Source organism: Dokdonia sinensis (assembly GCF_003688895.1).
Lineage (GTDB): Bacteria > Bacteroidota > Bacteroidia > Flavobacteriales > Flavobacteriaceae > Dokdonia > Dokdonia sinensis.
Genome location: NZ_REFV01000005.1, coordinates 173,015 through 227,117 on the forward strand (window position 1 = coordinate 173,015; position 54,103 = coordinate 227,117).

The 54,103-nt window shown below is 38.7% G+C and carries 55 protein-coding genes, 2 tRNA genes and 1 other RNA gene (1 of these 58 only partly in view); 21 read left to right on the forward strand and 37 right to left on the reverse strand.

Annotation, left to right across the window (positions count from 1 at the left end; all coding sequences use genetic code 11):
• The 3 genes from EAX61_RS07070 to EAX61_RS07080 form a co-directional block, all read left to right on the forward strand.
• Nucleotides 1-3,172: the 3' portion of a T9SS type A sorting domain-containing protein gene (locus tag EAX61_RS07070; RefSeq protein ID WP_121916979.1), read on the forward strand. 1,760 nt of this gene lie to the left of the window's left edge; only the last 3,172 of its 4,932 coding nucleotides appear in the window; its start codon lies beyond the left edge, outside the window; it ends in the stop codon at nucleotides 3,170-3,172.
• 219 nt (nucleotides 3,173-3,391) lie between these two features.
• Complete coding sequence (locus EAX61_RS07075; RefSeq protein WP_121916980.1) at nucleotides 3,392-4,756, forward strand: pyridoxal-phosphate dependent enzyme; 1,365 nt, start codon at nucleotides 3,392-3,394, stop codon at nucleotides 4,754-4,756.
• Nucleotides 4,757-4,867: 111 nt separating this feature from the next.
• On the forward strand, nucleotides 4,868-6,145 hold the full coding sequence (locus tag EAX61_RS07080) for a DUF2851 family protein (RefSeq protein WP_121916981.1): 1,278 nt from the start codon (nucleotides 4,868-4,870) through the stop codon (nucleotides 6,143-6,145).
• Here EAX61_RS07080 and EAX61_RS07085 read toward each other — a convergent pair.
• Both EAX61_RS07085 and EAX61_RS07090 read right to left on the reverse strand, forming a co-directional pair.
• Nucleotides 6,142-6,960 (reverse strand): M23 family metallopeptidase, encoded by an 819-nt coding sequence (locus EAX61_RS07085; RefSeq protein ID WP_121916982.1) that lies wholly within the window; start codon nucleotides 6,958-6,960, stop codon nucleotides 6,142-6,144. The two genes, EAX61_RS07080 and EAX61_RS07085, sit on opposite strands and share 4 nt — an antisense overlap.
• Nucleotides 6,961-7,004: 44 nt before the next feature.
• Nucleotides 7,005-9,173, reverse strand: coding sequence for an endonuclease MutS2 (locus EAX61_RS07090; protein WP_121916983.1), 2,169 nt, complete (start codon nucleotides 9,171-9,173; stop codon nucleotides 7,005-7,007).
• 112 nt (nucleotides 9,174-9,285) lie between these two features.
• Between EAX61_RS07090 and ung the strand changes: the two genes are divergently transcribed.
• Nucleotides 9,286-9,951 (forward strand): uracil-DNA glycosylase, encoded by a 666-nt coding sequence (ung, locus tag EAX61_RS07095; protein ID WP_121916984.1) that lies wholly within the window; start codon nucleotides 9,286-9,288, stop codon nucleotides 9,949-9,951.
• 253 nt (nucleotides 9,952-10,204) lie between these two features.
• Here the strand turns inward: ung and EAX61_RS07100 are convergent, their stop codons facing one another.
• The 7 genes from EAX61_RS07100 to EAX61_RS07130 all read right to left on the reverse strand — a co-directional run bounded on the left by EAX61_RS07100 (nucleotide 10,205) and on the right by EAX61_RS07130 (nucleotide 16,898).
• On the reverse strand, nucleotides 10,205-11,059 hold the full coding sequence (locus tag EAX61_RS07100) for a substrate-binding domain-containing protein (RefSeq protein ID WP_121916985.1): 855 nt from the start codon (nucleotides 11,057-11,059) through the stop codon (nucleotides 10,205-10,207).
• On the reverse strand, nucleotides 11,059-13,113 hold the full coding sequence (ppk1, locus tag EAX61_RS07105) for a polyphosphate kinase 1 (protein ID WP_121916986.1): 2,055 nt from the start codon (nucleotides 13,111-13,113) through the stop codon (nucleotides 11,059-11,061). The genes EAX61_RS07100 and ppk1 overlap by 1 nt, the downstream gene beginning before the upstream one ends.
• A 62-nt stretch (nucleotides 13,114-13,175) precedes the next feature.
• Entirely contained in the window at nucleotides 13,176-14,060 is an 885-nt protein-coding gene (locus EAX61_RS07110; RefSeq protein WP_121916987.1) for a nucleoside phosphorylase, read from the reverse strand.
• A gap of 2 nt (nucleotides 14,061-14,062) precedes the next feature.
• A complete protein-coding gene (locus EAX61_RS07115) occupies nucleotides 14,063-15,001 on the reverse strand; it encodes a DUF1835 domain-containing protein (protein ID WP_121916988.1) in 939 nt (312 codons plus the stop codon).
• Nucleotides 14,994-15,326 carry a translation initiation factor gene (locus tag EAX61_RS07120; RefSeq protein WP_121916989.1) on the reverse strand — a complete coding sequence of 111 codons (333 nt, stop codon included), beginning with the start codon at nucleotides 15,324-15,326 and terminating at the stop codon, nucleotides 14,994-14,996. Before EAX61_RS07120 ends, EAX61_RS07115 begins: the two co-directional genes overlap by 8 nt.
• A 23-nt stretch (nucleotides 15,327-15,349) precedes the next feature.
• Nucleotides 15,350-15,931 carry a hypothetical protein gene (locus tag EAX61_RS07125; protein ID WP_121916990.1) on the reverse strand — a complete coding sequence of 194 codons (582 nt, stop codon included), beginning with the start codon at nucleotides 15,929-15,931 and terminating at the stop codon, nucleotides 15,350-15,352.
• A 16-nt stretch (nucleotides 15,932-15,947) separates the two neighbouring features.
• Nucleotides 15,948-16,898 (reverse strand): isopenicillin N synthase family dioxygenase, encoded by a 951-nt coding sequence (locus tag EAX61_RS07130; RefSeq protein ID WP_121916991.1) that lies wholly within the window; start codon nucleotides 16,896-16,898, stop codon nucleotides 15,948-15,950.
• 398 nt (nucleotides 16,899-17,296) lie between these two features.
• On the opposite strand from EAX61_RS07130, the gene EAX61_RS07135 reads away from it, so the two are divergent.
• Nucleotides 17,297-18,640, forward strand: coding sequence for an amidohydrolase family protein (locus EAX61_RS07135; protein ID WP_121916992.1), 1,344 nt, complete (start codon nucleotides 17,297-17,299; stop codon nucleotides 18,638-18,640).
• A gap of 21 nt (nucleotides 18,641-18,661) precedes the next feature.
• On the opposite strand, the gene EAX61_RS07140 is transcribed toward EAX61_RS07135, so the two are convergent.
• Complete coding sequence (locus EAX61_RS07140; RefSeq protein WP_121916993.1) at nucleotides 18,662-19,078, reverse strand: DUF1801 domain-containing protein; 417 nt, start codon at nucleotides 19,076-19,078, stop codon at nucleotides 18,662-18,664.
• Nucleotides 19,079-19,088: 10 nt separating this feature from the next.
• Nucleotides 19,089-19,688 carry a YdeI/OmpD-associated family protein gene (locus EAX61_RS07145; protein ID WP_121916994.1) on the reverse strand — a complete coding sequence of 200 codons (600 nt, stop codon included), beginning with the start codon at nucleotides 19,686-19,688 and terminating at the stop codon, nucleotides 19,089-19,091.
• Nucleotides 19,689-19,814: 126 nt separating this feature from the next.
• Between EAX61_RS07145 and EAX61_RS07150 the strand changes: the two genes are divergently transcribed.
• Together EAX61_RS07150 and EAX61_RS07155 are read left to right on the forward strand one after the other, a co-directional pair.
• Nucleotides 19,815-21,974: a TonB-dependent receptor gene (locus tag EAX61_RS07150; protein WP_121917037.1), complete on the forward strand. Its 2,160-nt coding sequence runs from the start codon at nucleotides 19,815-19,817 to the stop codon at nucleotides 21,972-21,974.
• A gap of 79 nt (nucleotides 21,975-22,053) precedes the next feature.
• The gene (locus EAX61_RS07155) at nucleotides 22,054-22,428 is read left to right on the forward strand and encodes a carboxypeptidase-like regulatory domain-containing protein (protein WP_121916995.1); all 375 of its coding nucleotides are present in this window, start codon (nucleotides 22,054-22,056) and stop codon (nucleotides 22,426-22,428) included.
• Between the two features lie 55 nt (nucleotides 22,429-22,483).
• On the opposite strand, the gene EAX61_RS07160 is transcribed toward EAX61_RS07155, so the two are convergent.
• Nucleotides 22,484-23,167 (reverse strand): N-acetylmuramoyl-L-alanine amidase, encoded by a 684-nt coding sequence (locus EAX61_RS07160; protein ID WP_121916996.1) that lies wholly within the window; start codon nucleotides 23,165-23,167, stop codon nucleotides 22,484-22,486.
• A gap of 153 nt (nucleotides 23,168-23,320) precedes the next feature.
• On the opposite strand from EAX61_RS07160, the gene EAX61_RS07165 reads away from it, so the two are divergent.
• Both EAX61_RS07165 and EAX61_RS07170 read left to right on the forward strand, forming a co-directional pair.
• Nucleotides 23,321-23,551: a hypothetical protein gene (locus tag EAX61_RS07165; protein WP_121916997.1), complete on the forward strand. Its 231-nt coding sequence runs from the start codon at nucleotides 23,321-23,323 to the stop codon at nucleotides 23,549-23,551.
• Between the two features lie 6 nt (nucleotides 23,552-23,557).
• A complete protein-coding gene (locus EAX61_RS07170) occupies nucleotides 23,558-24,133 on the forward strand; it encodes a phosphatase PAP2 family protein (RefSeq protein ID WP_121916998.1) in 576 nt (191 codons plus the stop codon).
• Here the strand turns inward: EAX61_RS07170 and meaB are convergent.
• The 3 genes from meaB to EAX61_RS07185 all read right to left on the reverse strand — a co-directional run bounded on the left by meaB (nucleotide 24,127) and on the right by EAX61_RS07185 (nucleotide 26,360).
• Nucleotides 24,127-25,173, reverse strand: coding sequence for a methylmalonyl Co-A mutase-associated GTPase MeaB (gene meaB / locus EAX61_RS07175; RefSeq protein ID WP_121916999.1), 1,047 nt, complete (start codon nucleotides 25,171-25,173; stop codon nucleotides 24,127-24,129). The two genes, EAX61_RS07170 and meaB, sit on opposite strands and share 7 nt — an antisense overlap.
• A gap of 64 nt (nucleotides 25,174-25,237) precedes the next feature.
• The gene (locus tag EAX61_RS07180) at nucleotides 25,238-25,756 is read right to left on the reverse strand and encodes a DUF2383 domain-containing protein (protein WP_121917000.1); all 519 of its coding nucleotides are present in this window, start codon (nucleotides 25,754-25,756) and stop codon (nucleotides 25,238-25,240) included.
• Between the two features lie 103 nt (nucleotides 25,757-25,859).
• Complete coding sequence (locus EAX61_RS07185; protein ID WP_121917001.1) at nucleotides 25,860-26,360, reverse strand: hypothetical protein; 501 nt, start codon at nucleotides 26,358-26,360, stop codon at nucleotides 25,860-25,862.
• A 166-nt stretch (nucleotides 26,361-26,526) separates the two neighbouring features.
• Here EAX61_RS07185 and EAX61_RS07190 point away from each other — a divergent pair, with 166 nt between their 5' ends.
• From EAX61_RS07190 to EAX61_RS07200, 3 genes are read left to right on the forward strand one after another with little or no spacing between them, the layout of a single operon-like run.
• The gene (locus tag EAX61_RS07190; RefSeq protein WP_121917002.1) at nucleotides 26,527-27,075 is read left to right on the forward strand and encodes an RNA polymerase sigma factor; all 549 of its coding nucleotides are present in this window, start codon (nucleotides 26,527-26,529) and stop codon (nucleotides 27,073-27,075) included.
• Nucleotides 27,059-27,673 carry a hypothetical protein gene (locus tag EAX61_RS07195; RefSeq protein ID WP_121917003.1) on the forward strand — a complete coding sequence of 205 codons (615 nt, stop codon included), beginning with the start codon at nucleotides 27,059-27,061 and terminating at the stop codon, nucleotides 27,671-27,673. The genes EAX61_RS07190 and EAX61_RS07195 overlap by 17 nt, the downstream gene beginning before the upstream one ends.
• Nucleotides 27,674-27,677: 4 nt before the next feature.
• Nucleotides 27,678-29,372 carry a hypothetical protein gene (locus tag EAX61_RS07200; RefSeq protein WP_121917004.1) on the forward strand — a complete coding sequence of 565 codons (1,695 nt, stop codon included), beginning with the start codon at nucleotides 27,678-27,680 and terminating at the stop codon, nucleotides 29,370-29,372.
• Nucleotides 29,373-29,568: 196 nt separating this feature from the next.
• Here EAX61_RS07200 and EAX61_RS07205 read toward each other — a convergent pair.
• A tRNA-Leu gene (locus EAX61_RS07205) sits at nucleotides 29,569-29,654 on the reverse strand.
• Between the two features lie 50 nt (nucleotides 29,655-29,704).
• Nucleotides 29,705-29,777, reverse strand: a tRNA-Lys gene (locus tag EAX61_RS07210).
• 119 nt (nucleotides 29,778-29,896) lie between these two features.
• Here EAX61_RS07210 and EAX61_RS07215 point away from each other — a divergent pair.
• Entirely contained in the window at nucleotides 29,897-30,421 is a 525-nt protein-coding gene (locus EAX61_RS07215; RefSeq protein WP_236642000.1) for a shikimate kinase, read from the forward strand.
• On the opposite strand, the gene EAX61_RS07220 is transcribed toward EAX61_RS07215, so the two are convergent.
• Nucleotides 30,413-30,916, reverse strand: coding sequence for a phosphoribosyltransferase family protein (locus EAX61_RS07220; protein WP_121917005.1), 504 nt, complete (start codon nucleotides 30,914-30,916; stop codon nucleotides 30,413-30,415). The two genes, EAX61_RS07215 and EAX61_RS07220, sit on opposite strands and share 9 nt — an antisense overlap.
• Before the next feature lie 18 nt (nucleotides 30,917-30,934).
• Entirely contained in the window at nucleotides 30,935-31,327 is a 393-nt protein-coding gene (locus EAX61_RS07225) for an RNA-binding S4 domain-containing protein (RefSeq protein ID WP_121917006.1), read from the reverse strand.
• A gap of 85 nt (nucleotides 31,328-31,412) precedes the next feature.
• Between EAX61_RS07225 and EAX61_RS07230 the strand changes: the two genes are divergently transcribed.
• The gene (locus tag EAX61_RS07230) at nucleotides 31,413-32,675 is read left to right on the forward strand and encodes an FKBP-type peptidyl-prolyl cis-trans isomerase (RefSeq protein ID WP_147448350.1); all 1,263 of its coding nucleotides are present in this window, start codon (nucleotides 31,413-31,415) and stop codon (nucleotides 32,673-32,675) included.
• An 84-nt stretch (nucleotides 32,676-32,759) separates the two neighbouring features.
• Here the strand turns inward: EAX61_RS07230 and EAX61_RS07235 are convergent, their stop codons facing one another.
• The 6 genes from EAX61_RS07235 to pyrE all read right to left on the reverse strand — a co-directional run bounded on the left by EAX61_RS07235 (nucleotide 32,760) and on the right by pyrE (nucleotide 37,215).
• Entirely contained in the window at nucleotides 32,760-33,374 is a 615-nt protein-coding gene (locus EAX61_RS07235; RefSeq protein WP_121917008.1) for a porin family protein, read from the reverse strand.
• A 118-nt stretch (nucleotides 33,375-33,492) separates the two neighbouring features.
• Nucleotides 33,493-34,446 carry a transketolase family protein gene (locus EAX61_RS07240; protein WP_121917009.1) on the reverse strand — a complete coding sequence of 318 codons (954 nt, stop codon included), beginning with the start codon at nucleotides 34,444-34,446 and terminating at the stop codon, nucleotides 33,493-33,495.
• On the reverse strand, nucleotides 34,443-35,144 hold the full coding sequence (locus tag EAX61_RS07245) for a hypothetical protein (RefSeq protein WP_147448351.1): 702 nt from the start codon (nucleotides 35,142-35,144) through the stop codon (nucleotides 34,443-34,445). The genes EAX61_RS07240 and EAX61_RS07245 overlap by 4 nt, the downstream gene beginning before the upstream one ends.
• Before the next feature lie 71 nt (nucleotides 35,145-35,215).
• A complete protein-coding gene (locus tag EAX61_RS07250; RefSeq protein ID WP_121917011.1) occupies nucleotides 35,216-36,061 on the reverse strand; it encodes a transketolase in 846 nt (281 codons plus the stop codon).
• 100 nt (nucleotides 36,062-36,161) lie between these two features.
• Complete coding sequence (locus EAX61_RS07255) at nucleotides 36,162-36,554, reverse strand: SRPBCC family protein (protein WP_121917012.1); 393 nt, start codon at nucleotides 36,552-36,554, stop codon at nucleotides 36,162-36,164.
• A 19-nt stretch (nucleotides 36,555-36,573) separates the two neighbouring features.
• Nucleotides 36,574-37,215 (reverse strand): orotate phosphoribosyltransferase, encoded by a 642-nt coding sequence (pyrE, locus tag EAX61_RS07260; protein ID WP_121917013.1) that lies wholly within the window; start codon nucleotides 37,213-37,215, stop codon nucleotides 36,574-36,576.
• A 7-nt stretch (nucleotides 37,216-37,222) separates the two neighbouring features.
• Between pyrE and EAX61_RS07265 the strand changes: the two genes are divergently transcribed.
• Nucleotides 37,223-37,846, forward strand: a complete 624-nt coding sequence (locus EAX61_RS07265; RefSeq protein WP_121917014.1) for an NUDIX hydrolase — start codon at nucleotides 37,223-37,225, stop codon at nucleotides 37,844-37,846.
• On the opposite strand, the gene EAX61_RS07270 is transcribed toward EAX61_RS07265, so the two are convergent.
• The 3 genes from EAX61_RS07270 to yaaA all read right to left on the reverse strand — a co-directional run bounded on the left by EAX61_RS07270 (nucleotide 37,814) and on the right by yaaA (nucleotide 41,068).
• Complete coding sequence (locus tag EAX61_RS07270) at nucleotides 37,814-39,568, reverse strand: M14 family metallopeptidase (protein WP_121917015.1); 1,755 nt, start codon at nucleotides 39,566-39,568, stop codon at nucleotides 37,814-37,816. The two genes, EAX61_RS07265 and EAX61_RS07270, sit on opposite strands and share 33 nt — an antisense overlap.
• Nucleotides 39,569-39,640: 72 nt before the next feature.
• Nucleotides 39,641-40,300: a uracil-DNA glycosylase family protein gene (locus EAX61_RS07275; protein ID WP_121917016.1), complete on the reverse strand. Its 660-nt coding sequence runs from the start codon at nucleotides 40,298-40,300 to the stop codon at nucleotides 39,641-39,643.
• A gap of 3 nt (nucleotides 40,301-40,303) precedes the next feature.
• Nucleotides 40,304-41,068 (reverse strand): peroxide stress protein YaaA, encoded by a 765-nt coding sequence (yaaA, locus tag EAX61_RS07280; protein WP_121917017.1) that lies wholly within the window; start codon nucleotides 41,066-41,068, stop codon nucleotides 40,304-40,306.
• A gap of 170 nt (nucleotides 41,069-41,238) precedes the next feature.
• Between yaaA and rnpB the strand changes: the two genes are divergently transcribed.
• Nucleotides 41,239-41,562, forward strand: an RNA gene (gene rnpB, locus EAX61_RS07285) — RNase P RNA component class A.
• Between the two features lie 178 nt (nucleotides 41,563-41,740).
• Here rnpB and EAX61_RS07290 read toward each other — a convergent pair.
• From EAX61_RS07290 to EAX61_RS07300, 3 genes are read right to left on the reverse strand one after another with little or no spacing between them, the layout of a single operon-like run.
• Nucleotides 41,741-42,307, reverse strand: coding sequence for an RsmD family RNA methyltransferase (locus EAX61_RS07290; RefSeq protein ID WP_121917018.1), 567 nt, complete (start codon nucleotides 42,305-42,307; stop codon nucleotides 41,741-41,743).
• On the reverse strand, nucleotides 42,304-43,098 hold the full coding sequence (locus EAX61_RS07295) for a DUF3822 family protein (RefSeq protein ID WP_121917019.1): 795 nt from the start codon (nucleotides 43,096-43,098) through the stop codon (nucleotides 42,304-42,306). The genes EAX61_RS07290 and EAX61_RS07295 overlap by 4 nt, the downstream gene beginning before the upstream one ends.
• Complete coding sequence (locus EAX61_RS07300; RefSeq protein WP_121917020.1) at nucleotides 43,088-43,747, reverse strand: hypothetical protein; 660 nt, start codon at nucleotides 43,745-43,747, stop codon at nucleotides 43,088-43,090. Before EAX61_RS07300 ends, EAX61_RS07295 begins: the two co-directional genes overlap by 11 nt.
• A 117-nt stretch (nucleotides 43,748-43,864) precedes the next feature.
• Here EAX61_RS07300 and EAX61_RS07305 point away from each other — a divergent pair, with 117 nt between their 5' ends.
• Both EAX61_RS07305 and EAX61_RS07310 read left to right on the forward strand, forming a co-directional pair.
• Nucleotides 43,865-45,298: an ATP-dependent DNA helicase gene (locus EAX61_RS07305; RefSeq protein WP_121917021.1), complete on the forward strand. Its 1,434-nt coding sequence runs from the start codon at nucleotides 43,865-43,867 to the stop codon at nucleotides 45,296-45,298.
• Between the two features lie 194 nt (nucleotides 45,299-45,492).
• Nucleotides 45,493-46,437, forward strand: coding sequence for a calcium/sodium antiporter (locus EAX61_RS07310; RefSeq protein WP_121917022.1), 945 nt, complete (start codon nucleotides 45,493-45,495; stop codon nucleotides 46,435-46,437).
• Here EAX61_RS07310 and EAX61_RS07315 read toward each other — a convergent pair.
• From EAX61_RS07315 to EAX61_RS07330, 4 genes are all read right to left on the reverse strand, one after another.
• Complete coding sequence (locus tag EAX61_RS07315) at nucleotides 46,424-47,227, reverse strand: TerC family protein (RefSeq protein WP_121917023.1); 804 nt, start codon at nucleotides 47,225-47,227, stop codon at nucleotides 46,424-46,426. The two genes, EAX61_RS07310 and EAX61_RS07315, sit on opposite strands and share 14 nt — an antisense overlap.
• A 28-nt stretch (nucleotides 47,228-47,255) precedes the next feature.
• Nucleotides 47,256-48,335: a magnesium/cobalt transporter CorA gene (gene corA, locus EAX61_RS07320; RefSeq protein ID WP_121917024.1), complete on the reverse strand. Its 1,080-nt coding sequence runs from the start codon at nucleotides 48,333-48,335 to the stop codon at nucleotides 47,256-47,258.
• 119 nt (nucleotides 48,336-48,454) lie between these two features.
• On the reverse strand, nucleotides 48,455-48,982 hold the full coding sequence (locus tag EAX61_RS07325; protein ID WP_121917025.1) for a KdsC family phosphatase: 528 nt from the start codon (nucleotides 48,980-48,982) through the stop codon (nucleotides 48,455-48,457).
• Nucleotides 48,966-49,730 carry a Rossmann-like and DUF2520 domain-containing protein gene (locus EAX61_RS07330; protein WP_236642001.1) on the reverse strand — a complete coding sequence of 255 codons (765 nt, stop codon included), beginning with the start codon at nucleotides 49,728-49,730 and terminating at the stop codon, nucleotides 48,966-48,968. The genes EAX61_RS07325 and EAX61_RS07330 overlap by 17 nt, the downstream gene beginning before the upstream one ends.
• A 133-nt stretch (nucleotides 49,731-49,863) precedes the next feature.
• On the opposite strand from EAX61_RS07330, the gene EAX61_RS07335 reads away from it, so the two are divergent.
• The 3 genes from EAX61_RS07335 (at nucleotide 49,864) to EAX61_RS07345 (ending at nucleotide 52,745) form a co-directional block, all read left to right on the forward strand.
• The gene (locus EAX61_RS07335) at nucleotides 49,864-50,373 is read left to right on the forward strand and encodes a DinB family protein (RefSeq protein WP_121917040.1); all 510 of its coding nucleotides are present in this window, start codon (nucleotides 49,864-49,866) and stop codon (nucleotides 50,371-50,373) included.
• Between the two features lie 502 nt (nucleotides 50,374-50,875).
• On the forward strand, nucleotides 50,876-51,976 hold the full coding sequence (locus EAX61_RS07340) for a phosphoethanolamine transferase (RefSeq protein WP_161555205.1): 1,101 nt from the start codon (nucleotides 50,876-50,878) through the stop codon (nucleotides 51,974-51,976).
• A complete protein-coding gene (locus EAX61_RS07345; protein WP_121917027.1) occupies nucleotides 51,948-52,745 on the forward strand; it encodes an FAM151A/B family protein in 798 nt (265 codons plus the stop codon). The genes EAX61_RS07340 and EAX61_RS07345 overlap by 29 nt, the downstream gene beginning before the upstream one ends.
• Before the next feature lies 1 nt (nucleotide 52,746).
• On the opposite strand, the gene EAX61_RS07350 is transcribed toward EAX61_RS07345, so the two are convergent.
• Together EAX61_RS07350 and murQ are read right to left on the reverse strand one after the other, a co-directional pair.
• Entirely contained in the window at nucleotides 52,747-52,968 is a 222-nt protein-coding gene (locus EAX61_RS07350) for a DUF6095 family protein (RefSeq protein ID WP_121917028.1), read from the reverse strand.
• Nucleotides 52,955-53,770, reverse strand: a complete 816-nt coding sequence (gene murQ, locus EAX61_RS07355) for an N-acetylmuramic acid 6-phosphate etherase (protein ID WP_121917029.1) — start codon at nucleotides 53,768-53,770, stop codon at nucleotides 52,955-52,957. The genes EAX61_RS07350 and murQ overlap by 14 nt, the downstream gene beginning before the upstream one ends.
• Nucleotides 53,771-54,103 lie beyond the last annotated feature (333 nt).

Here is a 54,103-nt window from a genome sequence, read left to right on the forward strand (position 1 = left end):
AATGAAATCCATAGAGCGCGATATGGGCGTAAACCACGAGTCTCGATCTATATTCAAAGGATTTAAAGCCTGGGGGGTAAACGTAGGTTTAGCCATTACCTATCAAGCAGATTATACCTACGAGGATGTTTACATTTCGGGAAAAAATAGTAATTCCTTGGGAATCGATCTTTGGAAACACTCTCATAACCAAGTATTTAACAATATTAAATTGGAAGATTTAGGCTATGGTGTAAAGGTCTCAAAAGTCGTGTTGAGCAATAATTCAAGTCGCCAGCCCAAACAGCGTAATAACGGATTTACACCTTGGTTTTTTATAGATTTGGTAACCAGTAATGTGGACCACCTCTATAAATTAGAACTAGATACAGAAAGTGCAGAACCGTCGTATCCCTACACAGAAGTTACGGATAACACCCTTATAATGAACTCTACAGATTTTTCTGATCGTGATGTGACCTTCACAATATTAGATGAAACAGCCGTGCGGGTAGATTGGAATGAAAGTGATCCAGAAAAATTACTCAAGTTTGAAATCGACGGTATCATTACCGATGACCTTGGAAGTTACAATATGGGAATTCAACAGGCACTAGCACAAGGAGACTTGCGACTAGGCTATCCTACGAGAATATATCAGTTTGCTTCTAAGGCAAAATTTAGGGAGTACATTACAAACAATGGCGTATACAAGCATCCAGATACTAATGAAACGTATATCATTATAGAGGAATCGCTCCCTAATCGTCTGACTTACGATTATGAAACTTTCCCAGTAAGAGTTTATGTAGATAATGCACCTACGGGAGGAGTATTTGCATCACCCCTTACAGAAAGTGCGATAGACCTAGCTCCAAAAGCTCAAATGATAAGTCGGTTTGCAACAGTATCTCAAAGCTCAACACGCACAGATGTGACTTATGACGATGGATATTCGGGCACTAATGTTATGCCTTACGGCGAAATTGCAATTGACGTTGCTGCAAGCAAGGCCGTGGATGGCAACAATAATGGTCGTATAAATGCACAGTATTACCAGCGTGGTTTAGTTCCAGTAGGAAGTTTTTCTGAAACTACCGTCGAAGAAGAGCCTTGGTATGCTCTTGATTTTGAGGAACCAAAAATCATACAACACATTGACCTATGGAATACTGTGGAGCTCAATGGTGATGCACAAGAAACACTGTCAGATCATTTTACAAATTTTTATGTACTGCTTTCTAACTCATCATTTGATGGAATGACCCTTGAGGAAGCACGTTGTAACGCAATTTTTGAAGCGTCACATAGTGGCGCCCCAATCCGAAAATTTTCTACGGATAATATAAATCTTACAGCAAGATATATGCGTATTCAGGCTTCTGGAACTACAAAAATTAAACTGGCCGAAGTTGAGGTCATAGGAAAGTCTATTGCAGACACCTGTGATAATACTGCCACGTTTGCGGGCGGTAGCTGGTCTCCAACAATTCCTGACGAAAACACAAAAGCAATTATAACGGAAGATTATAACACCACAGACGATGGCAATATAAATGCTTGTGAATTAATTGTGAATCAAGATGTAACGCTCACAATAAATGCCTCAAACTATGCTAAGGTGGAGCACAATGTGAAGGTGGCCGGAACTTTAATTGTGGAACACGAAGGAAGTTTAGTCCAAGTAGACGATGAAGCAGCTGTTGTTAAGGAAAGCACAGGACATATAGAAATAAGAAAGACAACCCTACCTATGAAACCTCGGGATTTTCTGTTTGCCAGCAGTCCGATGACTACAGAAAAAAGAGATGGTGTTTATGGAAATGTAGTAGATGCCGCAGCGCAGACGGTAGATCAAGCTTTTAGGGTAATCTATGTAATACCAGAAAATTTTGAGGCAGACCCAGCAGTAACAAATTTTCCAGCTTATAGTGGAGCAGAGACATTTCTCAGTTTGGATAATACTTTTTTAGGAAATCATACGGCAAATGAACCTATGGTGCCCGGCCAGGGACTTATCATATATCCCCAGGATTCATATCACGCTGGTGGAGTGACAACTACTTATGATTTTACATATGAGAAGGGTTCAGTTAACAATGGTGTAATAAAGCATCCAGTTCAATATAATGGGACTACTCAGAATAACTTTAATTTATTGGGGAATCCATATCCATCTGCAATTGATGCTGTTGCGCTTATTACAGAAAACCCGATGATTAATGAAGTATATTTTTGGGAACATGTAACTACGCCTACCACTGCATTACCAGGATATCTCGGCGCAAATCCCTCGATGCTGGATTTCTCAATGCGTAATCTTACAACCGGGATGGCGTCACCAAATAGACCAGGTAGCACACCGTCTAGATATATTGCATCAGGTCAGGGATTTGCCATAAAGGCAGATGAGGTAGCCAGTGCAACACCAGATGTTATCTTCAATAATGCAATGCGCGTTACTACGGGTAATGATCAGTATCGTAATGAAGATGATAGAGATCTTTTATGGCTTTCTGTAAGTCTAGATGAATACGAGTTAACGAGTAAGACGGCAGTAGGTTTCTTACCTCAAGCATCAGAAAATATCGATAAAGGTTACGACAGTAAAAGACTGGCAACACCTGTCTCAATTTACACTAAAAGTAAAGCTGATGAGCAGTTAGGAATACAAGCTAGAGAAACGTTTAAAAAGGACATGGTTATTCCAGTAGGAGTTGCCACTGCCATCGAAGAGCGTAAGAGCTACCGCATTTCCCTCGATCAATTTCAAGGAAGTTTACTCAATGATGCTCCCATATACTTAATTGATTTGAAAGAAGAAGTTTACGTTAACCTTAAGGAGGATAGCTATACGTTTTCATTTCAATCTTCAAATGTTGATTCAAGGTTTATTCTTGTATTTCAGGAACCTGAAATATTGGGTCTCACAGAGCAAACGCCATTTGGAACAGGTTTATCATTAGTGCCTAATCCTGCGAATAATGTAACAATTTTATCCTCAGATGTTGAAATGCTTCCTTCTAGCCTTAGAATCATTGATGTTCAAGGTAGAGTTGTGAGTAGTTTATCCTTGTCACAACCTGCTGTAGAATACCGGATAGATGTCAGTGGTTTCTCTCCTGGAGTATACTTTGTTGAGGTGAGTAATGGCTCGTCTGTAGTAATTAAAAGACTACTTATAAAAAGGTAAATGAGAATACGACATTTTTTTCTTGATGTTAACTAGCTGAGTATCCTAAGTGACGATGGGGATTTACCTCTAATCGACATATTTTTGTGCTGACAAATTATAAGTTATAATCCTCGATACGTCTAATAATTTATGGACACACAGTCAATAAAGATTTTATAAAGCTTCATTCTACTATCTGCAAGTAACCCAGTATCTTTGCAACACTCAAAAAAGACTATGGAATACGCAGAAAATATATTAGGAACCATCGGTAATACACCTATGGTTAAGATGAATGCTTTGGTAAAAGAGGTGCCCTGTTTAGTACTTGCCAAGTATGAAACCTTTAATCCAGGAAACTCTGTGAAGGACCGCATGGCCCTTCAAATGATAGAAGATGCTGAAGCAGCAGGTGCGCTAAAGCCTGGAGGAACAATAATTGAAGGAACATCGGGTAATACAGGAATGGGATTAGCCCTTGCTGCTATTATTAAAGGCTATAAAATGATATGCGTGATTTCAGATAAGCAGTCTAAGGAAAAAATGGATATTCTACGCGCCGTAGGAAGTCAAGTAATTGTGTGCCCTACAAATGTAGAGCCAGATGATCCAAGGTCTTACTATTCGACTTCAAAACGTCTGGCAGAAGAAACACCGAATAGTTGGTATGTTAACCAATATGACAATCCCTCTAATTGCAAAGCACATTTCAATAGTACAGGCCCAGAAATATGGGAACAGACTGCCGGTAAAGTAACTCATTTTATTGTGGGAGTAGGTACTGGAGGAACAATTTCTGGCGTAGGAAGTTATCTTAAAATGAAAAATCCAAATGTAAAAATTTGGGGTATAGATACTTACGGATCTGTTTTTAAAAAATATAAAGAGACTGGTATATTTGATGAAAATGAAGTTTACCCCTATATAACAGAAGGGATAGGTGAAGATATTTTACCTCTTAATGTAAATTTTAGTGTTATTGACGGGTTTACGAAAGTAACAGATAAGGATGCAGCAGTCTACACTAGACGTCTTGCAAAGGAAGAAGGTATGTTTTTAGGAAACTCAGCAGGTGCGGCAATTAAGGGACTATTGCAACTCAATGAGCAAGGAAAATTTCATAAAGATGACGTAATTGTCATCTTGTATCACGACCACGGGAGTCGCTACGTAGGAAAGATGTTTAACGATGACTGGATGCGCGAGCGTGGATTCTTAGACGAAGAAATTAAAGTTGCCGAAGATTTAATCAAAAATCACATCGATAAACCGCTCATCACGGTAAAAACAGAAGAGCTCGTTTCACACGCTATAGAGCGTATGAAACATTATAAAATATCGCAAATCCCAGTTGAGGATACTTCTGGAATCGTAGGCTCTGTGGACGAGGCAGACCTTTTCCGTGCCTATATGGAAAATCAGGATATTGCAGAGACTCCTATCAAGGAAGTAATGGGGAAACCATATCCTGTGGTAAATCGCAAGGCATCAGTAGCTTCCGTTTCTAAGCTTATTACTAAAGAGAACAACGCAGTTCTCGTAGATTTGGGAGACGGTAAGCACCACATCATTACCAAGCACGACATTATAAGCGCTATATAATTTGACAACAAGCCTGTTAGGTCTCACAGATCCGACAGGTTTTTTCTTTACTGGTTTATCATATCACAAAAAATCTTCTACCTTAGTCTTTCACAAGCTCACGGTTAAAAATTGCAAGAAGATTTTTTACATTACGTATGGAAGTTTAAGAAGTACGCTTTCGCGAAAGCGCACACTACCTCAAATCTCCCCATCACCCTCGTACAAGTAGGTCATCACAACACCCTCGCTGGCCCCGATTTCTTTAACGCAAAACTGCATATCGCAGACCAGCTATGGGCTGGAAACGTAGAAATACACTTGAAATCATCAGACTGGTATGCCCACCGTCACGAGGAAGACCCAGCCTATGAAAATGTTATCCTGCACGTGGTCTGGGAGCACGATGTGGACGTTTTCCGAAAGGACAACACGCCCATTCCCACATTAGAATTGAAACATTTTGTTTCCAAAGAAGCGCTACATAACTATCAAGAACTTTTTGCAAACCAAAAGTCAAAATGGATTAACTGCGAGGAAGATCTTGCTCAAGTTCCTTCATATACTCAAGAAAATTGGCTAGAACGACTCTATTTTGAAAGACTCAGCAGGAAAACAGAGCATATTAAAACTATTTTAGAATCTTTAAATAATGATTGGGAGGCCACGCTTTTTACAATGCTTGCGCGCAATTTTGGCACCAAAGTAAACGGCGCCTCCTTTGAGAGCATTGCTCAAAGTTTAAATTTTTCCATCGTGAGAAAATGTGCAAATGAGCCTTTCCGTCTGGAAGCATTACTTTTTGGATTGGGTGGACTGCTTCCCGAAGACACAACAGACTCCTACGCCTTACAGTTAGAAACCGAATATGAGTTTCTAAAGCATAAACACAATCTCAATAACGGCGGAGTAATGCCCGTTCAATTTTTTAAACTGAGACCTGATAATTTTCCGACCATAAGATTGTCACAATTGGCTCAGTTGTATTTCACTCATAGCTATCTGTTCCAGAAACTAATGACCACTTCATCGGTGAAGGAAATTTATGAGCTGTTTGCAGTTCAAGCATCGCCCTACTTTGACACGCATTTCTCATTTGGAACACAGCAGAAGAAGAGAGCAAAGAAGCTTACAAAATCATTTATTGACCTTATCATCATTAACACAATTATTCCTTTGCGGTTTTACTACGCACAACATCAAGGCAAGGATGAAAACGAGCTCATTCTGGAAATGATTCAATCTATAAAACCAGAGCAAAATACGATTATTAAGAAATTCAACACGTTGCGACCTAAAGCCACAAATGCTCAAGAAACTCAAGCGCTTATTGAGTTAAAGGCTAATTATTGCGATCCAAATCGATGTTTGCAATGTGGGATCGGGAACTGGTTGTTAGGGCGCAATTAATCTAAATTCGGATCTCCTTGACCTTTATACCTTTTTCCAGTTTTTAACCATTTCCTATATCCGCTAAACCGAAATTCTTGCGAAATACCTAAACCGTTTTTTACCACAAAATGCAAATGAGGTCTTGTTGAAAATCCAGTATGCCCAGAATATCCTATGTGTTGACCTGCTTTGACAATATCATTTTGTTTTACAATCACTCCTTTATAATCGAGGTGAAGATATTGTGCAAACGTACCATCTTCGTGGAGGATATAAATATAGTTTGCACTATCAAAGAGCTCACGCCCTCCAGCTTCCTTAAAAGAGTCTTCTGTTTGTATAACAACACCATCACGCGAAGCAGTAATGGGTGTCCTAATGGGTAACGCAAAATCTACCGCGTAAAATGAGGTAGGTTTATCGTGACTAAAACTTTGTTTAAACGTCTGTATTACTTCAAATTTGGAGGTACTACTATAAGGTATTTTGTAAGGGTAAGACACTTCGTGTTGAGCCTTAGGGTCTGCGCCTCTTAATTTAAAATCTAGAAAATCAGATATTTGCAGATTTATGGTGTCTATTGTTTCCTGTTGAGGTATTTTGACTAGAGAAAACACGGTGTCTTTAGAATGTAATTTTCCATAGGAGATGAAATTAGAGGTTACATTCAGGCTGTCTATTGTACTTATTTGCCACCAAAGAGGAGTCTCGCGTAGACTAATTAAGTCAAAGTAAACTGAATCATTTTCAATTGATTTGGTGACTTCGTACTGTTGCGCTAGTCCGACTACGCTATTCAGAATGCAAAACAATATGGCAAAAACTCTTTTCATTTATTATAGACAAGTTATGATTGAGGTTATCACATTATGATTATCTATTTCTTCTTACTTTTTACAAGCTCCAGTCTATCCACAGCAACGCTTGTGGTAAACATACCATAATTTACAATCGCTTTTCCTTTTTCCATTGAGTCTATGGTTCCCACGGCACGGCCGTCTTCCATACGCACTTGGTCGCCTACCTTAAGAGTAGGTTTTGGTTTCACTTCTACAGGTGCAACTTTTTTTGCCTCTTTCTTCTTCTCTCGTATTTTTTCTACGTGCTTTTCGGCTTCTTTTTTGGCGACTACTTTTTTTGCCTTTTCGGCTTTGGCTTGTTTGACGCTTTGTTTTTTGCGTTTGGAGTTTTCTATCTGGACGATTTTAAAGAGTTCGGCCATTAACTCGCGTTTTTTCTTGTCACGATAAAACTTCTCGCTGGCGCTGTCTATTTTAGTTCCTAAATAAATAAGTCTTTGATTACTGTCGTACAATTCTTGGTAGCTCTCCAGTTTTTGTTGGATTTTGGCATTAATGTCCTTGAGCTGTTCCTCTTGTTTAGATGCTTCTTGCTCTTTCGCTTTAAGCGTACTTGTAGTTTTTGCCAGTTTGCTACGCTCCTTTTGCAAGTTTGCAATGCTTTTATCAAAACGTATTTTACCTCGCTCCACCTTTTTCTTAGAGCGGTTTATAAGCGAGTAGGGGATGCCATTTTTTTGAGCCACTTCAAAGGTAAACGAGCTTCCAGCCTCTCCCATATGGAGTTTAAAAAGTGGTTTGAGCGTCCTCGCGTCAAAAAGCATATTTGCATTTACAATCTCTGGCGTCTCATTTGCCATCATTTTGAGATTTGCGTAGTGCGTGGTCACGATGCCAAAACATTCCTTCTCGTGGAAGACTTCCAGAAAGGTCTCCGCCAGCGCGCCACCCAGCTCTGGGTCTGACCCTGTACCAAATTCGTCTATGAGAATTAAGGTCTTGTCATCACACTTACGCAGGAAATAATTCATATTCTTGAGCCTATAGCTATACGTACTCAAGTGGTTTTCTATACTCTGATTGTCACCTATGTCGGTTAGGATTTTATCAAAAAGGCACATTCTCGTATACTCGTGCACGGGAATAAGCATACCACACTGTAACATAACTTGGAGCAATCCTACGGTTTTAAGAGTAATACTTTTTCCACCTGCATTAGGTCCAGAAATAACAATGATCCTACTTTCTTTATCTAGCTTTATATCCTGCGGATACGTTTTTTCACCCTTACGCTTATTGCTTAAATACAAGAGTGGGTGGTATGCCTCTTTAAGAGACAGTTCTCTGTCCGTAGTAATTTTAGGAAGCACACCATTCATAGACTGTCCGTATTTTGCCTTGGCCGAAATGACATCGATGGTACTCAGCAATTCCTGATATTCTTTAAACAACTCGATGTAAGGTCGCATCGCATTCGTAAGTGCTTTAAGAATACGCTTTACTTCCTCATCTTCTTCAAAAATTAAGTTATTTAGTTCCCGTTGCGCCTGCATTGTGGCTTCTGGCTGGATGTAAGTGATGCTTCCAGTCTTTGAGCTTCCCATTATGGAGCCTTTCACCTTTCGGCGATGCATTGCCGTCACAGCAAGCACACGTACATTCTCCACCACAGACTCTCTAATGTCATCCAGATAACCGTAACCTGCATATTGTCCCAAAGCACTTGCAAAACTCGAGTTAATCCGCCCCTTTACCTGATTGATAGACCGTCGCATCACCTGCAATTGTGGCGAAGCATCATCGCGCACTTCTCCATATTTATCTATCACAGCATTTACAGCGTCAACAATTGCCGTAGTAAGTTGCGTGTGTCGGACTGTATTATGAAGTGTGGGATAACGCTCATTAAACTTGTTAAAAAACTTTAAGTGAATATTTACGGTTTCAGATAGGCTAGAAAGTTTCTTAAAACTCCCTTTCTCTAGCACGCTATCTTCTATGTCAAGCATTTTGAGCTCGTGGTGCACAGCGTCAAACCCGTGATTGGGAATCGTGGTGTCGTGCAGGTAGGAACTGCTGTATTCACTCGTTTGATGGAGCCCAAAAATGGCTTTATCATACGTTGTATACGGAACAATAGCTAGTGCTTTTTCCTTTCCCATTTCGGTCACGCAACGTTCTGAAAGTTGGGAGCAAACGGTATCGAATTCTAAATCTTGAAGTGACTTTGGATTGATTTTAATCATATGGGTTCCGCTTTCGCGAAAATGTTAACGGTTCTTACCCCGTCGTTTTCTTTTTCTTTTTAGCTTTGAAAGTGGCTTACAAACGCCCGTTTCTCTCACAAAAATACGCATAATGGATGTAAATATACACCCCAGCTGGAAAGCCCAACTCGCCGAAGAATTTGAAAAAGAATACTTTAAAAATCTCATCGATTTTGTGAAGCAAGAGTATACGGAGCATCGTTGTTTTCCGCCAGGGAAGGAGATTTTTTCGGCATTTGATCATTGTCCTTTTGATGAGGTGAAAGTGGTCATTATCGGTCAAGACCCTTATCATAACGTGGGTCAGGCAAATGGTTTATGTTTTTCGGTAAGAGACGGAATCCCACATCCTCCATCGCTTATCAATATTTTTAAGGAAATAGAACGCGACTTGGAACAGCCGTATCCAGAATCTGGAAATCTAGAGCGATGGGCTAAGCAGGGTGTACTATTGCTCAATGCCACTTTGACCGTGAGAGCTCACCAGGCTGGTTCTCATCAGGGTAAAGGTTGGGAAAAGTTTACGGATGCGGTGATAAGTACGCTTTCGCGAAAGCGTGAAAATATTATTTTCCTCCTTTGGGGTGGATATGCAAAAAAGAAAGGAGCAAAAATTGATAAAACAAAGCACCAAATCTTAGAATCGGGGCATCCATCACCATTAAGTGCAAACCGTGGCTACTGGTTCGGTAACGAGCATTTTAGTCAGACAAACGGAATGTTGCGAGGGATGGGGGAAGATGAGATAGTTTGGTAAGAGCATAAAAAAACGACCCCGAAAATTTGAATTAAGCTTCAGGGCCGTTTTGTAGTGTATAAATCGATAAAATTCTATTCTTCTCCTTCCTCTGGTTCTGTACTTTTATTACAGCTAAAAGTGAGCAATGCAAAATTAAGCACAAGCAAACAACCGATGATGATAAGGAAAGTGGTCATAGAGTTTTGATTGGTTTCTACTATGTAGATACTCAAGATTCTAAAAGGTTGCGTAAAAACTTAAAAAAAATTAATTATTTTATTGAGGCCTTGTATTCTCTAGGTTCCAGCTTGTTATCAATCATATCTAAATCTAATAATCTGCTTTGAACACGTTCAATTTCGTCGTTAGAAATCTGTTGTTGAGACCAAGTTGTCATCCCTAACCATTTCTGAATGTCTTCTAGTTTTTGCTCATAACGATGTGCGAGCGTGCGGTCTATGGACGGGATTTTCTTGAAATCTTCGGTCACGATGTTTACTATATCCAGTATTTCTTTAAGTTCATTCGGGTATTGAGCGATAATCTCGTCGTGGGATGCAACCGCAAAACAACTCCACGGCGTGGGGAAGTCTCCTAGTCTCCTAAAAATTCCAGCATCTACCACAGGTTTTGTGGTAAAGTGTTCCCACATAAAATAATCTGCGGTACCATCAGTCAGCGCTTTAATGGCTCCTTCTAATGTGTTTACAACTTCAAATTTTAACTTCGTTGTATCCCAACCTCTCTGTCTGGCTTGCACATAGGCCATTACGTGCGAACCAGAGCCATAACGACTTATGGCGCAGGTTGTATTTTCTAGTTCATCTATAGATTGGAAATTACTTTTTGCACCTACGTGAACGCCCCATTGTAAAGGAGAGGAAACAAAAACTTGTAAGATCTTAGATGGATTTCCGTGGGCAATATCTTTTATAACACCGCCAGTAAGGATAACGGCCATATCAATTTCTCGATTGCGCAATGCTTTGTTCATCGCTCCCGTACCTTCAGGAAATTCTGTCCACTCTAAGTTGATTCCTTGCGCTTCAAACATTCCATCTTCAATGGCAAGATGCCAAGGTAAATTAAAATGTTCTGGAACGCCTCCTACACGTATTGTTGTCATTAAGTATGCTGTTCTTTTAAAAAGTCAAAAATAGCATATTGTGAGCGAATTTTTACTGCGTCTGTATCCCTTTTCACGAAAGTGTTATCCTCCTTCGCATTCTGTATACGCGCTTTACAGTTATCATTTATCTGAATGTCCAGAATCGCTTTGAGTTCGTTCTTGCAATCCTTGTCTATGATAGGAACAAGAACTTCAATTCTTCTGTCTAGATTACGGGTCATCCAGTCTGCAGAGCCTATGTATAGCTTCTCATCACCATCATTATGAAAATGATAAATGCGACCGTGTTCTAAATATCTATCTAGTACGCTAGTCATATATATGTTCTCACTCAAGCCTTTTACGCCAGGAACGAGCGAGGTAAAACCGCGTACTAGCATTCTAATTTTTACGCCTTCTTGACTCGCTTTGTAAAGCAATCGTATCATCTCTTTATCTTCGAGACTATTCATTTTGATTCGGATTTCGGCCCTTTTACCTTGTCTAGCGTGGTCTATTTCTTCGTTAATCATTCTCTCAAACGTGCGACGTGTGGTAAATGGAGAAACAAGTAAGTGCTTGTTGCGAGGCACAATAAGCTCTCCGTCCAGCACTCTAAAAACCCGGTTGAGCTCTTTCCCAATCTTCTTATTTGCCGAAAACAGGCCGTGGTCGCTGTAAATTTTTGAAGTTTTGGCATTAAAATTTCCGGTGCCTATGTAAACGTAGTTACGTTTTTTACCATCTTCAAGCCTACGAATAAGTAGAATTTTAGAATGCACTTTTATACGCGGATAACTGTAAATAACTTTTGCACCTTTCTCCTCAAATTTTCTTCCCCAGGTAATGTTGTTCTTTTCGTCAAAACGGGCTTTGGCTTCAATAAATATGAGTACCTTCTTTCCGTTCTCCAGCGCTTTGAGTAGGGCTGTAGTGAGCGGGGATTCGTCTGCGACGCGATACAGCGATATTTTAATATCTGTCACCTCTAGGTCGGTAGAAGCTTGTGCTACAAATCGTTCCACATAATTAAAGGTCATAAAAGGAAAGTGCACCAGCTGATCTTTTTCTCTAATGGTTTTAAAATAATCTTCAGAATCCTCTAACGCTTTGTGATGAATAGTTGTCTGCTTTTTAAAATGCAAATCTGCATTACCTGATGGGTCTGGAAAGCTAAAAAAGTCATTAAAGTTATGGTAACGCCCACCAGGCATCATATCTACTTTTCCTACATTAAGCAGTTTGCGTAAACTCTTCACATCTTCTGGTGACATAGAGGCATCATAAAGTAAGCGTGTAGGTTGTCCCTGATGACGTTGCTTTAGAGAGGCATAAATCTTATCTGCTAGTATGCCATCCATCTCGTCATCTAGATATAGTTCTGCATCTCGAGACATTTTTATCTCGTGTATAGCTCTGACAGTTTGATCGGGGAAAAGCTCCTTTATTCTGGTATGGATGATATCGTCTATAAACGTGATGTAGTGCTCTTCATTATTTTGCGCAAGCGTAATGAATCTTTCTATCTTGTCTGACGGAATATTTACAAAACCGATTTGTTTATCGTCTTTAAAACGTACACAGAAATACAAGGACTGATTTTCTAGAAAAATACTCTCGTCAGTATCCGTCGCTACTGTCCGTACTTCTAGGTGTTCCTTAATATGGGATTTAAAATATGCGTCAATTTCTTCTTTTTGTGCCTCGTTATAATCCTTTGAGGTAAGCAGATGAATATGATTTTCCTTAAGTTCAGGAATGATTTGCTTTCTAAAAATGTCGCCAAAGCGCTCCTGCTGTTCCTGAACGGTTTTTTTAATTTCCTTTACAATTTTATTGGGCTCGAGTGACAGTTGTTTGCGCACACTTTTTTTGACACGCTTTAACTGTCTTAACTGCGAGACACGCACACGAAAAAACTCGTCGAGATTTGTGGAATAGATGGCAAGAAACTTTAGCCTTTCGTAAACTGGGTTGTGCTCGACATCCTCAGCTTCTTGAAGGACACGTTCATTAAACGAGAGCCAGTTAAGGTCTCTATGTCTGTAATTTGTATCGTCCAGTTTGATCATTATCGGGCTTTTGCGTCAAATCTACAAAAGCCCCACTACCTTTAAATTAAGCTTTTGTTAAACTAATCTTGTACGATTTTATTCAGCGCAAAGGCAATTAATTTTTCGGTTGTCTGAGTAGGTGAGGAGCTAAATTTCATCGTGGCTCTGTTTGCAAGAATTGCGTTTAAAGAAACGGCGCGATGGCCTAAGAGTTTGGCAAGTCCGTAGATGCCTGATGTTTCCATTTCTAAATTTGTGATGCGAATATTTTTTCCGCTTTCGCGAAAGCGGAATTCACCCATCTTCCTATTCATCATTGCATCACTAGTTTTTAACCGAAGTTTCCGTCCCTGAGGACCATAAAAACCGATGTTTGTCGCCGTAAATCCCTCAATCAACTCATCAGAAGTAAACTTAAGTGCAAGCGAACTATCACAACTCACCACATAAGGAGCACTTTTGTCCGAAGACCAATCCATTTGCTTTATGAAAGCTTCTTGAATTTCGGGATGTTGCACGTGCTTGCTGTCGTAAAAGTAAAGTAGCGCATCGAGTCCAATAGCATACCTACTAATCAAAAAGCTATCTATCGATATATCTTCTTGTATTGCGCCACTTGTACCAATGCGGATGATATCTAGGCTGGTGTGCTTTTCCTTAATCGTTCGAGTTTGTAAATCAATATTAACCAGCGCATCGAGTTCATTGAGTACAATGTCGATATTATCTGTACCAATTCCTGTTGAGATCACGGTGATTTCCTTGCCTTTGTAGGTTCCTGTGCTGGTTTTGAATTCGCGTTTTTGGGTTGTAAATCGTATGTTATCAAAATGCTTCGTAACCGAATCTACACGGTCCGGATCTCCTACGGTGATGATGGTCGTGGCAATGTCTTCGGGTTGCAAGTGCAAGTGATATACACTTCCATTAGGATTAAGTATAAGTTCTGAGGGTGCGATGGTCATCATTATCGTCGTCTTCGGATGAGTTTATTTTTTGTGGCATCATAAACATATCCATATTTATCATTTCCCCCAAATCGCATATCATCTTCCATCGTTTTGAAGAAATTATCTGTGCCATTAATAGCTTGTTCCCCCTTATTGTTAAGCTTAAATACACCGTCTTGCTTATCATAAAAACGTTCCATTTTATCGATGATCCTGAACAATTGCATATCGCCAAAACCATAGTAACCCTGATGTTGCAAAGCATATCCACACAACTGATTCCTACTTACGATGCGCTCCTTTTTAATGAGTTTGAGAATTGTTGTTTCTAGTGTGTTCAAGCCTGTTACACTATCTGGAAAGCGTTCTTTATGTGCTCGGAGACAACTAGATAAATATTTAAAGTTTGATTTTTTTGCAATTTTAGGTTTGAGTCTACGCACCCGACCCTTCGAGTAGTAGGACCAGACTAAATGGGCGAGATCAAGGTCGCTTTCTGTCAGTTCTACACGCTCTTCGTAGTGTTTTTTCAACTGCGCGTCGCTCAGTTCTGAAAGCCCCAAAAGTTCATTTGAGCCTGAAACACGACCACTACATACTAATGTAATTTTCTCTTTTCGTTTTAGTTTTTTCAGGAAGCGTAAGCACGCCATCATATTAAGATGACAGAAGAGGTCGTACTCGAACCAGAGTATGATTTCGTCATATTTCTTTGCATTTTGAAGCAATTCCAATTGCGATACAAAAGAATGCTCATAATTATCTGGTGGAATACTATAGGTCTCTTCTAGAAATTGTTTGCGCTTATCCGTAAAACGTTTGTTGAGAAGATTGGTAGTGGTGGGACCTTCACAGAGCATTTCGCGCCAAGTCACGTAATCTCCAGCATACTGGAGTGTTTGCAGTTTACGGCCTAGGCTATCCCCATTTACGATGTGTAGGGTGCGATTATCCACCTACGCGTTTTGTTTTAAAACCTTTGTCTTTTAGGAAATTCATAATACGATCACGGTAATCGCCTTGTATGATAATGCTCTCGTTTTTAAAACTACCACCTACGCCTAAGAGGACTTTAATTTCTTTGGCAAGAATTTTAAAGTCAGAAGTTTCTCCGGTATAGCCCTCTATAATTGTAATAGGCTTGCCTTTACGCTTTTCATATTTGCAAATAAGCGGGTCGTTTTGAATCCAGAGGGTATCTTCCTTTGCAAGTTCCTCAGTAGGAGTTTCCTCGGGAGTATGTTCGGGGAAAAGATTTTTAAGTTGGTCTTTTAAGTCCATAAGTCAATGTACAAAATTGTCATTTATAATTTTCTTAATTCCTCATTTATGAGTGGTATACCCATTGGGAAAACCCAGACTTTCATAAAGTATGGTACATTATACAGAAAGCCAGATTTCTTAGGTTTACCTTCAAGTAGCTTGCTCAAGACCTCGCTTGTAAAATATACGGTGTAGATATAACTAGCAAATGTCGCTAGCATAAGAAAAAATAAAAAAACGGATAATATAGAGTTTGCTAGACCACCAATATATGGGTCAATAAGTAAAAAAATATCAAATGCAAAAGAGGATATAAATAGTAAGATCATCGAAAAAAGACAAACGTAAAATGCTCTTTTATACCAAATAGAATCTAAGCTCTTGCTCATTAACAATTTTTCATTTAGTCGTGTTGAGACTACCCAATGCCACCAAAAGAAAACACCAAATAGAATAAAAAATGGTAGTGCGACAATCGGAAAATTAATAATTACATCCTGATATAGCGATATAAATAATATCACAAACTGAAGAATCATTCCTATCACAGGAAACACAATAAAGAGCAATATCATCCATCCCCAACTTATGTTTAGTGCTCTATAAGGATTAGGGTGTTTCATTCAGTTTTGTGTGAACTTACTTCTTTATCAACCCAATCTCCACTAATCTCTGGTGCAAGAATTCTCCGGCTGTGATATCTTCAAACGCTTTAGGATGCTCTGCATCTATGCATTCCTCCAGACAGTTTAACTTCATATCACTACGCGGGTGCATAAAGAATGGTATCGAGTATCGTGGCGTGTCCCATTGATCCTTAGGTGGATTTACAACCCGATGTATGGTAGAGCGCAATTTATTATTAGTATGGCGTTCCAGCATATCACCTACATTAATCACAAGTTCGTCCTCGTTAGGGATAGCGTCTATCCACTCACCATCTTTACGTAATACTTGTAATCCTCCAGCAGAGGCTCCCATTAATAATGTTATTAAATTAATATCTCCGTGAGCACCTGCGCGCACGGCACCTTTGGGCTCTTCGGTAATAGGTGGGTAGTGTATGGGGCGCAGGATACTATTTCCATTATTTGCCCAATGATCAAAGTAAAATTCATCAAGGCCTATGTACAGGGCTAGTGCCCTTAAAACGTAAATCCCCGTTTTCTCGAGCATACGATAGGCCTCCATTCCGGTCTCATTAAAATGCTTAAGTTCTTTAACTTGAACGTTTTCTGGATATGCTTCGGGAAGGTTTGCATCCTCGTCTGGCTCTTGGCCAAAATGCCAGAACTCCTTTAAATCTCCTTCCTTTTTTCCCTTTGCGTGTTCTTTACCAAAAGAAATATAACCACGCTGGCCACCACCACCTTCTATTTCATATTTAGACTTCGTTTCCAGCGGAAGTGCAAAAAAGGATTTTACTTCGTCGTATAGGCTATCCACAAGATTATCACCCAGAAAATGATTCTTGAGCGATACAAATCCTATGTCTTCGTATGCAGATCCTATTTCCTGAACAAATTTTGCTTTACGAGCAGGATCATCACTCAGAAAGTCTGCGAGGTCAACACTTGGGATATTATTCATCATTATTATCTTAAAGTTCTTATACAAAGATAAGGAAACGTGAGAAGTGTTGTGATTCCGCTTTCGCGAAAAGTTGTCTGGATATATAATATGTCTATTTGATTTATTGGCATTATTGTTTTACTGAAATTTAAACGAACCAAAAATCCAAAAAGGAAGCATTAAAGAAGTCTCTTAATTCATAAAATACTATAATCGTGCGAGAGCGATAGGAGTGGATACCCTGCAGGTTGCCTAAACGTAGTGAAGGCCACCGAAGCGTATGAACGTATAGCGCGGTCACTTAGTGACTTGCCATACTGCCCAATAATAAATTATAAAGGATCATTGAGTATATAGTGGTTTGTTAAAAAATAGATTGATTATATTTAGTTATTAATCAACACCATTTGCTTGCCATGATAAAACGTTACTCATTACTCTGCGTCCTATTTATTTTTCTTACGGGAACTATTTTTGCTCAAAATGATACCATTACTGCTCTTGTAGGTGGTACCCTAATAGACGGTTATGGAGGAGCACCTATTAAAAACAGCGTAGTCATAATTAAAGGAGAAAAAATTATCGCAACAGGAACGATGGGAGAAGTCGACATTCCTAAGGATGCAAAAATAATCTCTACAGAGGGTATGAGCGTGCTTCCTGGACTTTGGGATATGCATGTGCACACGATGATAAATGGTCATGCAGATTACGCATATTGGGATAGAGAGTACCCGCCATTACTGGAAGATGTAATTATGCCATCATCTGCAGAGCAACTATTAATGGCAGGAGTTACTAGCGCAAGAGATTTGGGAGCACCACTAGAAGAGAGCATTGCTGTGCGAGATGCTATAAATAATGGCGAAAAACCAGGAGCTACTTTATATGTTTCAGGACCATTTATACAACATAAACCTTACCCTGGCACCGAAGCTTTTAGATGGGGAGTTGCTGGCCCAGAGGATGGACGTAAAAAGATAAGGAAACTCGCCAAAGCTGGCGTAGACTGTATTAAACTCATAGATCAAGACCAGATGACCATGGAGGAACTCAAGGCAATTGTAGATGAGGCGCATAAACATAATCTTAAAGTAGTGGCTCACGGTCATCGCCCAGAAGAAATCAGACGCGGACTTCTGGCAGATGTAGACTGTTTTGAGCACACGGGATTATCGTCTGCTCCAGAGTATCCCGAGGATATAATGGAAATGATTAGGGAGCGCACGGCTCAAATGAATAAAGGACCTTTATATTGGTGTCCTACAGTAGAGGGGCTATATAATTACGAATATACACGTGATAACAAGGAAAAACTGGATGGGGACTCTTGGCATAGAGGATTACCGGATTCTGTTATTGTAGATATTAAAAAAAGTATTGAACATCCAGATAGATTACCGTACTTCCAACTGACACCTGTGAGAAAGCCTACTCTCGAACGTAAAATAAAGCAATTAAGAGATGCAGGAGTTGTATTACTTGTAGGCACAGATAGCGGTATTCCTATGAAATTTCACAGCCAGTCTACTTGGAACGAGCTGGATGTGTGGGTAAATGAGTTTGGTATGGACCCGATGTATGCGATTAGAGGGGCGACCTACTGGCCGTCACTCTGGATGGGTAAAGCAGATGAAGTTGGAACAATCACTCCTGGAAAATATGCAGATATCATTGCCGTTAAAGGTGATGTACTGCGCTATATAAGCCTATTGCAAGATGTGGATATGGTGATCAAACACGGGAAACGATACAAATAGTAAATTTTAACAAGGAGGCTTTTAGTGATATTTCTCCCTCATATAAGCTACTGATTTTAATATTATTTGACTTAACACTTCGTTGTTTACATCTGCGAGTTTATTAATATAGAGGCAGGCTTTACTGGTTTTGTGCTTCCCAAGTTTTGGTAGTAAATCTTGAAACCGTGAGAATCCGGGCATAATGTATAGGCTTATATTTTGTTTACGCGGAGAGAAACCAACGATGGGCCAGTCACCCTCGCGACCACTCGCGTATTTGTAATGATATTCGTCAAAACCAACAATACTTCCTCCCCACATTTTAGGAGCTACTCCGGTAATTTCTTCCATCAATCTTAATATTTCAAAACTATCCTCTCTTTTTCCGGAATGGTCTATGGCATTGAGGAAATCTTCAACGGAAGCGTCGTTTTTCTTTGTTTTAGGTTCTGCCATATCTTTAGTTTTAGCAATTCTTGTATTTATCGTTCAATCCTTTTCCGCTCATTATCATTGGGATGCATTTCTCTAGTCGTCTTAATCTGGTGGCTTCCTGTTTTGCGCCTCCTATATGCGTTGCATATTCCCGTTGCTTTCCGGGAGTAAGCTCTTTAAAGGCATTGCCTAGCACTTTGTCATTTTTAAATGCGTGCTTTAATTCTTCTGGTATTGCTGTTACTTTTTTGGCTCTTGTAGGTTTTATTTCTTTACCTGCGTGACTGTTTGCAATGGCTTCCAAAACGTAAGCTCTGATTATGGAAGGATCTATGTCGGATGGGGATTCGTAGTGCAAGGAGCGCAAGGCTTTTGTCTTTCCTTCTTGTGCATTGCGCAGTATTCCTTCTTTGTCTTTTAGAAAGGACCCTTGAAAAAACCAAATCCCAAAGTGATTTTTAAAACTTCCTACCCCGATGACATTTTTCTCATTTACAGTATAGCAAGGGAAACTCCATTTCCAGTCTTCCTTAAGTTCAGTCTCGTTCAGAATCTGGCGTATACGTTTGAGGCCCTCTTTAAATGGACTTTCTTTTTTGTAGTAGGCTTCTAGTTTTTCGGCTTTATCCATATTCTAAATGTACAAATTATGATGAAATTACAGTTGGGCGTAAAGATTCAACAATTGGGTTTTGTTTGCTTTCGCGAAAGCGTAAAACGCCTCATTTTTACCTCACAATCAATCAAAATCATATTTATGAGAGCATATTTATACATTTTCTTTCTGTTTTGTTTAACCACACAAGCCCAAACAGAGATTTCTGGAACCGTTACCGATAACAAAGGAAATCCAATTTTAGGTGCTAACATTTTTCTGGACGGCACATACGATGGCGTTTCTTCTGAAGTGAATGGGACTTTTAGCTTTAAAACGTCTGAAAGCGGAAGCCAAACGCTCACAGTATCTTTTATATCATTTGAAACATACGTGTATACGGCAGATGTGACAACGATGAAGAATATGACTATAGCCTTGCGAGAAGATGTAAATAGTCTGGATGCAGTAGTACTTTCGGCAGGGACTTTTGAAGCTAGTGATAACAGTAAAATTTCGGTCCTGAAACCGCTAGATGTTGTTACAACAGCTAGTGCGCTGGGAGATTTTGTCGGGGCGCTACAAACATTACCTGGAACTACTACGGTGGCAGAGGATGGTCGTCTATTTGTGCGTGGTGGAGATGCAAATGAGACGCAGATTTTTATAGACGGCATCCGTGTCTTTACACCGTACACACCTACAACGAATAATATTCCCACGCGTGGGCGGTATTCTCCTTTTCTTTTTGACGGGATTACTTTTTCTACGGGTGGTTATAGTGCGGAGTATGGACAGGCACTCTCCAGCGTATTGTTACTCAATACCATAGATGAGCCAGACCAAAACAAGACAGATATTTCTATTATGAGCGTGGGTGGCGGAGTAGGGCATACCAAGAAATGGGAAAAAAGCTCACTCAGTTTAAGCACTTCCTATATTAATCTGGCTCCATATATAGCCCTATATCCAGGACGTAATGATTGGGAAAAACCTTTTGAGGCAATTGCCGGAGAGGCTGTGTATCGCTATCGCACAGCAAACGGATTATTTAAATTTTATACTGCTGTAGATGCAACAAATTTTGAACTTACACAGGAAGATATTAACATCCCCGAAGGCGTAGATTTTAAACTTAACAATAAGAATCTGTACCTCAATACGAGTTACACAGGAATGTTGGGAGACACTTGGAGCATTAATACTGGCGCGAGCTATACCCTGGCCAATAATAAAATAGATGTACTGTCTAACGAAATAGACGACACAGAAAATTCATTTCATTTTAAGGCAAAATTCAAGAAACGTTTCAGCAGTAGACTCAAATTAGCCTTTGGCGCAGAGCATTTTTACACTGACTTTAATGAGGATTTTCAAGGAGCGTTTGGCGACGTATCTATTGATGATAGTTACGGTTATGAAAGTAACATTTCTGGACTATTTGCAGAGAGCGACATCATTTTTTCAAAAAAACTCGCTCTTAAAATTGGGGTACGTGGAGAATATACGGACGTGATGGATGACTTTACGGTTTCGTCTCGAGCTTCGGTAGCTTACAAAACGGGCAAGAAGAGTCAGCTGTCGCTCGCTTATGGCGATTTTTATCAAAACCCAGTTTCTGAGTATTTAAAATTCTCGACCAATTTTGAACCACAGCAAACCAAACATTATATACTCAACTATCAATACAATGATAATGGTCGTATTTTTAGAGCAGAGGGATATCGCAAGGACTATAATTCTCTCGTCACTTTTGACACAGAAATGCCAGGCTTTGAAAGCAATTATGGTAATGATGGAGATGGTTATGCACAAGGAGTTGACATCTTTTGGCGCGATAATACGAGTATAAAGAATATGGATTATTGGGTAAGTTACTCCTATCTGGATAGCGAGCGTCAATACCTGAATTACCCGACAAGAGCGAGAGCTCCCTTTGCAAATGAGCACAATGTTTCGATAGTGGGAAAATATTTTATTGAGGACTGGAAATCTCAAGTTGGGCTGAGCTATCAGTACGGGTCAGGACGCAGTTATACCAATCCTAATACTCCAGGATTTTTACAAGAACAAACGAAATCATTTAATAGCCTAAGCCTTAACTGGGCTTATTTATTATCTCAACAAAAAATTATTTATGCTTCTATAAACAATGTTTTGGCGTTTCAAAATGTTAATGGCTATCAATATAGTAATACGCCTAATGCAAATGGGAATTTTGACAGACGTGCTCTACTGCCCGGAGCAGACCAGTTTTTCTTTGTCGGATTTTTCTGGACCATAAGTGATGATAAGAGCAGTAACCAGCTGGATAATCTGTAGAGTTTTTACGCTTTCGCGAAAGCGTACAATTCCACATCACCATTTATCGTTATATTCGTAACTAAAATTTAGAAAAACTATGAAATATCTCTTATTACCCATAATGCTATTATTTTTCATTTCTTGTGGAGACGATGATGATGGAGGAGCTGAAGAAGTAGCGACTTGTACCACAGAGGTGCGTGATGGAGTCGTTGTGACCGTTCTAGACGCAATGACCAGCCAGCCATTAGACGGAGTAACAATTAATGCAACTGAGGGAAGTTTTATGGAGCAACTCCAAGAGTCATCTACCGGAGTATTTAGAGGTCTTGCAGAGAGAGCTGGTACGTATTCCCTTGTTATTGAACGAGATGGTTATCAGACCGTTATCGAATCTGTTATCGTTACCGAAACTGAGGATTTGTGCCACGTGATTACTGAAAATGTAACTGTTACATTAGAGGAATTATAGAGTTCTATTCATCATAATTCTTAATGCCTCAATCAACGATTGAGGCTTTTTTATTTTAGGAGCACAAGTCTGTAAAATGCAAATCCTCAAACGTAAGTTCTGAAATTTCCTTGCTCTTTGCTTCTACATCATCTTGAAAAACGAGCATATCTTCAAAATTTGAGTCAAGAACTTGCGCCTTAAACTCTTCCCACGGAAATAATATACCTGGGTCAGTCCTTCTTGAAGGATCTAGCATTGCATGTGAGAGCACGTGTTCAAGATTAGGATACTTTGCCCAACAATATTTTACGATATCTGCGGTAATTTTTACTTGCCAGTCTGAAAATGGATCCTGTACTTGACTGTTTACTATCTCAATCCCTAAGGACCAATGGTTAGTTTTGTTCTTACCCTGATTTACATCCGGATGAGATATACTATTGCGTACGTGCCAGGCGGTTAATGTTTCTGGAGCACAAGCCCATACGAGGTTTTCGTGTGCTTCTTCATTTTCATCGGGTACTAGCCAATGCCAGCTTGCACGGCCGTTGCGCATTACAGACATTGCGCCGTCAGAAGAGTGACCAGCTGTGGCGTGTATCACTACGGCTTTAATTCCAAAAATTGGGTTGTATATTCTTTTAGAGGTAGATTTTTCCCACATCTGTTGAACTCCAGGATACCAGACTTCTGGGATTGTAATGTTTTTTGGTGTCTTCGTTCGTGGTAATTTAAAATGATATTCTTTGGGATTCATAGTGTTGTAAATAAGCGCATTAAAGATAATTTATTTAAAACTAAAATGAATGAGTTTGAAAACGCATTCCTGCTGGGGCTATGGACTATTTATAATACATTTGCATTATTGATGGAAAGCTTTTCCATATCCTTACTGTAAAAAGTTTAAGTTATGACGATACCCAAATTTCTTTTAGGCGATAATTCAGAATTTCAAGACGCTATTTTTGTAATTCATACTGCATTCCCGCGATTCATTATTGATCTGACTAAGGATGAGATTGAGTGGTTAGAAGAATTCGATAGTCAGGACAAAGACGAACTCGCTACAGAAACAGAAAACGCCATAAAAGAAGCTACAGCCTGGTATGATGCCGAGATTGCAAAATACGATGAAGACTAAGCTCATATGGAGACATTAATAGGCTACGATCAGGAACTTTTTCTTTTCCTTAACGGCTTAGGTAATACTACTTGGGATCCTATCTGGTTATTCATTACAAATAAACTAAGTTCGATTCCGCTATATGCTGTATTATTATTTTTAATGTTTAAAAAGTATGGGGCAAAAGGAACATTACTTACCGTATTAGTTGTAGCGGTACTTATTACTGCGACAGACCAGATTTCTTATCTCTTCAAGCATAGTGTTATGCGACCTCGACCCTGTCAAGAAGAAGCTTTTAAGGCCTCAATGCGTTTTATAGCAGAGCGATGTGGTCGTTATGGTTATTTCTCTGGTCACGCAACGAGTAGTATGGCGATAGCAGTTTTTGCTGGGCTCACGCTACAATCACGCTATCGTTTTCTTGTATTCGGGCTTCTTTTTTGGGCGGCAGTTATAGGTTATAGCAGGATTTACCTTGGAGTCCATTACCCTGGTGATGTGCTTTCTGGAATGATAGTAGGAAGTATTTTAGGTTTTAGTGCATATAAATTACAGCAATATGTACTCAAGAAATATAAGCTTTCGGTTACTCATTGAATCTTTAATAAATCGCTGGCAGCTTGAAAAGGAGAAAGTTTTCCTTGCGCTACTTTTTCTAAAATTTCAGGAAGTTCTCTTTTTACAGAATCATTATTATAGAAATCATCCTTAAGTTGATTTTCAATAGTCTGCAATAGCCAAAATTTATTTTGCCCTGCTCGTTTTTCGGTGAAGTGACCAGACTTTTTAGTTTGTCGAAAGTAGGATTCAATTAATTGCCACGTTTCTTTTACGCCAGTTTCTTTCAGGGCGCTACAAGTAATGACCTTAGGTTGCCAGTTGCTTGACTTAGGAGGATATAAGTGTAACGCTTTCGCGAAAGCGGTCTTAGCAACCCCAGCAGCTTTCACATTCTCGCCATCAGCCTTATTGATTACTATTGCATCTGCCATCTCGATAATTCCTCTTTTTATGCCTTGAAGTTCGTCGCCAGCCCCTGCCAATTTAAGTAGTAAAAAGAAATCTACCATAGAGTGAACAATGGTCTCGCTCTGGCCTACACCCACGGTTTCTATGAGAATTGTGTCAAAACCAGCGGCCTCACAGAGAATAATAGCTTCCCGGGTTTTACGAGCGACACCACCCAATGAATCTCCACTCGCCGAGGGTCTTATGAAAGCATTTGTATCTTGAGAAAGTCGAGACATCCTCGTTTTATCACCTAGAATGCTCCCACGAGAAACTGAACTTGACGGGTCTACGGCGAGAACAGCCACTTTGTGGTTTTTATTTGTGAGATATGACCCTAAAGCTTCTATAAAGGTGCTTTTACCAACCCCAGGGACTCCAGTAATCCCTATACGCATAGAATTGCCTGCGTGTGGAAGGCATAATTTTATGAGTTCTTGTGCGTTTTGTTGGTCTACAAAAGTGGTGCTTTCTACGAGCGTGATGGCTCTAGAAAGACTAGTGTGACTACCTTGACGTAGTTTGTGAAAAAGTGAAATCGCATCAACTTGACCTTTTCTCGTTTTACGAGATTGAAAAGAAGGATTGATGCCCTTAGAAGTGGTATTTTCGTTTTGCTTATCGCTCAAGTTATAATTGCTAGAGCACTAAAATAACCTTTATCGCTCAAATATAGAGAATAGGAATAACCTATTAGTCACTCCCCATATTATCAGAAGGGTTAGAATTCTCTAATATTTGAGTTTGAGAAACCGTGGCTTCTTTTTGAATTTTGAGTCGCAATGTTTCCAGATCTATGTGCGATTGCTTGATCTGAAACTCCATAGGTACCATAATCTCTAAGATATGTGTAGGTAGCCAGCCATCATTCAGAATAATAGCAATTAACTCTAAGACTACATTATCTTGTTTTATACATTCCTCAATTAAGTGATCTGCCTGAGGATTTACAAGAGCCGCTTTTACCTCGTGCCAGTCTCTATTTGGGAATCCCTTAATGACATCTAGGCGGTCTACCTCCTGTTCCTCTTGATCTAGCGCTGTAATGATATGGTTGCAAAATCTATTGCGGTTCACACTTTGATTCCCTAAAAAGCGTTTCCACTCTGTTTTTTGAATATCCTCAGCCGCGTTATAATACCGACGCTCTGCCCAAAAGCACTCATCTAGTAAGTCATTGAGTTTTTCATAGGAGAGTTCGAGATGTTTCATATAATGATGTTAGGTATGGTCAATGCTAAAATAGTGTAGTAATCTATGAATGATAGCAAAGGAATTGTTAATAGTTTAATTTTTAGAGACAAACAGATTTAAGTCAAAACTTCAATCTCAGTTTTTTAAAAAAAGATTTAGAACTTTTCTTATTTGGATCCTCTTTGAGATTTTTTCTTACTTTTTTTAAGTCTTTCCGTGATTGTTTTAATTGGAATTCGGCAGCCACTAAGGTGCTTAAAAATGGAGTAGGTAGCCATCCATCATCTATTAAAGCAGTCATTTGTTTGAGCACAACCTTATCCTGTTTGAGGCAAAACTTTAAAATAGATCTCTCATAATTATCACTCTTTAATATCTCGGCCCACTCTTGATCTGTATATGTGTCTGGAATGTCAAAAGGCTCATAGGTCTTCTTGGATTTTTGCAAAATAGCAATGAGATGTATTGCTGTTTCTTCATGTCTCTGTAAAATCCTTTTAAGTAATTTACAATAGGGCTTTCCGGATAGCTTCTCGTTAGCTAGTCCGTACCTGAGCTTAGCCCAGTAGAGCTCGTCTAGCAGGTCGCTTAGTTTTTCATATGCTAAATCAAGGTGTCTCATAGTATTTACTGGCGTAAATTTAGTATACCTTAAAATGATGATCTCACAACAGCTTGTTAATAGTTCTAGGATTTCCTACACTAATTAGAAAAAATTAAAAATTTCTGCAACATTCGTTTTTTACCTTCGTATTTAAGTAGAACAGCAACCAAACCAATCAAAAATTTTGCTAACCACAGACATTATAGAACAATGTAAACGCAATGACCGAAAGGCACAGCTGCAGCTATACAACAAATACTGCGACGGCATGTATTATGTGGCCTTTCGATTTTTGAAAGATGCTTATGAAGCAGAAGAGGCGATGCACGAGGGCTTTATAAATGCTTTTTCGAAGTTGCACCAGTTTACGGGAGAAGTCACTTTTGGGGCTTGGCTCAAACGTATCGTAATTAATAAAAGCCTCGATATGATTAAAGCAAAGCGTGCCACTATCATCCCACTTAACGAAGAAGTTATGGGTAAGGTAGATGACGATCCTCAGGATTGGAGCATAGACGATAATGTGACTGTGGAGCACATTAAGAAAACCATCGCTGCACTACCAGAAAAGTACGAATATCCCTTAATGCTGTTCTTAATCGAGGGATACGACCATCAGGAAATTGCAGAAATATTGAATATTACAGAAGTAGCTTCTAGAACCTTGGTGCACCGGGGAAAAAAGAAACTACAACAACAATTAAAAGTAAATAATTATGGCACAGGATATTAGAGAGCTACTCAAGAAGGAAGGCCAGAAGTCTGATGTAAAGTTGCGTGAGGGGCACGCGGCAAGATTTACTGCTAGACTAGAAAAGGAGCTTCCAGTATCTGCCCAAGAGACAGATTCTTCGGCAAAAGGAGGGATATATCTCTGGATGAAAATTGCTGCGGTATTTGTAATTGCAGGTGGTGTGGTGTGGATGGTGTGGAATTCCGCTTTCGCGAAAGCGGACTCAGAAACACAATTTGTAGAAACCAAAACAGAACAACCTGCTGCCGAAAAAGAAGTATTACTCAGTAATATCTCACCAGATTTTAAGCTCATTGAGCAAAAGTATCTTGCAAGTGTAAACAGCGAGTTGTCACGTCTGGAAATTACAGATGATAACAAGGAACTGGTAGATGCCTTCCTGAAACAACTCGCATCCCTGGATAAGGAATACAAGCGACTCAACCTAGAAATTACAGAAAGCGGTGTGAGTGAGGAAATGGTAAACGCGTTAATCGAAAACTTGCAATTGCGAGTAGCATTAATGATCAAGTTAAAAGCAAAATTAAAAGAACTAAAGGCAGAAGCTGACCAAGCAAACGCCGTCCAAACAGTCTAAAAAAATGAAAACAATATTTTATAAAGGATTATTTCTCATCGCATTATTTGTGATCTCAGGAAATGCCGTGGCACAAGCCAAAAAGGAAAAACTAAACGAACGTTTTAATGTAAATAGCGATGTCGAAATTGATGTAGATACCCGATATGCAGACGTAATTTTTGAGACTTGGAACAAGAACGAAGTTTCAGTAGAGGCTTACATCGAAGGAGAAGGAGCGGCAGATGCGGTACGAGAATGGGATCTTAATGTCTCGGGTAACAGCAATAATGTGCGTATCTCAAGTCGTAATGGTTTTAAGGATGCAAAAGTCTATGATCTAGACGAATTAGATAATCTCGAAATTGACTTAGGAGGTATCATAGGACAATCACTAAGCATCGTTGAGCCCGTAATGGAAGGCCTTGTAGGTCCTTTTTTAGAAAGTTTTACGGGAGCAAAATTGCCTAAGGAATATTATGAAGAAATGGGCAAAGTAAAATTTGACCACGAGGCATACAGAAAAGAGGGTAAAGCTTATATCAAGCGATGGGAAAAGGAAATGGATAAGAGTTTTGGGCCAGATTTTGACAAAGCAATGGAGAAGTGGGAAAAGGAGATAGATGAAAATTCCGAACAATGGGCACTTAACTTAGAGGGTATTTCTGGAATTCCGAGATGGCCTTTTAAAAGTGGAGGTTCTATGACCTTTGATAGTGATAAATATGAAAAGGATAAGAAAGGTTATGTTGCGATGCTCAATAAAAAGTATGGCACAAAAGTTACGGTACGCGAGGTTGACAACTGGTTAGATAAGATGGAGGACTGGGGAGAAAAATTTGGTGAGGATATGGAAGAGTGGGGTGAAGAATTCGGAAAGTCTATGGAGAAGTGGGGAGAAGCTTTTGGAGAAAATTTTGGAAAATCTATGGAGAAATGGGGAGAAAGCTTCGGAAAAGACATGGAAGAATGGGGTGAAAACTTTGGTAAGAAAATGGAAAAATGGGCAGAAGAGCACGAAGCCGATTGGGAAACTAGAGAAAACATAGATGAAAATGGTAATAAAAGTAAGGGTTTTAGTTTCTCTTATGATACGGACAATGACCGTAAAAGCACACGTAATGTAAAGCGGATTATCAAAATAAAGATGCCTAAAAAAGCAGAACTTGATCTTAATGTGCGCTATGGTAAAGTAAAAATGGCAGAGGTTTACAATGCTAAAGCAAACGTATCTCACGGCAATTTTACTGCGCTTACCTTAAGCGGTAATAAAACTGATATTGACGTTTCCTATAGCCCAATTGCCATAGGTAACTGGAATGGAGGATCCCTTAAAGCAAGTCACGTAAAAGATTGCAATATCGCCACTGCTGGCGATATTGCACTTACCTCCAACTCGAGCGATGTAAATATTACAAGACTTACAGGTTCTGGAATGATTTCTGGGTCTTTTGGAAAATTATCTATTCCCAATGTGAGTGATGATTTTGGCTCGCTTACAATCATTCTGGAGAATAGTGATCTCGCATTAAAATTGCCACAGACTGCATTTAATTTTAGCTACAGTGGAGAGCATAATGATTTTTTATTACCGAGTCAGTTGGAAACTAAATCTATAAAAAATGGTTCAACTGAAATGGTAAACGGATTTCATAAATCTAGAAGTACTGGAAATGTAATTACTATTACTGCAAAGTATAGTGATGTGGTATTGCAATAAAAGTTCATTTTGCAAAGTTAAGTTTTAGTGCTGTATTGGTATGTTACAAGCAATCCTATCCTCATTTTATGAGATAGGAATTTTATGTTTTAAGGATATTCTTGTTTGAGCTAGTGTCCTACGGGATCAATCTAGTTTAAAGATAGGTGTGGTAAATAAGAAAACCCCGTATACAAGACGTTTACGGGGTTTTTTTTGGTACCCGGAATGGGACTTGAACCCACACGCAACTAGTGCACACGGCCCTCAACCGTGCCTGTCTACCAATTTCAGCACCCGGGTAGAAAAAAAAATCAAAAAGTAAAAAGTCGCACATAATGCGCGACTTTTAGTGACCTGGCCGGGGCTCGAACCCGGGACCCTCTCCTTAAAAGGGAGATGCTCTGCCAACTGAGCTACCAGGTCATTGCCTGAATGCGGGTGCAAATATACGAGCATTAAATGTTTTATGCCAAGCCTTTTTTGAAAAAAAAATAATCTTTTTCTTGAGCGTAAGGAATACCTTTGTTTTCAGTAATTTATATATGATGGATATTTATTTAATTGGGTACATGGGGTCTGGTAAATCGACAATAGGTCGTTTGCTTGCAGATAAAATGGATCGTTCGTTTGTAGACTTTGATGATTTCATTGAAGAAAATGAAGGGATGTCTATTCCTAAACTATTCAAAACTAAAGGCGAGATATACTTCAGAAAAATAGAAATGAAGTATTTAGAAGAACTTCTATTAGAAAAAGAAGGAGGTCGTGTAATTGCTTTAGGAGGTGGAACACCTTGCTACGGAAACAATATGGACCGATTACAAAGGGCAAAGGTAAAAACAATATATCTCAACGTTTCCTATAAAGCTCTTGCACGTCGACTCTGGGATAATAATAACAATAGACCCCTAGTCGCCACGATAGACACTTACGAAGCTTTGGAGGATTATGTGAGAAAACACCTTTTTGAACGTAGTTATTTTTATAATCAGGCAGAAATCATACTGAAGATTGGGAGTGAGTCTGAAGAAGAAACTATAAATAAAATTATCAGTATTTTATTCTAAAATTGCCATATCATTACCTTTCCTGAACGTCACTCTCACAGACTCGTGAAGGGATGTGCTAAGAGAGATGCCTTTAAAATCAGCTTTTACAGGAAACTTCTTGTGATTTCTATTGATTAGGACAGCAGTTTTAAATTGTTTGAGCGGTACTTCTAAAAAATGTTTAACACCATATATTAAAGTCGTACCCGAATTTAAGACGTCATCTATAAGGATTACAGACTTGTTTTGATACTCCGAGGAATTAAGACTTGTAGATACGGTTCCCAGAGGTTCTTTCTTATCCATACTTACTTTACAAAGGACAGTTGTAAAAGGAGCAATTTCTGATAACATATGAGAGAGGCGTTGAGCAAACTTATATCCATTATCTGCAATTCCAGCTAGAATTACTTCATCTTCAGAAACATTACTTTCATAAATTTGATAAGCTATGCGCCTTGTCTTGTGCTCAATTGCCTTATTGTCGAGTATTTTTTCAAGTTTGACTTTCATTTCCTTCTAATTTTTAAACTATTCCTCATCATCTATAAAAAAACTATCTTGAGAGTAAACATCATCTATGTCACGGCGGTCCTTTTTTGTGGGTCTGCCCGTACCTCTCTTTCGATAATAGTCCTTTGAATATTTGAGTAAATCTAGTTTTTCTAAATTCTCTTTTGGGGTAACATCTTTCCTATAAATATCTACAAGCTTCGCGCCCAGTCTACTTTCTGGTAAATCCAGCACAATGATCTCGTAATCTACTTGATTTTTACGCACAGTAATTTTATCTTGTTGAAAGACATCTCTAGAAGGTTTGACTACATCTCCATTTACACGAATTTGACCTTTTTTTACGGCTGTAGTCGCAACTGTTCTTGTCTTAAAATAACGAATACACCACAAATATTTATCAACTCTCATATAAAATAACTTAAAAGTGCGTTAATCTGTATATACAACGTCGCAAAAATACATCAAAATTGTATCTTGCGCGCTCTAAACTATAATGATGAAAATTAGATTTGCACTAAGCCTACTATTGCTTACTATACTTTGTTTTTCTTGTCGAAATGACGATGACGATGACGGTATTGTTTCTGTCCCACCGCGTGATCGTGGAGAACAAGCTGCTACTGACGATGCAAGAATAAGAATGTTTCTAGAAACATATTTTTATAACTATGAGGAATTCGAAAACCCGCCAGCAGGATTTGATTTCCAAATACGATTTGAGAAAATTGAAGGTGATAATTCGGATAAGATTCCTATGATTGATCAAGTTACATCAAAGACCATCAATCGTTTTGATACAGACCAAACACTTTATATCCTTACGGCAAGAGAAGGACAAACTGTGGGTACCGAAGGCGAAACACTACATGTTCCCACAATCGCAGACTCTGTTTTTATAAAATATAGAGGTTCTAATTTAGGTCGTTTTGCCGATGGTGACGAGGATGGAATTAAGGACTACGCAGATGCAGACGCTGATGAAAATAGTAGCGCACAAGATTCTGATGGGGATGGTATAATAGATGCAGAAGATGCGGATAATGATAATGATCAAGTAACAGATGATGGTGTTCAAGATGAGAATGGAGATGGTGTTATAGACAGACAAGTTACGATCTTTGATAGCGCACCCCAACCTACTTGGTTTGATTTAACTCAAGGTATTGAAGGGTTTACAAACGGAATTGCGGGGTCTAAGTCAACAAGTGGTTTTTCCATAAGTTCAGATGGGACTCCATCTTTTGATAATAATTTTGAAATAGGTGCTATATTTATTCCTAGCGGTCTCGCTTACTTCAATGCACCACCAAATTCTAATATTCCACTATATTCACCCCTTATTTTTACTTTTGATCACTTTTTTTCAATCGAAACAGACCATGATCAAGATGGAATTATTTCCATAGATGAAGATATAAATAACAACGGCTTCCTTTTTGACGATGACGAAGATGCAGATAATACAGATGGAGATCTAGCATTTAATTTTAGAGATTCAGATGATGATAATGATAACGTTATCACGAGGTTGGAAGTTAATTTTGTAGTGCGTATTGTGGATGGAGAGGAAGTAGAAGTATTTGATTCTTACAAGGATACAGATGGCGATGGAACGCCAGATCATCTGGATACGGACGACGATGGTGACGGTCGCCCTACGGCAAGTGAGCTTAGAACAAATTCCAATACAGGAGCCATCATTTACTTTGATTCGGACGGTGATGGGATTCCGGATTATCTGGATGCAGATAGTTGATTCTTATGCTTTCGCGAAAGCGTAAAAAATAAAAAAAGGGCTCTTCATTTGAAGAGCCCTTTTTAATTGAATAATAATCAAAACTTAATTGCCAAATTTATAAGATAAACTGATGATCCATTGTTTTGGTCTAGTATCGATTCTAAAACCTGCATCTTGTACTTCTGTACTTGACACAACTTCATTCTCTTGGAAAGCCCCCTCATATCTTAGATCAATTTCTAGTTTACCTAAATCTAGGCCTGCGCCTATCTGATAACCCACGGTAACATCATTTTCTGGATCTTCGAGATCAAAGGAATCAGTATTTGCTTCAAATTCATCATCAAGTATGTATTGTAGGGACGGACCTGCTTTTATATTAAGAGGCCCTAAAATATGAATACCAACTAGAACGGGAAGATCAATCTTACGGATGTCATATCGTGCGTCGAGATCGTTGTCTTCAAAACCTGAGTTTAATTTAGTGTAAACAAGTTCTGGCTGAAGAAAAATACCGGAAAATTCGATCTTTCCAAATATTCCAAAATGATACCCGGCCTTGTTTTCGCTATCTATTTTACCATCTCCAAAAATAGAAAAAGTCGTTAAGTCTCCCGTGGCCCCATAATTAAGACCTCCTTTAATACCAAAGGATGAATTCTGTCCGAAAGCCGTGATGCCTGATAAGAGCATTACGGTCACAATGAAAATTTTCATAATTGTTTGTTTTTTAATACTAGGCTCCATTACCTAATACTTGATTAATGACAAATAAAAAGGCAGAATGTTTCAATATTCTGCCTTATGTTTCTAAAAAACGTATGTTAGGGTGTCTTTATTTCCTTTTTACAACTTTTTGTGCTGCTTTTACAATAGCATCAGCATTAAGTCCGTATTTTTCCATAAGCTGGGCAGGAGTTCCACTTTCTCCAAAGGTATCTTGTGTTGCCACAAATTCTTGTGGCGTAGGATGTTCTAGTGATAGTTCACGAGCCACGCTTTCTCCTAGACCACCTAAATAGTTATGCTCTTCGGCAGTGACAATACAACCTGTTTTCTTAACAGATTTGAGAATGGCTTCTTTGTCAAGAGGTTTTATAGTGTGAATGTCAATAACATCTGCACTGATGCCTTTTTCATTTAAAGTTTTAGCCGCTTCTAGCGCTTCCCAGACTAAATGTCCTGTAGCTACGATAGTGACGTCATTTCCTTCTTGCAATTGTACTGCTTTTCCTATTTCAAATTTCTGATCTGCTGGTGTGAAGTTGGGCACAACTGGACGTCCAAAACGCAAGTAAACTGGCCCTTTATGGTCTGCAATGGCAATAGTGGCAGCCTTCGTTTGATTATAATCACAAGTATTAATTACGGTCATTCCTGGCAACATCTTCATTAACCCGATATCTTCAAGAATCTGGTGCGTTGCCCCATCTTCACCTAGAGTGAGTCCAGCGTGTGAGGCACAGATCTTCACATTCTTGCCCGAGTAGGCAATAGATTGTCTTATTTGATCATAAACACGACCTGTAGAAAAATTTGCAAAGGTTCCTGTGAAGGGTATTTTTCCTCCAATTGTAAGACCTGCCGCGATGCCCATCATATTTGCTTCGGCGATACCTATTTGGAAGAATCGTTCTGGATTTTCATCGATGAACTGTTGCATTTTTAGTGAGCCTATAAGATCTGCACAAAGCGCAACAACATGTTCATTTGTTCTACCTAATTCCGTCAGTCCTGCCCCGAAACCCGAGCGTGTATCTTTACTTCCTGTATTTTCGTATGTTTTCATAACTTTTCTCCTAAATAGTAATCGTAGTGTATTGTTTTTTTCTCCTCGTTTATTCTGATGGCAGAAAGTAATTGATTTCCATTTTGTTCTACCTTTATAATAAGCCCTTTAGGTAGATCTTTAGTCAGAGGTTTATTTAATTTCTTTCCGGCGACCATCTCTACAATGTATTGAAATATTGCTGTGGAGTTTATATCCTTAGAATCATCTATTGTCATTAACATAGAGCTACCTGGATTATTGGAGGGATAAATTTCATAAATAGGGTATTCGCTGCCCATAACCACATTCGTCTGTCCGGTAGAAATTACTTTGAGTGCTATATCGTCCATCTTTGCTAGATTATCTTGCTTCAAGAATTGTCCAGCATTTAATTTCATCATCATGGCAGTGTCATCATTTTCTAATCCTACAATTAAATCTCCAGTTTCTAACTCAAATACAATATTTGAAGTTAATGAATTTTCCACCTTAGGATTATTTGAGAGAAAGCCCTGCCCTAAGCTTTTGGCAATAAAATCAGAATTACTCCAGAGATATTTGCCTTCTTTATGAAATGCAACTTTTACGGTATCTGTGGTTTGCTTTTCTCGGTTTGGAATTTCATAATCCACCACGTAATCAAAAGAATACATATTATTTTGACTATGGGTAACAAGCGAGAACAGAAATAAAGCTACTAAAGTAATTTTCTTCATATCAATCTTAAATATTAGTACGTTACTTAAATTTTTTGTGATATTTACGCTTTCGCGAAAGCGTAAACCTTTTAGTAGTCTCCTAAAGTTTCTGGGTTTTGAGATAAGCCATCTGCTAGTTGCTCATCGTTAGGCGCTTTCCCGTGCCAGGCGTGGGTGTGCATCATAAAATCTACACCATTTCCCATCACGGTGTGAAGGAGGATACAAACAGGTTTTCCATTACCAGAAAGTGATTTTGCCTTTTTCAGTCCATTGATAATAGCCGAAAGGTTATTGCCATCTTCTATATCCAATACCGTCCAGCCAAAGGCTTCAAACTTTGCACGTACATTTCCTAAATCCAAAACCTTATCTGTACTTCCGTCTATCTGCTGTCCATTAAGATCTACTGTGGCTATAAGATTATCTACTTGGTTTGCAGCAGCATACATAATTGCCTCCCAGTTCTGACCCTCTTGAAGTTCACCGTCACCCATCAGAGCAAAAACCGTGTGCTTATCTTTATTAAGCTTTTTTGCCTGTGCGGCACCTATGGCAACACTAAGCCCTTGACCTAGAGAGCCAGAAGCGATTCGTATTCCTGGTAAACCTTCATGCGTAGTAGGGTGTCCCTGAAGTCTTGAGTTGAGCAGTCTAAATGTATTGAGCTCTTCTACTGGGAAGTATCCAGAACGAGCTAAAACACTATAAAAAACGGGAGATATGTGACCGTTAGAAAGAAAGAAAAGGTCTTCTTCAATACCGTCCATATCAAATCCATCTCTACGCTCCATAACTTCCTGATATAGGGCGACAAAAAACTCTGCGCATCCTAATGAACCCCCAGGGTGTCCTGAATTTACTTTATGTACTTGGCGCAAGATGTCCCTGCGTACTTGTGTGACAAATGCCTCTAGTTGCTGTATGTCTGCCATTGTTTTATATTTTAAGATAAAAATACTGTTTTGATTGCCTTTAAACAATGAACCCCGAATTAGATTTCGGGGTTCAGTATACTTTTATGGAATTGATATATTATTCTATCCTATCCATATTATCTGATAATGTTGCAATAAACTTTGTGATGGGACCTTTAATCATCATACGCATCATTGCATTAAATGTACCTTCAAAGAGTAGTTGCACCTCAGTTTCATCTTCATCTATCTCATTGATATCTGCAGTTAGGGTAAACGCAAGTTTATCACTTGCTGCTCCCAATACTACTTCTGAGTAAGGAGTTCCTTCCTTGAGATCTAGAACGATTTCTGGCATACCTTTAAGTGCAAATAGAAAACGCTCGTCGCTTATCTTTTCAAACTTAGTATCCTCTGGCATTAATTTTTCAAAATTACCGATATCCATTAGGAAGTTGTAAACCTTTTCTGGAGATGCGTTAACTGTTTTTATTGGACTTTCTAAATTCATTGAGTTGGTGTTAAAAGGTTTATTGCCCCCAGTTTGCTGGGTCACTACGCCACGATTGTAGAGCTTCTTGTTCTTGAGTTGTAATATAATTAGTATCTGCCGCTTGTTCTAACAAGTGCGAATAATCGCTAAGTGTATGTAGTTGTATAGCCGCTTTTTCAAAATTCTCTGAAGCTGTCTCAAAACCGTACGTAAATATAGCCAGCATCCCCTTTACATGCGCTCCTTCGGCTTTTAGCGCTTCAACCGCCATAAGACTACTTTTTCCTGTACTTATGAGATCCTCTATGACTACAACAGAACTTCCAGGTTCTAAGTGACCTTCGATTTGATTTTTACGTCCGTGCTTTTTTGGCTCTGGGCGTACGTAGGCAAAGGGTAAGTTTAGATAATCTGCTACTAGCATCCCAATTCCTATAGCTCCAGTTGCTACTCCTACAATGGCGTCTGGTTTCCCGTACACGCGTTCTATCTGCTTTGCCATCTCTTGATGCAGGAAATTTCTAATTGCTGGATAAGAGAGTGTGATGCGGTTATCGCAATAAATAGGAGATTTCCATCCCGATGCCCAAGTAAAAGGTGCTTGTGGTTGTAATTTTATTGCGTTAATTTGCAGTAAAAGTTCGGCAGTTTTTTTTGCCGTTTCTTTGTCTAAAATCATACTGCAAATGTATAAAGTTTTTGTGAATGATATTCCTATTATACTCACAACCGAAAAGGATATAGGAAAGAAATATAAATCGATTCCTATTAAATCGGTTAAGCTCAAGAAGTTGATAAAAAAAATATATGACGGAGAGCAACTCTACATTAATCTTTATCATCGTAATGAGGAGAAATTATTGGCACACCTCAAAAAGAAAATGAAACTAGTCGTAGCTGGAGGGGGGCTTGTTTATAATGACAATAAAGAAATATTATTCATTCACCGTAATGGACGTTGGGATTTGCCTAAAGGTAAAATAGAAAAGGGAGAAGATATAGAAGAATGCGCCCTGCGAGAAGTCCAAGAAGAAACTGGTGTTGAAGGTTTAAAAATCACAAAACCGCTAGAAATCACCTATCACGTTTTTAAGCGCAATGGAAAATTTCGTCTTAAGGAAACATTTTGGTATGAGATGCATACTAGCTCGACTAATGAACTTTTACCCCAAAAGAAGGAAGGCATAAAAAAAGCAAAATGGCTTAATTTCCAAAAATCACAAAAAGCTTTAAACAAATCCTACGAAAACATAAAACTACTATTCCCTAAAGTATACTTAACGAAGCATCCTAACGATAGGGTAGCGTAGATGTGCCTTCTCGTAATAAGGGGATTGCTTGTGAATCCAGTCTAATTGTGCGTACCAATTTTGAGCAAACTGAGAGTCTTCTTCTTTTTTTGCTTCAAATTCAGCTTTTATCTCAGGGTTGTTGTTCAAAAACTCTAAGGCTTTGTTTTCCCAAACATAAGGAGAGAAACCTTCTTTTTGTTGTAAGATGGTATCAAAATAATTCCAGTTAAAGAAACTGTCCACCGCTTCTGGCTCTAGCGTTTCTAGCAGGTACCGCAATCCTTGCTTGTTGTCTTCTAACGATACTACGTAACCTCCTTTTTTTATGGTTACCTCCTCATTACTTTTTCTAACCTCAGTATTATAATGGGCATAATGTCCTTCGTAGGGACTTCGGCGGGTATCGTAACTTGCTATGTGGTACACTTCGGCAGTAAATGTGGTGTCCTGTTTCAGTTGGTCAAAACGGATGTCATTTTCCTTTAAAATCAGCGCAATATCTCTGTATCCTCGCGGGATGAAATAGGCCTTTGGAATGGTGACTTCTTTCGTTGGTTTAAAGTAGTCGTAGTAGGTGACATTTTTAGTAAACGGCTTATCGGTGTCATACTTTAGGCGTTGCATTCCTGTCACTTCACTAAGTTGCATTGCGCCTTCATACCCCAAAAATTCTAAAGTTGAAATGCGGGTGCTGTCTATGGCATATTGGATAGGGTAGGTTTCCGCTTTCGCGAAAGCGTTAAAAGCATCCTCCCTTAAATTCTTAATCCTAGAGCCTTCTTTTTCGGTGATTTCTATGACGCTTTTCATCAGTTCGTAAGTGCCCTCTACCCGAGGTTTGTAGGGTTTGAGCATATGGGTTTCTACCATTAGGCCCAGCGTGTTCCACAGCGACGTGTAGCCGGTGGAATATCTGGGTGAATCCATAAACTGTGAGAATCCTTGCTCCGGCGTACTGTTGAAGACATTTACGTAGGGTGTGATTTCCCAGTCTTTGGCCTTCAAACTGGCCTCAACTTGTGGGCGAAAATCTTGGTTTAGATATTCACCTAGAGCGCCTCCCAATTTATTGTGTTGTGTAAAAAGGTGAGTGAGTACATACTGGTAATCCGCGCCGTTGCTCACGTGGTTATCTATGAAAACGTCTGGAGTGACGAGGTGAAAAACTTCGGCAAAGGCTTGAGCGTTTTTCGTATCTCTCTTGATGAAATCACGGTTTAGGTCATAGTTGCGAGCGTTACCACGAAAACCGTATTCCTCGGGTCCGTTTTGATTTGTTCTTGTTGTACTGTTTCTGTTAAGTGCCCCACCTATATTATATACTGCAATGGCACCTATCCAAGTATTCTCAGGAGTTGCGATAGTTCCATTTGCGAGGTCGCGCATAAGCATCATCGTGGCATCTATACCGTCTGACTCACCGGGGTGGATTCCATTATTGATTAAAATACGGCGTACATCCATATCTTCTGCAAACTCGCTGTCAAAAGAGCGATTGGGATTAAAAGTGACTAACGTTAATGGTTGCCCGATGTCCGTAGTTCCTACTTCATAGGTTTTTATGGAAGGATAGGCATTATCCAGATCTTTGTAAAAGGAAATTACTTCGTCATACGTGGGCGTTTTAGTACCCTCACTTTTTTCAAAAGTGGTTGTAAAATCGATATCAGAGGGAGCGGTGCTATTTTGATTACAACCTAGTGCAAGTATGCAAATGGCTATGTAAAGAATGTTTTTCATAAAATTGAGATAGAGTTGTGAAGATACAAAGAGACTGGAAATCTGAAAGCATGAGATGTTTTAAGCGCTGTCTTAAAAGAAAGGTTTGTACTGCATTGCTCTAAAATCGATGGTCGTAAACGAGGGATCCTTTGCCTTAAGATCTTTGTAAAGCGCAATGCTCCCCACAGCACGATTTGCCGCTCCAGATGGAGCGGTGAGAGAAACCGTATTAATCGTCCGCCCTTTCCACTCAAAAGAATATTGTCTGGGTACTTCGTTTGATAAGGTTTTTAGTTTTATGCCGAGTGGTTTGATATGTTTTCTAAAAAAATATTCTGGTCCATTTTTACTATTGCCACCTGTAAAAAGCAATGTATCTATCTGAGTGTGTTTCTCGAGATATCCTAAAAGATTACGCAGCTCCACCGCTTGCATCCCGATGTCTGAGGCATCTATTTTATCTCTCCGTGATGAGGCAACAATATCGCACACACCAATTCCCCTCGATTTTAAAAAATCCTTACGTTGATCTATTGCTTTGCGAGTATCCTCAAAATCTAATTGCAGGTCAAATAGCTGATTGAGTATAGGCCACAATTGCCCATCAATACTCCCATAGCAGAAGTTTACATCACCCTTTTTTAATTCTCCCGTTGTAAATCTCGGTGGAGGCAATGTACCTACAATAAGCTTTGTTGCTTTCTCAAGATTAAAAGGTGGATAAGGATGGATATGATGGAAAAAGCTCAATATTTATCGTATAAAAACTAGTTCATTCTTATCAAGATTAGAGTGCTCCTCACTAAATCCGTAGTCTTCATAATTGAAGCCTTTAAGGTCTTCAATGGTTTTCACATCTTTATCTATAATGTACCGCACCATTAATCCTCTAGCTTTCTTTGCAAAGAAGGATATAATTTTGAGTTTTCCGTTTTTAAAATCTTTAAAGACAGGAGTGATAACTGGGACTTTAAGTTTTTTAGGCTGTAGCACCTTAAAATACTCGTTGCTCGCAAGATTAATAAAAAGCTCGCCTTCCTCCATTTCTTTATTTAACGCTTCTGTAAGTGTATCCCCCCAGAATTCATATAGATTCTCATTACGTTGGATTTTAAGTTTGGTCCCCATCTCTAGGCGATAGGCTTGCATTAAATCAAGAGGTCGTAAAATACCGTACAGACCTGAGAGAATACGCAATGAATCTTGTAGCTTATCCAGTTTCTCTGTTGGAATCGTGTATGCATCTAGTCCTGTGTACACATCTCCATCAAAGGTGTACATCGCTGGCCTCGCGTTGCTTTTTGTAAAAGGAACTTCGAAGTCGTTGTAGCGTTGGTAATTTAAATCTGCTAGCTTTTCAGAAATGGACATTAATTCACCTATTTCCTTTTTTGTTTTGCGAGAGAGATTTTTATTGAGTATTTCGGCTTGTTCTAAAAATTTGGGCTGGGTACCTCTAGCTGTAGGTAAATCTGACTCAAAGTTGAGCGACTTTGCTGGCGAAATGACAATCTTCATAACAGTTTTCTTTTTCTCAAAATTAAGAAATCTCAATCGGAAACATTGCCTGCGAGATTGTTTTTGGTTATGAATGGATGTAGGTAAGTGATGGCCTGTTCAATTTGTAAAATTAGTTTCGTTTCTTAAATTAAATGTGTCTGTAATCTAAAGGTTAGTGTATTTTTGCCTTTGCAAGTCGTTCTATCGCTGGCACGTCTCAGGGCGAGCTGGAGGAAAGTCCGGACACCGTAGGGAAGCATAGCGGGTAATCCCCGTCGTCCCAAACTCGTTTTGGGAGAGGACCAGTGCAACAGAAAGTATGTACAGATAATGCTGTAGTGAAACCAGGTAAACTCTATGCGGTGCAATGTCAAGTATACCCACAGTTAAGTGCGTCCCGTGCGTTGTGGGAGGGTAGGCAGCTAGAGTGTTGCAGTAATGTAGCATCCAGATAAATGATAGAAGTCACGCCTTGCGTGATACAGAATCCGGCTTATAGACTTGCTTTATCATAATCGTCGTACTTTAGGGTATGGCGATTTTTGTATTAATAATTGGGATTCCGCTTTCGCGAAAGCGGAAAAAGTAAATATTAAGTGTATATGTTATTGCAAAGGAGAGTTTGCATAAGACCTATTAAGATGAACCGATTATAAAAATGTAAACAAAATTTAAGGTTTAACCTGAAGTTTAGTCCTCACCATCGTCCTCTAAAGTAAGGGAAAAGAAGGAAAAAGCGTTCCCACCATAACTGCGCGTCTCATCATAGTTTGCATAACTATTTAATTTTGTCATTTTATTATGCTCAATGATGAGCATCCCATCTGCTGAAAGTAGATTATTTTCAAAAACAAGTTGCGCGATCTTGCCAAACTGTTCTTCACTAAATTCATAAGGAGGATCTGCAAAAATAATATCGTAATTTCCTGACGCTCCTTTTTCTAAATATTTGTAAACGTCACTTTTTATTGCAACTATAGGAAATTCAAACTCATCCGAAGTTTTTGAAATGAACTGGACACAAGCATAATGGGCATCTACCGCAGTAATGTCTTGACAGCCTCTTGAGCCAAATTCGTAACTTATGTTCCCGGTGCCTGCAAAAAGGTCAAGTACGCGCAATGAAGAAAAGTGAAAATTATGCCTTAGGATGTTAAATAATGCCTCCTTAGCCATATCGGTCGTGGGACGTGTTGGCAATTTTTTAGGAGCAGAGATACGCCTACCTTTATATTTTCCAGAAACGATACGTGTCATAATAATGTGCTTAGGAGTAGACCTTCAGGCCCTAATTTTTTGTGTTCGGGAGTGCTTATGGATATATTTCTTATGTACTTGTAAAGAAAGGTGTAGCGTTTGTCATTCTTATCTATCGCTCCAGATATCTTTACTTCCAGTTTTTCTGGATCTAGTTCCAGTTGTTCAATGGTAAAGAGGATGTAGTAAATAAAGTCTTCTTTTGTAATATAGTTAAAAACATTTGCCAGCTTTAATTTTTTATTTTGAATGATGACAAGTTCAAAAGAGGTGCTATGAATATTTATATGGAGACATCCTTCTGGATTAATAGCACCTTGATTTCCTATTTTCTCGATAAGTTTTGAAATAGCGTGATAGAAGCGGAAGCTCCCAAATTTTTCAAAGAAGAAATTGTTCACATTTGCATACGGAATGTATACATTCATCAGTTCTTGATTTGCTATCTCATCGTATGTTACAAAGTCCGTTTTAAGAATTTTTGTATTAAATTTTAGGTAGTCGGTGAGTGCGGATTCCTTAAATAGAGCTCTGGGAACAAGTGTAAAAAGTGCATTTACGTAAATGACATTTACCTCTTTAAAAGAATGTTGTAAAGCTTTATGCTTCTCAAAGATAGATTGAATTTTGGGCAACAATCCAGCAGCGTCTACTTTATGAGTAAAAGGCATTGTTTCAGCAGCAAGAATCTCATTAGAATCTAGATTTTGCGTAAAAAAAGAAAGTCCATCTAAGCGTACTTGGATGGACAGACTTCTGTTATATGTGGTTTGTTCTTGTTTATTCGTCATTTGCACCGTAACTCTTAGGCCAGTTACCGTTAGTATTAATATCTATCATAGATCCTAGGGTAAGGTGTGTACCATTTACACCATCTACTGAGATTACTTGTTTTTCTTTACTAACATAATCTTTAGGCTGGTCTGCAAGAAGAACGTCTTTAGCAATTTTTGCTTCAAATACAGGTACTTGAAGATTACTCTTCTCTATAAAACCTGCTTGCATTTCAAACTTAGCATTTACGCCTTCTATAGGGACGTTAATCATCGTTTTGTAACGGTCTGGGTTTGGACCTTTATATAAAGAATCTTTAACAGATCGAGTTCCCAAAGTATCAATAACAACAATATCCATTTGCATATCTACTCCTAGCAATTTGGACTGTACTTCATCACGTACTGTAGAGTCACGACGTTGTGTAAGCGTAAATTCTGCTGTATCAATAAAACGAACTAGCTTATTAAAGTCCCCTTCATATTTTCCAGTCACCGTTTTGTGAGCAAGCTGTGCTTGACGGATGTCTCTAAGATTAGCAATAGCGGCTTTGTAGCGCTTTTCTTTGATTTCATTAAACTTTACTTCGCCATAAACAGCGTTAAAAAGAAGGTATCCCAGTAAACCGATAACTGCCCAAAGTACAAGTTGTAGTAAAAGTTTCATCCGCAGGTGATTTAAAATATTAGTTACGTATCTAGCAAATCTACAATTTTTTTTTAATGACAAAAGGATTATCCCGCAATTTTCCTTTGTTATCTTTAGCCGTATTAAAACTCACGAATGATTAAAGACGCTCCTGCATTTTACCGCACCTTGAAAGCAGATTTTCCGCATACTCCGACGGTAAAACAGGATATCCTTTTACAGCAGTTAAGTCACTTTTTATACGATAAGGACTACAATAAAGTCTTTTTACTCAAAGGTTTTGCTGGTACGGGTAAGACCACAATAATAGGTACTCTGGTTACAGATTTATGGAAAGCCCAGATGAGCGCAGTACTTATGGCTCCTACAGGAAGAGCAGCAAAAGTGATAAGCAATTACAGTAAAAAGGAAGCCTTTACCATTCACAGAAAAATTTATTTTCCTAAAAAAGTGCGTGGTGGTGGCGTTTCATTCACATTACAGCTTAATAAACATCGTAATTGTTTGTTTATAGTAGATGAAGCCTCTATGATTTCAGATAGATCTAGCGATAGTAAGTTGTTTGAAAACGGCTCCCTACTGGATGATTTAATGCAATATGTATATTCTGGACATCAATGTAAGCTGCTCCTTATAGGCGATGATGCGCAGTTGCCTCCTGTAAAACTTGACGTTTCGCCAGCATTAGACATAAAAACACTCACAAATTACTATAATAAAGAAGTAGAAACGATGCTTCTGGACGAGGTGATGCGACAAGCGCAGGATAGCGGAATATTATCTAATGCTACTACCATAAGAGAATTTCTAGCCGATGGTCTCTTCGAAGATTTTAAATTTAACATTACTGGTTTTACTGATATTGTGCGCTTAATAGATGGTCACGAAATAATGGATGCCATCACAGATTCTTACGATAGCGTAGGTATGGAAGAGACGGCTATAATTGTACGATCTAATAAAAGAGCAAACCTATATAATCAGCAAATAAGGTCACGCATTCTTTTTCAGGAAGAGGAAATTTCGGCTGGAGATCATCTTATGGTTGTAAAGAATAATTATTTCTGGCTAGAGCCAAAAAGTGATGCGGGATTTATAGCAAATGGTGATATTATCAGGATTTTGGAAATCAACGCTATCAAAGAATTGTACGGCTTCCGATTTGCTGAGGTGAGTGTAGAAATGGTAGACTACCCTAAAATGAAGCCTTTTGATACTGTCGTAATGCTCGATGTCCTCACTCTTGAAACGCCGTCATTGCCTTACGAGAGCAGCAATACTTTATATCTAGAAGTTCAAAAAGATTATGCAGATGAAAAAGCAAACTACAAACGCTTCCAAAAGATAAAAGCAAACAAATATTTCAATGCTTTACAGGTTAAATTCTCATACGCCGTGACCTGCCACAAGTCTCAGGGAGGACAATGGGATACAATATTTATAGAGCAGCCGTATTTACCAGAAGGTATGAATCGTGATTACTTAAGATGGCTCTACACCGCTGTTACACGAGCCAAAAACAAACTCTATCTCATAGGATTCAAAAATGAGATGTTTGTAGAAGATTAATTTTTTAGGTTACGCTTTCGCGAAAGCGGAATGAAAAACTTTGAAAAGAGAAAAAAAATTTAAAATCAGAAACCGATGTGTTAGAAAGTATAAGGACGTGAAATAAATAGTTCTTAGATTTTTGACTTCCGACTACCAACTACCAACTACCGACTACCAACCAAATTACATATCTTCGCTATTAAAAATTATTTATGAGTATTTTCTTGGTGCTAATTGGTTTTTTGCTGCTCGTTGTGGGTGGGGAATTTCTCGTGCGTTCCTCTGTGGGATTATCCTTTAAGCTCAACCTCTCAAAGATGGTTATTGGTCTTACGGTAGTTTCTTTTGCTACTTCGGCGCCAGAGCTTTTGGTGAGTTTACAGGCGGCATATGATGGCCTATCGGACATAGCCTTAGGAAATGTAATAGGTTCAAATATTGCAAATATTGGTCTTGTTCTCGGGCTTACGGCCATTATTTCAACCCTAGGAGTAGACCGTGATTTTTATAGATTCAACTGGCCGGTGATGATGCTCTTTTCTATTGCATTGTATTTTCTGCTAGCAAACGATAAGCAACTTAGCCAAATTGAAGGTATTGGATTAATCGTAGCTTTAGTCATTTATCTCTTTTTCTTAATAAAGAGAGCGAGAAAGCAACGCGTCCCCATCGCCGAAGAAGTAGATGAGAAACTGGCAGACAGTAGTTATTTTAAAATAATAATCTGGCTCATTATTGGGGGTGCAGCATTATATTTTGGATCTGATTTTCTAGTACGCGGAGCAAAAGATCTTGCAACATCTGTAGGGGTGAGTGATTACGTAATATCGGTTTCGGTCATTGCTATAGGGACGAGTGTGCCTGAGCTAGCCGCATCTATCATTGCTGCCTTAAGAAAGGAGAAAGCCATTTCACTAGGAAATCTTATAGGGTCCAATATTTTTAATATCGCTTCTGTACTTGGACTTACGGCGATTGTAAAACCCATAAACGTGGTAGATGATGTGATTTTAAGCACAAATATCTTTTGGCTCATTGGTTTTGCCGTGATCTTGTTGCCACTTGCGTTTATCCCGACACGTCTAGAGATAGGGAAGTATAAAGGTTTTATTCTTTTTGGGGCCTACGCGCTTTTTCTGGCGCTTACTTTTCTTTAGCCTTCTTAGATTTTTTTGCGACTTTCTGATTGATAAATTCTACAAGCATAGAGAAAGCGATGGCAAAATAGAGATATCCTTTAGGAATTGCACCCACCTCGTTGCCAAAGAACTTAACGTGTGATAGATGTGCGGCTTCTGTAATCAGCATAAACCCTATCAAGATCAAGAATGACAATCCAAGTATCTGTATGCTGGGGTTTGCGTCAATGAAGCGGCGAATCTTATTTGCAAATACAATCATTATGAAAATGGATATCACTACGGCGATAATCATTAAAACCAGGTTGTAGTTACTATTGCTAGAAAGACCATTAGTCATCCCAACGGCAGTCAGAATAGAGTCAATAGAGAATATAAAATCAATGATTAAAATTTGAACAATAGCTTGTCCTAGGGATTTTATGACCTTTCCTTTTACTTCGTTCTCATCGTGTGCGGGAGCCTCTACTTTCTCACGGATCTCTGACGTACTTTTCCAAATCAAGAACAATCCTCCTAGAAGTAAAATAATGCCTTGCCAGCTTAACCCGACGTGTAACCACTCCGTGTCTATCGTGTAGAAAGGCTTACTTAATGCTATCAAAAAAGAAACAAAGAACAGCAGGATCACACGTTGTACGAGCGCTAGGATCAAACCGATGTTCGTTGCCTTGGAGCGTTGTTCTTCAGGAAGCTTGTTTGCCGCAATGGATATAAACACAATATTATCAATCCCAAGAATAATCTCAAGAAAGGTAAGCGTAAGTAATGCAAGCAAAGCATCACTGGATAGGAGAAAATCAAGCATCGTATTTTAAATTAATTCACTTAAATATTTATAGCCACTTTCTTCTTTTAAAATAATACACCAGCAGGAGCGCTACTACAATCATAAAACCCCACGCAATAAAGTATCCATTCTTAAAATGAAGTTCTGGGATATGATCAAAGTTCATCCCGTATATCCCTGCTACAAACGTAAGTGGGATAAAGATGGTGGAGACAATGGTAAGCACCTGCATCACCTTATTCATCTTATAACTTACCTCTGTCATAAAAAGATCTTGTAAACTGTTAAGCATATCGCGATAAGACTCGACCGAGTCCATAATCTGTACCGTATTCTCATAAAGACTTCTCAAGTAATCAAAGGTGCTTTCGTATACAATCGTATTTTCGGTCTTTGAGAAACGACTCAATGCCTCACGTAATGGTGCAATAGATTTTCTAACCACGATAAGTTCCTTTTTGAGATTATGAATATCACCTTTAATATCCTCGTGATGATCTTCCATGACGTCATCTTCTACCTGTTCAATGACGCTTTCAAAAGAATCTAGGGTTATGTAATAATTATCGATGATTGCATCTAGAAGCGCATACACTAAATAATCTGAACCTCGCTGTCTTACTCTACCTTTAGAGCTTAGGATGCGGTCTCGCACAGATTCAAAGAGATCGCTCGATGTCTCTTGAAAAGAGATGACCAAACCTTTAATAAGGTATATCGCTACGTGTTCTTTTGAGATTTCCTGTTTTTCCTTATCAAAGTGGAGCGCTCTAATGGTGATAAATATGCCTTTCTCATTTTCGTCAAAACGTGGCCTCTGGTTCACATCCACAATACTCTCTAAAATAAGTGGGTGAATGCCATAGGTTTTTCCTATGGCTTCTATAAGGTTCGTATCTTGCATTCCCCTTACGTCGTACCAGTCTACAATATCCTCATCAGAAGGGAGTAAAGTTCCCTTTTCGTTACTGTCAAAAACCCTATCTTCTGCTTTGAATTCGTCGTATTTGAGGTGATGTACGCTTACCTTTTCGACCGTATTGTTACCGGTATAAATAATAGAACCAGGAATTGTGGCGTGCGACTTGCGCTTAAATGGTGCTGTAACCTTTGATTTTAACTTCATGATTTAAAAGTAGTAATAATTGGGTTTAGTGCGCTTTCGCGAAAGCGTAATACTCCATAAAATTTACTTAAAATAGCAAGTCCTTCGTCTAAAATTATACAAATAGCGATACTCAAATTTTAATGGCCACCAGCATCAAATCCCTGCATCCACTTTCCCTGCACCTTTAAAACCTGCTCAATAACATCACGCACACAGCCTTTACCGCCGTTTTTATGGGAGACATATTTGGAAATCTCCTTAATTTCTTTTACAGCGTCCTGAGGAGCAGTAGGTAACCCGACGATTTTCATCACGGGATAATCCGGGATATCATCGCCCATATACAGCACGTTTTCTGGAGCGATATTTTCCTTTTCTAAATACTCATTAAGTTGCTTCATTTTTTCGTGGGCGCCCAGAAATACATCCTGTATGCCCAATGCCTGAAGACGTAAACGTACACCTTCATCTGTCCCGCCAGTAATAATACAGAGGTTAAAGCCTCTATTTAAAGCTTCCTTCATGGCAAATCCATCTTTTACATTCATCTCTCTGTGCATCCTGCCATCTGTAGTGATGTGTAATATTCCATCTGTAAGAACTCCGTCTACGTCAAAAATGAAGGTTGTAATCTTATGTAGGTATTCTTTATAACTCTTTTCCATAATGCTTGAGAAGGGAAGTTGATATTGCCTTGTAGAGATCAACTTGATTTTGTGATGTTAACTTAGCGATGTGTTGCTCGATGACGTTATGGTCTCCACGACGGGCAGGACCTGTCTGCATTAATTGTGGACTGTGTGCCATTGCCTTTGCGACGGTTTTTTCCATTAATGGATGCAACAATGAGAACGGGATACGATGCTCATCGCATATCTCCTTTGCCATAGTGTAACAATAGTTTGTAAAATTATTTGCAAATACGGCTGCAATATGCAATTGCTGTCGCTGTGCACTATTTAGAATATGGATATTTTCAGAGAGGTTCAATGCGAGTTCGCTCAATAGTTTTTTATCGGCTTTATCTTCAAACTCCAGACAAAGTGGGACATTTTTAAAGTCTACTTTATCTTCCATAGAGAAGCTTTGAGCAGGGTAGAAGACGCCTTTTCGGTTTTTGATGCTTAACATTTCCATTGGGATGCTCCCTGAGGTATGCACCACGAGTTGATTTGAAAAAGGAATCTGCTCTGAAACCGAAGCAATGACATCGTCGCTTACAGCAATGATAGTCACATCTGCAGGTTTTAAATCTTCTATGCTTGCCGTTTTGCGGGCGAGGTCTACAAAGGGCGTTAGTGCGACCGGTGACCGGCCACATACCTGTTTCAAACGTACGGATGGCAGGGTCTCGAACCGCTTGGCTAAATGCCACGCGACATTGCCTGTACCTATAATGTTTACTTGTATCACAATGTAAAAATAGGAGTTTCATAAAGGATTTAGAATGCTTGCGGGCAAATTAATTAGTTTTACTAGGCAAGAGATTATTCGTATGGTGGTGCGACTTATAATACTTATATTTAGCCAAAAAGGAAGAAGATTTATGCGAGCGACAATTGTTCAAGCAATTAACCAGAATTTACAAAATGCCATTTCCCTCATAGACGGGATTTCTCCAGAGATTTATACAGACGTTTCGGTAGGGCCTTACTACAGCAGTATAGGCTCTCACTTAAGGCACGCCTTAGATTTCTTTGATTGTATTATTGATGGTTTACAAGAAAACAAAATAGATCTGACTGCCCGTAAACGAGATGAGGTAATCTCTTGTAATCCAGAAGCTTGTAAAAATCACATTTACGAGATACAACAACAGCTTTCTTCCTTTGTGGGTGTAAATACAGATTATTTACTGCACGTTACAGACAACCTAGGTCAAGGTAAAGTAACGATAATGTACACGCTTGAAAGCATTCTCGCCCAAGCAAATACCCACGCCACACACCATTATGCCATCATAAGCTATATGTTACAAGCAATGAAGTGCGAGGTGGCCATTGAAGGTTTTGGGTATAATCCTAGCACGCCTGTACCTAAGCGTGAGGGGATTTAAAATGTCTTATGTTTTGAAAACGAATATACTGACTCAGTTTGGCGTCGTTATTTGCTTCATAATCATTTTTTGGAACTACTTGACTTTTGATAATGTCGGGGAAAAACAGCTCCTAGTTTATTTTTTACTTTTACTTCTCAGTTCTTGTTTGATCTTTTTGTTAAAAAAAAGACTTTTAAGAATTATTTGGACCTTTCTTTTCTCTTTATTTTATGGTGTGTTGGTTTTTGTAGAGTATATACACTCTCAATTATTTAATACAAATATTACTACCTCGACAATTTCAATATTCTTCGAAACTAACGCAAATGAGGCCGCAGAGTTCTTAGAAAATTATTTTGAGAAAAGTCATTTTGTAATAGGAGCGTTAATTCTAATGTCTATAGTCATTGGAATTATAGCTAGTTTTAAAAAAGTTAAAAAAAATAGATTCTCTACAAGCAGAGAAAAAATAAGCGTTTTATCGACGATTATTACATCGGTTGTAATCATTGGTAGTATTATGACATTCAAGGAGCAATTTCTTCCCTACAGAGTTATTCAAGTACTTGGTTTTTATGAATCACAAAAAGCTCTTTTAGACGCAGTTTCAGTAACCCCAAATGGTAATTTTACAAACACGATTCATAACTCAGAAAATGACCAAGAAGTTTATGTGGTAGTAATAGGAGAATCTACCACGAGGGATCATATGTCATTGTATAATTATTATCGAGATACAAATCCTTTATTAGGAAAAAGACAGGATGAACTGCTAATTTATAACGATGTTATATCGCCTCATACTCATACTATCACATCTCTAGGTAAGATGCTGACATTAGGCGACTACGATATTCCTGAAAAAAAATACAATAGTACGGTAGTACAACTATTTAATAATGTGGGTTTCGGCACCTATTGGATTTCAAATCAAAGGCCTATGGGAATTTATGAGACATCCACAAGTATAATATCTAGACAAAGTGATACAAGTATCTTTACAGATGTTTCTGAGGGTTCTCTGGATGAGAAGGTGCTCAAGCCTCTCAAAAAGGTGTTAAACAAAAAAGATGATAAAAAATTTATAGTGATACACCTTATGGGAACTCATGTTTCTTATCATAGAAGATATCCTGAGCAGTACGACCTCTTCAAAAATGAACCTAAGACGCAATTTAGAAATGAAAATGCCTACAAGAGCATAAACGAATATGATAATGCAGTTCTTTATAATGATTATATAGTAAATGAAATAATAGCCTCAATTGAGACGGAGCAACTTAAGAGTTTTGTCATCTACCTATCGGATCACGGAGAAGAAGTATATCAAACTCTCAATATGAGTGGTCATTTAGAAGAAGAGGGGTCAAAACCTATGTATGATGTGCCGTTCTTATTGTGGCGCTCAGAAAAATACCTTCTAGATAACAAAAAATTAGTATTTGATGTAAACCGTCCGTATACATTAGAGCACTTTATTCATACTCTTGCCGAATTATCTGATATACAATTTGATGGCTTAAATGTAAAAAATAGCTTGGTGAGTCCTAAATTTGAAAACAGTGAAAGACTCATTTCTAAAAAAGGAACATATGAAGAAACGTTTTGTGAAAATCAGTAAGGTTGTCCTAATAGCTGTAGTTTTTTTTTGGTTTGTCATAGTTCTGTTATTAAATTTTCAAGATGATCTTTTAAGAGAAATGTATCCTGAAAAAGTTTGGGTCCATAGAGTTAATTCTATTGCTAAATTAAATGAAGTCCAATCTAAGTATATCGGAGTAGAGTTGGACGTGGTATACGATTTAGAAAATAATCTTTTTGAAGTCTATCATCCTCCTGCACCCCCGACAGGTTTGTCCTTAAATGAATATTTTGAAGCGATAGAAAGGAGAGAGGAACAACAAATTTGGCTTGATTTTAAAAATTTAGATGCAAGTAATGAAAGTGCTGCACTCAATCGTTTAGAGGAAATATGTCTTATGTTTAGTATATCTCGTAATCAAATAATTGTAGAATCTAGAAACCCACAATTTCTCAGTTCTTTTTTTAACTCAGGTTATAGAACATCGTATTACTTACCAGGTAGCCTTACAACTCAAAAGGATACTGAAAGAAGTAACCTTTTAAAACAAATTGCATCTAATATAGACGCGTCTAAACCGACATTTATTTCAACGCATAAAGACGATGTTGACTTATTAAAAGAGAATTTTCCAAGTAAATCAATCCTTACTTGGACGATTCATCTTGAATCAGAAAGAGTACCATTCTACTCAATTAAAAGTATATATAATAGCGCTATTAGAGCTAGACGTAAACATAAATTGCTATCTGATGATCAGATTAAGGTAGTTTTGCATAGATACATTGCCCGTAGTGGAAATTATTAGCTCAATCATCAAAAAGCGCCCGCATCAACGTTTTTATGCCTTTGAAACCAAAATAAATCGCGGCCACAAATAAAATAAGGCCAATCCCCAATACAGGTATAAATAAGGGATGGTCTTGATTCTTAAAAGATGAATTTAAAATAATAGGAGCGGCAACCAGTAAAAACAAGGTGCCTCCCATTAACTTAATACCTTTAAAAAGTTTTTCTTTATTTGTGTGCATAATTCTCTATGGCTTTGCGCACGCTTCCGTGCTTTAGTAAAAGGGCATTTGCTTCTTTTTCTTCTATTTGTAAGCTTGCCATCACCATCTTCGTTCCACGCCCTACGAGCTTATGGTTGCTCAGTTGCATGTCCACCATTTTGTTTCCTTTGACGTGACCTAGCTTTATCATTACTGCGGTTGATATCATGTTGAGCACTAACTTTTGAGCAGTTCCAGCTTTCATACGTGAACTTCCAGTAACAAATTCTGGACCTACCACAACTTCAATGGGAAATTGTGCAGTTGTTGCTAGGGGGCTTCCAGCATTACAAGTAATGCAACCTGTGATAATACTGTTGTCATTACAAGCTTGCAATGCTCCAATTACGTAAGGAGTTGTTCCAGAAGCTGCGATACCTATTACGACATCCTTTTCGGAGATATTCCATTCGGTGAGGTCTTTCCATCCCTGATTGTCACTATCCTCAGCAAACTCGACTGCATTTCTTATGGCTTTGTCTCCTCCAGCAATGAGACCAATGACCACATCTGGCGCTACGCCAAATGTAGGTGGGCACTCGCTCGCGTCTACCACACCTAATCTACCGCTGGTTCCTGCGCCCAAATAAAAAAGCCTGCCTCCGTTTTCTAGTTTTGGAACAATCTGATTCACCAGTATTTCTATTTGAGGAATAGATCTTTCAACAGCCAGGGGCACCGTTTGATCTTCGGCATTTATGTTGGATAATAATTGGCTTGTGGACATCTTTTCGAGATGGTCGTAATTGGAGTCTTGTTCTGTTGTTCTTGTAAAGGACACTTTGCAAAGTTTTGGAGATTCAAAAATAAGCAAACCCTTGATGAAATCGAACCTGAACTCAAACTTGAAAATGAAAAATGACTTGAGAACTTAAGAGTTGTCTCGCTCCGCTTGGCTGGCGCTTGGGCTTGGATTAAGAAAAAGCATCTTGAGGTGATTGTCAGTGCTGCTTTTTCAGCGGAATATATCAATACTAAAAATACCAATGTAGGCTTCCCCTAATTAGGACACCTTAAAATTCGACAAATAATTATTATTTAGGTCAGATTTGATGAAGAATTTAAATTCTTCATCAAATCTGGGCATGTATTCTTTAGGAGATATATTACCTAA

Excerpts from the sequence above, each read along its gene's own strand:
- EAX61_RS07235 (WP_121917008.1), bottom strand. The coding sequence starts at position 33,374 with ATGAAAATTTTCATTGTGACCGTAATGCTCTTATCAGGCATCACGGCT.
- EAX61_RS07140 (WP_121916993.1), bottom strand. The coding sequence starts at position 19,078 with ATGGCAGAACCTAAAACAAAGAAAAACGACGCTTCCGTTGAAGATTTC.
- EAX61_RS07305 (WP_121917021.1), top strand. The coding sequence starts at position 43,865 with ATGATTAAAGACGCTCCTGCATTTTACCGCACCTTGAAAGCAGATTTT.
- ung (WP_121916984.1), top strand. The coding sequence starts at position 9,286 with ATGGATGTAAATATACACCCCAGCTGGAAAGCCCAACTCGCCGAAGAA.
- EAX61_RS07310 (WP_121917022.1), top strand. The coding sequence starts at position 45,493 with ATGAGTATTTTCTTGGTGCTAATTGGTTTTTTGCTGCTCGTTGTGGGT.
- EAX61_RS07085 (WP_121916982.1), bottom strand. The coding sequence starts at position 6,960 with ATGAAAAGAGTTTTTGCCATATTGTTTTGCATTCTGAATAGCGTAGTC.
- EAX61_RS07100 (WP_121916985.1), bottom strand. The coding sequence starts at position 11,059 with ATGACAACAATACGTGTAGGAGGCGTTCCAGAACATTTTAATTTACCT.
- EAX61_RS07110 (WP_121916987.1), bottom strand. The coding sequence starts at position 14,060 with ATGACCATCGCACCCTCAGAACTTATACTTAATCCTAATGGAAGTGTA.
- EAX61_RS07185 (WP_121917001.1), bottom strand. The coding sequence starts at position 26,360 with ATGAGACACCTTGATTTAGCATATGAAAAACTAAGCGACCTGCTAGAC.
- EAX61_RS07155 (WP_121916995.1), top strand. The coding sequence starts at position 22,054 with ATGAAATATCTCTTATTACCCATAATGCTATTATTTTTCATTTCTTGT.
- EAX61_RS07160 (WP_121916996.1), bottom strand. The coding sequence starts at position 23,167 with ATGAATCCCAAAGAATATCATTTTAAATTACCACGAACGAAGACACCA.
- EAX61_RS07125 (WP_121916990.1), bottom strand. The coding sequence starts at position 15,931 with ATGAAACACCCTAATCCTTATAGAGCACTAAACATAAGTTGGGGATGG.
- EAX61_RS07075 (WP_121916980.1), top strand. The coding sequence starts at position 3,392 with ATGGAATACGCAGAAAATATATTAGGAACCATCGGTAATACACCTATG.
- EAX61_RS07345 (WP_121917027.1), top strand. The coding sequence starts at position 51,948 with ATGAAGAAACGTTTTGTGAAAATCAGTAAGGTTGTCCTAATAGCTGTA.
- yaaA (WP_121917017.1), bottom strand. The coding sequence starts at position 41,068 with ATGAAGATTGTCATTTCGCCAGCAAAGTCGCTCAACTTTGAGTCAGAT.
- EAX61_RS07325 (WP_121917025.1), bottom strand. The coding sequence starts at position 48,982 with ATGGAAAAGAGTTATAAAGAATACCTACATAAGATTACAACCTTCATT.
- EAX61_RS07145 (WP_121916994.1), bottom strand. The coding sequence starts at position 19,688 with ATGGATAAAGCCGAAAAACTAGAAGCCTACTACAAAAAAGAAAGTCCA.
- EAX61_RS07350 (WP_121917028.1), bottom strand. The coding sequence starts at position 52,968 with ATGCACACAAATAAAGAAAAACTTTTTAAAGGTATTAAGTTAATGGGA.
- EAX61_RS07150 (WP_121917037.1), top strand. The coding sequence starts at position 19,815 with ATGAGAGCATATTTATACATTTTCTTTCTGTTTTGTTTAACCACACAA.
- EAX61_RS07165 (WP_121916997.1), top strand. The coding sequence starts at position 23,321 with ATGACGATACCCAAATTTCTTTTAGGCGATAATTCAGAATTTCAAGAC.
- EAX61_RS07250 (WP_121917011.1), bottom strand. The coding sequence starts at position 36,061 with ATGGCAGACATACAGCAACTAGAGGCATTTGTCACACAAGTACGCAGG.
- EAX61_RS07340 (WP_161555205.1), top strand. The coding sequence starts at position 50,876 with ATGACATTCAAGGAGCAATTTCTTCCCTACAGAGTTATTCAAGTACTT.
- EAX61_RS07295 (WP_121917019.1), bottom strand. The coding sequence starts at position 43,098 with ATGACGAATAAACAAGAACAAACCACATATAACAGAAGTCTGTCCATC.
- EAX61_RS07200 (WP_121917004.1), top strand. The coding sequence starts at position 27,678 with ATGAAAACAATATTTTATAAAGGATTATTTCTCATCGCATTATTTGTG.
- EAX61_RS07255 (WP_121917012.1), bottom strand. The coding sequence starts at position 36,554 with ATGAATTTAGAAAGTCCAATAAAAACAGTTAACGCATCTCCAGAAAAG.
- EAX61_RS07300 (WP_121917020.1), bottom strand. The coding sequence starts at position 43,747 with ATGAAACTTTTACTACAACTTGTACTTTGGGCAGTTATCGGTTTACTG.
- EAX61_RS07290 (WP_121917018.1), bottom strand. The coding sequence starts at position 42,307 with ATGACACGTATCGTTTCTGGAAAATATAAAGGTAGGCGTATCTCTGCT.
- EAX61_RS07315 (WP_121917023.1), bottom strand. The coding sequence starts at position 47,227 with ATGCTTGATTTTCTCCTATCCAGTGATGCTTTGCTTGCATTACTTACG.
- EAX61_RS07245 (WP_147448351.1), bottom strand. The coding sequence starts at position 35,144 with ATGAAGAAAATTACTTTAGTAGCTTTATTTCTGTTCTCGCTTGTTACC.
- EAX61_RS07230 (WP_147448350.1), top strand. The coding sequence starts at position 31,413 with ATGATGAAAATTAGATTTGCACTAAGCCTACTATTGCTTACTATACTT.
- EAX61_RS07195 (WP_121917003.1), top strand. The coding sequence starts at position 27,059 with ATGGCACAGGATATTAGAGAGCTACTCAAGAAGGAAGGCCAGAAGTCT.
- EAX61_RS07335 (WP_121917040.1), top strand. The coding sequence starts at position 49,864 with ATGCGAGCGACAATTGTTCAAGCAATTAACCAGAATTTACAAAATGCC.
- ppk1 (WP_121916986.1), bottom strand. The coding sequence starts at position 13,113 with ATGATCAAACTGGACGATACAAATTACAGACATAGAGACCTTAACTGG.
- corA (WP_121917024.1), bottom strand. The coding sequence starts at position 48,335 with ATGAAGTTAAAATCAAAGGTTACAGCACCATTTAAGCGCAAGTCGCAC.
- EAX61_RS07130 (WP_121916991.1), bottom strand. The coding sequence starts at position 16,898 with ATGAATAATATCCCAAGTGTTGACCTCGCAGACTTTCTGAGTGATGAT.
- EAX61_RS07170 (WP_121916998.1), top strand. The coding sequence starts at position 23,558 with ATGGAGACATTAATAGGCTACGATCAGGAACTTTTTCTTTTCCTTAAC.
- EAX61_RS07265 (WP_121917014.1), top strand. The coding sequence starts at position 37,223 with ATGTATAAAGTTTTTGTGAATGATATTCCTATTATACTCACAACCGAA.
- EAX61_RS07215 (WP_236642000.1), top strand. The coding sequence starts at position 29,897 with ATGATGGATATTTATTTAATTGGGTACATGGGGTCTGGTAAATCGACA.
- EAX61_RS07270 (WP_121917015.1), bottom strand. The coding sequence starts at position 39,568 with ATGAAAAACATTCTTTACATAGCCATTTGCATACTTGCACTAGGTTGT.
- EAX61_RS07090 (WP_121916983.1), bottom strand. The coding sequence starts at position 9,173 with ATGATTAAAATCAATCCAAAGTCACTTCAAGATTTAGAATTCGATACC.
- pyrE (WP_121917013.1), bottom strand. The coding sequence starts at position 37,215 with ATGATTTTAGACAAAGAAACGGCAAAAAAAACTGCCGAACTTTTACTG.
- EAX61_RS07120 (WP_121916989.1), bottom strand. The coding sequence starts at position 15,326 with ATGGACTTAAAAGACCAACTTAAAAATCTTTTCCCCGAACATACTCCC.
- EAX61_RS07180 (WP_121917000.1), bottom strand. The coding sequence starts at position 25,756 with ATGAAACATCTCGAACTCTCCTATGAAAAACTCAATGACTTACTAGAT.
- EAX61_RS07135 (WP_121916992.1), top strand. The coding sequence starts at position 17,297 with ATGATAAAACGTTACTCATTACTCTGCGTCCTATTTATTTTTCTTACG.
- EAX61_RS07225 (WP_121917006.1), bottom strand. The coding sequence starts at position 31,327 with ATGAGAGTTGATAAATATTTGTGGTGTATTCGTTATTTTAAGACAAGA.
- EAX61_RS07240 (WP_121917009.1), bottom strand. The coding sequence starts at position 34,446 with ATGAAAACATACGAAAATACAGGAAGTAAAGATACACGCTCGGGTTTC.
- EAX61_RS07220 (WP_121917005.1), bottom strand. The coding sequence starts at position 30,916 with ATGAAAGTCAAACTTGAAAAAATACTCGACAATAAGGCAATTGAGCAC.